The organism is Klebsiella sp. 1SOBk5mer, from assembly GCF_046603115.1.
Taxonomy (GTDB): domain Bacteria; phylum Pseudomonadota; class Gammaproteobacteria; order Enterobacterales; family Enterobacteriaceae; genus Klebsiella; species Klebsiella quasipneumoniae.
The window spans coordinates 1-56,967 of record NZ_JBKIUU010000017.1 but is presented as its reverse complement, the minus strand read 5'-3'; the positions used below and the strand labels follow the sequence as shown (position 1 = coordinate 56,967).

53 protein-coding genes and 4 tRNA genes (1 of these 57 only partly in view) are annotated in these 56,967 nt (G+C 57.9%); 43 read left to right on the top strand and 14 right to left on the bottom strand.

Translation table 11 applies throughout. From position 1 onward, the window contains the following. The 12 genes from rfbA to ACLH1U_RS23920 all read left to right on the top strand — a co-directional run. Positions 1-689, top strand: the 3' portion of a protein-coding gene (rfbA, locus tag ACLH1U_RS23975) for a glucose-1-phosphate thymidylyltransferase RfbA (protein ID WP_023291555.1). The gene continues 193 nt to the left of window position 1, outside the view; the window shows 689 of its 882 coding nt (coding positions 194-882); its start codon lies beyond the left edge, outside the window; it ends in the stop codon at positions 687-689. Then, entirely contained in the window at positions 667-1,341 is a 675-nt protein-coding gene (gene rffC, locus ACLH1U_RS23970) for a dTDP-4-amino-4,6-dideoxy-D-galactose acyltransferase (protein ID WP_023291556.1), read from the top strand. Before rfbA ends, rffC begins: the two co-directional genes overlap by 23 nt. A gap of 4 nt (positions 1,342-1,345) precedes the next feature. After that, positions 1,346-2,476, top strand: a complete 1,131-nt coding sequence (gene rffA, locus ACLH1U_RS23965) for a dTDP-4-amino-4,6-dideoxygalactose transaminase (protein WP_044521751.1) — start codon at positions 1,346-1,348, stop codon at positions 2,474-2,476. 1 nt (position 2,477) lies between these two features. Continuing rightward, positions 2,478-3,728: a lipid III flippase WzxE gene (gene wzxE / locus ACLH1U_RS23960; RefSeq protein WP_032454508.1), complete on the top strand. Its 1,251-nt coding sequence runs from the start codon at positions 2,478-2,480 to the stop codon at positions 3,726-3,728. After that, complete coding sequence (locus ACLH1U_RS23955) at positions 3,725-4,801, top strand: TDP-N-acetylfucosamine:lipid II N-acetylfucosaminyltransferase (protein WP_085551883.1); 1,077 nt, start codon at positions 3,725-3,727, stop codon at positions 4,799-4,801. Before wzxE ends, ACLH1U_RS23955 begins: the two co-directional genes overlap by 4 nt. After that, on the top strand, positions 4,798-6,144 hold the full coding sequence (wzyE, locus tag ACLH1U_RS23950) for an ECA oligosaccharide polymerase (RefSeq protein ID WP_032454510.1): 1,347 nt from the start codon (positions 4,798-4,800) through the stop codon (positions 6,142-6,144). The genes ACLH1U_RS23955 and wzyE overlap by 4 nt, the downstream gene beginning before the upstream one ends. Before the next feature lie 11 nt (positions 6,145-6,155). Next, positions 6,156-6,896 carry a lipopolysaccharide N-acetylmannosaminouronosyltransferase gene (gene wecG / locus ACLH1U_RS23945; protein WP_085551884.1) on the top strand — a complete coding sequence of 247 codons (741 nt, stop codon included), beginning with the start codon at positions 6,156-6,158 and terminating at the stop codon, positions 6,894-6,896. 206 nt (positions 6,897-7,102) lie between these two features. Next, positions 7,103-8,488 carry a bifunctional threonine/serine APC transporter ThrP gene (thrP, locus tag ACLH1U_RS23940; RefSeq protein ID WP_085551885.1) on the top strand — a complete coding sequence of 462 codons (1,386 nt, stop codon included), beginning with the start codon at positions 7,103-7,105 and terminating at the stop codon, positions 8,486-8,488. A gap of 102 nt (positions 8,489-8,590) precedes the next feature. Further along, a tRNA-Arg gene (locus ACLH1U_RS23935) sits at positions 8,591-8,667 on the top strand. A 55-nt stretch (positions 8,668-8,722) separates the two neighbouring features. Beyond that, positions 8,723-8,798: transfer RNA gene (locus ACLH1U_RS23930), tRNA-His, on the top strand. A gap of 23 nt (positions 8,799-8,821) precedes the next feature. Beyond that, a tRNA-Leu gene (locus ACLH1U_RS23925) sits at positions 8,822-8,908 on the top strand. A gap of 42 nt (positions 8,909-8,950) precedes the next feature. Beyond that, positions 8,951-9,027: transfer RNA gene (locus ACLH1U_RS23920), tRNA-Pro, on the top strand. Between the two features lie 462 nt (positions 9,028-9,489). On the opposite strand, the gene hemY is transcribed toward ACLH1U_RS23920, so the two are convergent. Genes hemY through hemC form a run of 4 tightly spaced genes read right to left on the bottom strand, consistent with a single transcriptional unit; the run spans position 9,490 to position 13,571 of the window. Beyond that, on the bottom strand, positions 9,490-10,686 hold the full coding sequence (gene hemY, locus ACLH1U_RS23915) for a protoheme IX biogenesis protein HemY (RefSeq protein WP_023291562.1): 1,197 nt from the start codon (positions 10,684-10,686) through the stop codon (positions 9,490-9,492). Positions 10,687-10,689: 3 nt separating this feature from the next. After that, entirely contained in the window at positions 10,690-11,871 is a 1,182-nt protein-coding gene (gene hemX, locus ACLH1U_RS23910) for a uroporphyrinogen-III C-methyltransferase (RefSeq protein WP_032454512.1), read from the bottom strand. A gap of 21 nt (positions 11,872-11,892) precedes the next feature. Further along, complete coding sequence (hemD, locus tag ACLH1U_RS23905) at positions 11,893-12,633, bottom strand: uroporphyrinogen-III synthase (protein ID WP_085551886.1); 741 nt, start codon at positions 12,631-12,633, stop codon at positions 11,893-11,895. Continuing rightward, positions 12,630-13,571, bottom strand: a complete 942-nt coding sequence (hemC, locus tag ACLH1U_RS23900) for a hydroxymethylbilane synthase (protein WP_032454513.1) — start codon at positions 13,569-13,571, stop codon at positions 12,630-12,632. Before hemC ends, hemD begins: the two co-directional genes overlap by 4 nt. A 358-nt stretch (positions 13,572-13,929) precedes the next feature. On the opposite strand from hemC, the gene cyaA reads away from it, so the two are divergent. Then, the gene (gene cyaA / locus ACLH1U_RS23895) at positions 13,930-16,482 is read left to right on the top strand and encodes a class I adenylate cyclase (RefSeq protein ID WP_411299485.1); all 2,553 of its coding nucleotides are present in this window, start codon (positions 13,930-13,932) and stop codon (positions 16,480-16,482) included. Positions 16,483-16,615: 133 nt separating this feature from the next. Here the strand turns inward: cyaA and cyaY are convergent, their stop codons facing one another. Continuing rightward, positions 16,616-16,936, bottom strand: a complete 321-nt coding sequence (cyaY, locus tag ACLH1U_RS23890; protein WP_004886799.1) for an iron donor protein CyaY — start codon at positions 16,934-16,936, stop codon at positions 16,616-16,618. Positions 16,937-17,074: 138 nt separating this feature from the next. On the opposite strand from cyaY, the gene lptM reads away from it, so the two are divergent. The 8 genes from lptM to corA all read left to right on the top strand — a co-directional run bounded on the left by lptM (position 17,075) and on the right by corA (position 23,989). Continuing rightward, positions 17,075-17,278, top strand: coding sequence for an LPS translocon maturation chaperone LptM (lptM, locus tag ACLH1U_RS23885; protein WP_004886794.1), 204 nt, complete (start codon positions 17,075-17,077; stop codon positions 17,276-17,278). A gap of 35 nt (positions 17,279-17,313) precedes the next feature. Next, entirely contained in the window at positions 17,314-18,138 is an 825-nt protein-coding gene (dapF, locus tag ACLH1U_RS23880; protein WP_002883394.1) for a diaminopimelate epimerase, read from the top strand. Continuing rightward, entirely contained in the window at positions 18,135-18,842 is a 708-nt protein-coding gene (locus ACLH1U_RS23875) for a DUF484 domain-containing protein (protein ID WP_044521756.1), read from the top strand. Before dapF ends, ACLH1U_RS23875 begins: the two co-directional genes overlap by 4 nt. Continuing rightward, on the top strand, positions 18,839-19,741 hold the full coding sequence (gene xerC, locus ACLH1U_RS23870; RefSeq protein WP_004886788.1) for a tyrosine recombinase XerC: 903 nt from the start codon (positions 18,839-18,841) through the stop codon (positions 19,739-19,741). Before ACLH1U_RS23875 ends, xerC begins: the two co-directional genes overlap by 4 nt. Next, positions 19,741-20,457, top strand: a complete 717-nt coding sequence (gene yigB, locus ACLH1U_RS23865; RefSeq protein WP_023291569.1) for a 5-amino-6-(5-phospho-D-ribitylamino)uracil phosphatase YigB — start codon at positions 19,741-19,743, stop codon at positions 20,455-20,457. The genes xerC and yigB overlap by 1 nt, the downstream gene beginning before the upstream one ends. 63 nt (positions 20,458-20,520) lie before the next feature. Beyond that, positions 20,521-22,683, top strand: a complete 2,163-nt coding sequence (uvrD, locus tag ACLH1U_RS23860) for a DNA helicase II (RefSeq protein WP_004886784.1) — start codon at positions 20,521-20,523, stop codon at positions 22,681-22,683. A gap of 148 nt (positions 22,684-22,831) precedes the next feature. Further along, the gene (gene ysgD, locus ACLH1U_RS23855; RefSeq protein WP_349815745.1) at positions 22,832-22,888 is read left to right on the top strand and encodes a YsgD/CorL family protein; all 57 of its coding nucleotides are present in this window, start codon (positions 22,832-22,834) and stop codon (positions 22,886-22,888) included. 150 nt (positions 22,889-23,038) lie between these two features. Beyond that, entirely contained in the window at positions 23,039-23,989 is a 951-nt protein-coding gene (gene corA, locus ACLH1U_RS23850; protein ID WP_002883400.1) for a magnesium/cobalt transporter CorA, read from the top strand. A gap of 84 nt (positions 23,990-24,073) precedes the next feature. Here corA and rarD read toward each other — a convergent pair whose 3' ends face one another. Together rarD and yigI are read right to left on the bottom strand one after the other, a co-directional pair. Beyond that, a complete protein-coding gene (rarD, locus tag ACLH1U_RS23845; protein ID WP_023291570.1) occupies positions 24,074-24,970 on the bottom strand; it encodes an EamA family transporter RarD in 897 nt (298 codons plus the stop codon). Between the two features lie 48 nt (positions 24,971-25,018). After that, a complete protein-coding gene (gene yigI / locus ACLH1U_RS23840; protein WP_002883404.1) occupies positions 25,019-25,483 on the bottom strand; it encodes an acyl-CoA thioesterase YigI in 465 nt (154 codons plus the stop codon). A 152-nt stretch (positions 25,484-25,635) separates the two neighbouring features. On the opposite strand from yigI, the gene pldA reads away from it, so the two are divergent. The 3 genes from pldA (at position 25,636) to rhtC (ending at position 29,072) form a co-directional block, all read left to right on the top strand. Then, the gene (pldA, locus tag ACLH1U_RS23835) at positions 25,636-26,496 is read left to right on the top strand and encodes a phospholipase A (RefSeq protein WP_004886777.1); all 861 of its coding nucleotides are present in this window, start codon (positions 25,636-25,638) and stop codon (positions 26,494-26,496) included. Positions 26,497-26,563: 67 nt separating this feature from the next. After that, the gene (gene recQ / locus ACLH1U_RS23830) at positions 26,564-28,390 is read left to right on the top strand and encodes an ATP-dependent DNA helicase RecQ (RefSeq protein ID WP_032454515.1); all 1,827 of its coding nucleotides are present in this window, start codon (positions 26,564-26,566) and stop codon (positions 28,388-28,390) included. A gap of 61 nt (positions 28,391-28,451) precedes the next feature. Next, positions 28,452-29,072 carry a threonine export protein RhtC gene (gene rhtC, locus ACLH1U_RS23825; protein ID WP_032454516.1) on the top strand — a complete coding sequence of 207 codons (621 nt, stop codon included), beginning with the start codon at positions 28,452-28,454 and terminating at the stop codon, positions 29,070-29,072. A 44-nt stretch (positions 29,073-29,116) separates the two neighbouring features. Here the strand turns inward: rhtC and ACLH1U_RS23820 are convergent, their stop codons facing one another. Continuing rightward, positions 29,117-30,049 (bottom strand): Rpn family recombination-promoting nuclease/putative transposase, encoded by a 933-nt coding sequence (locus ACLH1U_RS23820; RefSeq protein WP_023291573.1) that lies wholly within the window; start codon positions 30,047-30,049, stop codon positions 29,117-29,119. 162 nt (positions 30,050-30,211) lie between these two features. Continuing rightward, positions 30,212-30,832 (bottom strand): homoserine/homoserine lactone efflux protein, encoded by a 621-nt coding sequence (rhtB, locus tag ACLH1U_RS23815; protein ID WP_002883411.1) that lies wholly within the window; start codon positions 30,830-30,832, stop codon positions 30,212-30,214. Positions 30,833-30,941: 109 nt separating this feature from the next. Here rhtB and pldB point away from each other — a divergent pair, with 109 nt between their 5' ends. From pldB to ACLH1U_RS23800, 3 genes are all read left to right on the top strand, one after another. Beyond that, on the top strand, positions 30,942-31,934 hold the full coding sequence (gene pldB, locus ACLH1U_RS23810) for a lysophospholipase L2 (RefSeq protein ID WP_008807942.1): 993 nt from the start codon (positions 30,942-30,944) through the stop codon (positions 31,932-31,934). A 44-nt stretch (positions 31,935-31,978) separates the two neighbouring features. Beyond that, on the top strand, positions 31,979-32,779 hold the full coding sequence (yigL, locus tag ACLH1U_RS23805; protein ID WP_017899394.1) for a sugar/pyridoxal phosphate phosphatase YigL: 801 nt from the start codon (positions 31,979-31,981) through the stop codon (positions 32,777-32,779). Between the two features lie 88 nt (positions 32,780-32,867). Beyond that, entirely contained in the window at positions 32,868-33,767 is a 900-nt protein-coding gene (locus ACLH1U_RS23800) for a carboxylate/amino acid/amine transporter (protein ID WP_032454518.1), read from the top strand. On the opposite strand, the gene metR is transcribed toward ACLH1U_RS23800, so the two are convergent. Then, on the bottom strand, positions 33,655-34,608 hold the full coding sequence (gene metR, locus ACLH1U_RS23795; RefSeq protein WP_032454519.1) for an HTH-type transcriptional regulator MetR: 954 nt from the start codon (positions 34,606-34,608) through the stop codon (positions 33,655-33,657). The genes ACLH1U_RS23800 and metR overlap by 113 nt on opposite strands. Before the next feature lie 231 nt (positions 34,609-34,839). On the opposite strand from metR, the gene metE reads away from it, so the two are divergent. Next, a complete protein-coding gene (gene metE, locus ACLH1U_RS23790) occupies positions 34,840-37,104 on the top strand; it encodes a 5-methyltetrahydropteroyltriglutamate--homocysteine S-methyltransferase (RefSeq protein WP_110212301.1) in 2,265 nt (754 codons plus the stop codon). 59 nt (positions 37,105-37,163) lie between these two features. Here the strand turns inward: metE and ACLH1U_RS23785 are convergent, their stop codons facing one another. Further along, positions 37,164-37,976 (bottom strand): dienelactone hydrolase family protein, encoded by an 813-nt coding sequence (locus ACLH1U_RS23785; RefSeq protein ID WP_023291577.1) that lies wholly within the window; start codon positions 37,974-37,976, stop codon positions 37,164-37,166. Positions 37,977-38,248: 272 nt separating this feature from the next. Between ACLH1U_RS23785 and udp the strand changes: the two genes are divergently transcribed. From udp to tatD, 9 genes are all read left to right on the top strand, one after another. Beyond that, entirely contained in the window at positions 38,249-39,010 is a 762-nt protein-coding gene (gene udp, locus ACLH1U_RS23780; RefSeq protein ID WP_002883419.1) for a uridine phosphorylase, read from the top strand. A gap of 132 nt (positions 39,011-39,142) precedes the next feature. Next, the gene (rmuC, locus tag ACLH1U_RS23775; protein WP_411299484.1) at positions 39,143-40,591 is read left to right on the top strand and encodes a DNA recombination protein RmuC; all 1,449 of its coding nucleotides are present in this window, start codon (positions 39,143-39,145) and stop codon (positions 40,589-40,591) included. Positions 40,592-40,661: 70 nt separating this feature from the next. Further along, positions 40,662-41,417 (top strand): bifunctional demethylmenaquinone methyltransferase/2-methoxy-6-polyprenyl-1,4-benzoquinol methylase UbiE, encoded by a 756-nt coding sequence (ubiE, locus tag ACLH1U_RS23770; protein WP_023291579.1) that lies wholly within the window; start codon positions 40,662-40,664, stop codon positions 41,415-41,417. Positions 41,418-41,430: 13 nt separating this feature from the next. After that, positions 41,431-42,036 carry an SCP2 domain-containing protein gene (locus ACLH1U_RS23765; protein WP_411299483.1) on the top strand — a complete coding sequence of 202 codons (606 nt, stop codon included), beginning with the start codon at positions 41,431-41,433 and terminating at the stop codon, positions 42,034-42,036. After that, positions 42,033-43,673, top strand: a complete 1,641-nt coding sequence (gene ubiB, locus ACLH1U_RS23760) for a ubiquinone biosynthesis regulatory protein kinase UbiB (protein WP_032454523.1) — start codon at positions 42,033-42,035, stop codon at positions 43,671-43,673. The genes ACLH1U_RS23765 and ubiB overlap by 4 nt, the downstream gene beginning before the upstream one ends. Positions 43,674-43,802: 129 nt before the next feature. Further along, positions 43,803-44,054, top strand: a complete 252-nt coding sequence (tatA, locus tag ACLH1U_RS23755) for a Sec-independent protein translocase subunit TatA (protein WP_002883425.1) — start codon at positions 43,803-43,805, stop codon at positions 44,052-44,054. Positions 44,055-44,057: 3 nt separating this feature from the next. Next, on the top strand, positions 44,058-44,582 hold the full coding sequence (tatB, locus tag ACLH1U_RS23750; RefSeq protein WP_032454524.1) for a Sec-independent protein translocase protein TatB: 525 nt from the start codon (positions 44,058-44,060) through the stop codon (positions 44,580-44,582). Between the two features lie 2 nt (positions 44,583-44,584). Next, positions 44,585-45,364 (top strand): Sec-independent protein translocase subunit TatC, encoded by a 780-nt coding sequence (gene tatC, locus ACLH1U_RS23745; RefSeq protein WP_004886745.1) that lies wholly within the window; start codon positions 44,585-44,587, stop codon positions 45,362-45,364. 43 nt (positions 45,365-45,407) lie between these two features. Further along, on the top strand, positions 45,408-46,199 hold the full coding sequence (gene tatD / locus ACLH1U_RS23740; RefSeq protein ID WP_101862608.1) for a 3'-5' ssDNA/RNA exonuclease TatD: 792 nt from the start codon (positions 45,408-45,410) through the stop codon (positions 46,197-46,199). On the opposite strand, the gene rfaH is transcribed toward tatD, so the two are convergent. Continuing rightward, positions 46,196-46,684: a transcription/translation regulatory transformer protein RfaH gene (rfaH, locus tag ACLH1U_RS23735; protein ID WP_004886742.1), complete on the bottom strand. Its 489-nt coding sequence runs from the start codon at positions 46,682-46,684 to the stop codon at positions 46,196-46,198. The two genes, tatD and rfaH, sit on opposite strands and share 4 nt — an antisense overlap. 178 nt (positions 46,685-46,862) lie before the next feature. On the opposite strand from rfaH, the gene ubiD reads away from it, so the two are divergent. Next, complete coding sequence (ubiD, locus tag ACLH1U_RS23730) at positions 46,863-48,338, top strand: 4-hydroxy-3-polyprenylbenzoate decarboxylase (protein ID WP_023291584.1); 1,476 nt, start codon at positions 46,863-46,865, stop codon at positions 48,336-48,338. Between the two features lie 49 nt (positions 48,339-48,387). After that, on the top strand, positions 48,388-49,089 hold the full coding sequence (fre, locus tag ACLH1U_RS23725) for an NAD(P)H-flavin reductase (RefSeq protein WP_411299482.1): 702 nt from the start codon (positions 48,388-48,390) through the stop codon (positions 49,087-49,089). Positions 49,090-49,282: 193 nt separating this feature from the next. On the opposite strand, the gene fadA is transcribed toward fre, so the two are convergent. Together fadA and fadB are read right to left on the bottom strand one after the other, a co-directional pair. After that, positions 49,283-50,446, bottom strand: a complete 1,164-nt coding sequence (gene fadA / locus ACLH1U_RS23720) for an acetyl-CoA C-acyltransferase FadA (protein ID WP_004886733.1) — start codon at positions 50,444-50,446, stop codon at positions 49,283-49,285. A 9-nt stretch (positions 50,447-50,455) separates the two neighbouring features. Then, positions 50,456-52,645 carry a fatty acid oxidation complex subunit alpha FadB gene (fadB, locus tag ACLH1U_RS23715; RefSeq protein WP_101862610.1) on the bottom strand — a complete coding sequence of 730 codons (2,190 nt, stop codon included), beginning with the start codon at positions 52,643-52,645 and terminating at the stop codon, positions 50,456-50,458. A gap of 191 nt (positions 52,646-52,836) precedes the next feature. On the opposite strand from fadB, the gene pepQ reads away from it, so the two are divergent. Genes pepQ through hemG form a run of 4 tightly spaced genes read left to right on the top strand, consistent with a single transcriptional unit; the run spans position 52,837 to position 56,827 of the window. Beyond that, a complete protein-coding gene (pepQ, locus tag ACLH1U_RS23710) occupies positions 52,837-54,168 on the top strand; it encodes a Xaa-Pro dipeptidase (protein WP_032454527.1) in 1,332 nt (443 codons plus the stop codon). After that, positions 54,168-54,782 (top strand): IMPACT family protein, encoded by a 615-nt coding sequence (locus ACLH1U_RS23705; RefSeq protein WP_004886726.1) that lies wholly within the window; start codon positions 54,168-54,170, stop codon positions 54,780-54,782. Before pepQ ends, ACLH1U_RS23705 begins: the two co-directional genes overlap by 1 nt. Positions 54,783-54,821: 39 nt before the next feature. Next, positions 54,822-56,273 (top strand): Trk system potassium transporter TrkH, encoded by a 1,452-nt coding sequence (trkH, locus tag ACLH1U_RS23700; protein ID WP_004886724.1) that lies wholly within the window; start codon positions 54,822-54,824, stop codon positions 56,271-56,273. 11 nt (positions 56,274-56,284) lie between these two features. Further along, complete coding sequence (hemG, locus tag ACLH1U_RS23695; RefSeq protein ID WP_023291587.1) at positions 56,285-56,827, top strand: menaquinone-dependent protoporphyrinogen IX dehydrogenase; 543 nt, start codon at positions 56,285-56,287, stop codon at positions 56,825-56,827. Positions 56,828-56,967: the final 140 nt, after the last annotated feature.

Genomic DNA, 56,967 nt, shown 5'->3' with positions numbered 1-56,967 from the left:
TCGGCGATGGCTCAGAGTTTGGCATTGCGCTGCACTATGCCGTACAGCCGACGCCGGATGGTTTAGCCCAGGCGTTTATCATCGGCGAAGCCTTTCTTAACGGCGAACCGGCGTGCCTGGTGTTAGGCGACAACATCTTCTTCGGCCAGAGCTTCAGCCCCAAGCTGCGCAGCGTGGCTGCCCGCACGGAAGGGGCGACGATTTTTGGCTATCAGGTGATGGATCCTGAGCGCTTTGGCGTGGTGGAGTTTGATGACAACTTTCGCGCGCTGTCGCTGGAAGAGAAGCCGAAGCAGCCGAAGTCGAACTGGGCGGTCACCGGTCTCTATTTCTACGATGGCAAGGTGGCGGAGTACGCCAAACGGGTCAAGCCATCCGAGCGCGGCGAACTGGAAATCACCTCCATCAACCAGATGTACCTTGAAGATGGCGCACTGACCGTCGAACTGCTTGGACGCGGCTTTGCGTGGCTGGATACCGGCACCCACGATAGCCTGATCGAGGCCAGCATGTTCGTGCAGACCGTCGAGAAGCGTCAGGGCTTCAAAATCGCCTGTCTGGAAGAGATCGGCTGGCGCAACGGCTGGCTGGACGACGACGGCGTCAAACACGCGGCGAAGCGGTTGGAAAAAACCGGCTACGGCCAATATCTGCTGGATCTGCTCCGTGCCCGTCCGCGCCAGTATTGATCCCCTGGAGTGGGAGAACCGCTTCTTTGCCGTTAACAGCGCCGTCGTTCACTTTGACGAGCATGCGCCGCGGCTGACGCCTGAGGCGCTGGCGGGGTGGTCGCGAGTGCAGGCGAAGGTAGCCGCCAGCGACACCGTCCGGCTCGACGCGCTGCAGCAGCTGGGTTTTCAGCTGGTGGAAGGCGAGGTCGATCTGGCGCTACCGGTGGGCAACCCTGCGGATGCGGGCGCCGACGTCGCCGTGGAGGCGGATATTGCGCCACTGCGCGAGCAGGCGGCGCAGGCCTTTGCGATGAGCCGCTTTCGCGCGCCCTGGTATGCTGCCGACGCCAGCGGCCGCTTCTATGCCCAGTGGATTGAAAATGCGGTGCGCGGCACCTTCGATCATCAGTGCCTGATTTACCGCCATCCAGAGGGCGATATTCGCGCCTTTGTCTCTCTGCGCCAGCTCAATGCCACCGAGGCGCGTATCGGCCTGCTGGCCGGACGCGGCGCCGGGGCGCAGCTGATGCAGGCGGCGCGGTACTGGGCCGCTTCGCGCGGACTTTCTACACTGCGGGTGGCGACCCAGATGGGCAACACCGCCGCGCTTAAACGTTATATTCTCAGCGGTGCTAATGTGGAAAGCACCGCCTACTGGCTATACAGGTGACCCCATGATCCCATTTAACGCGCCGCCGGTGGTTGGAACCGAGCTTGATTACATGCAGTCTGCGATGAACAGCGGCAAGCTGTGCGGCGACGGCGGCTTTACGCGCCGCTGCCAGCAGTGGATGGAGCAGCGTTTTGGCACGGCAAAAGCCCTGCTAACCCCTTCCTGCACGGCTTCGCTGGAGATGGCCGCGCTGCTGCTGGATATCCAGCCGGGCGACGAAGTGATTATGCCCAGCTATACCTTTGTCTCCACCGCCAATGCCTTTGTGCTGCGCGGGGCGAAAATCGTCTTCGTCGATATCCGTCGCGATACGATGAATATCGATGAAACGTTAATCGAAGCCGCTATCACCGATAAAACCCGGGCGATCGTCCCGGTGCACTATGCCGGCGTAGCCTGCGAGATGGATACCATCATGGCCATCGCCGACAAGTACAACCTGTTCGTGGTGGAAGACGCCGCGCAGGGGGTGATGTCCACCTACAAGGGGCGCGCGCTGGGCACCATCGGCCATATCGGCTGCTTCAGCTTCCATGAAACTAAAAACTACACCGCCGGCGGTGAGGGCGGGGCGACGCTGATCAACGATCGCACGCTGGTGGAACGTGCGGAGATCATTCGCGAAAAAGGCACCAACCGCAGCCAGTTCTTTCGTGGCCTGGTGGATAAATATACCTGGCGGGACATTGGCTCCAGCTATCTGATGTCCGACCTGCAGGCCGCCTATCTGTGGGCGCAGCTGGAAGCGGCGGAGCGCATCAACCAGCAGCGTCTGGCGCTGTGGCAGAATTACTATGACGCGCTGCTGCCGCTGGCCCGCGCGGGACGTATTGAACTGCCGACGGTCCCGGCTGACTGCGGGCAAAACGCGCACATGTTCTACATTAAGCTGCGCGATATCGAGGATCGCAGCAGGCTTATCGCCTGGCTGAAAGAGGCGGAGATCCTCGCGGTATTCCATTACATTCCCCTGCACAGCTGTCCGGCAGGCGAACACTTCGGCGAATTCCACGGTGAAGACCGCTATACCACCCAGGAGAGTGAGCGCCTGGTGCGCCTGCCGCTGTTTTACAATCTGTCTGTGGTGAACCAGCGGACGGTGATTAACTCGCTGCTGAGCTACTTCTCCTGATATGTCGTTAGCAAAAGCCTCATTGTGGACGGCGGCCTCGACGCTGGTCAAAATCGGCGCCGGGCTGTTGGTCGTCAAGCTGCTGGCCGTCTCGTTTGGGCCCGCGGGCGTTGGTCAGGCCGGTAACTTCCGGCAACTGGTCACCGTGCTCGGCGTGCTGGCCGGGGCCGGGATATTTAACGGCGTCACGAAGCTGGTGGCTCAGCATCACGACGATCCCCCGCGCCTGAAGCAGGTGGTGGGCACCTCGTCGGCGATGGTGCTTGGCTTTTCCACGCTGCTGGCGCTGGTGTTTTTACTGGCGGCGGCGCCGATAAGCCAGGGGCTGTTCGGTCATACTCATTATCAGAATCTGGTACGGCTGGTGGCGCTGGTGCAGATGGGGATCGCCTGGGCGAACTTCCTGCTGGCGCTGATGAAAGGCTTTCGCGATGCGGCGGGAAACGCCTTCTCGCTGATTGCCGGCAGCCTGATTGGCGTGGCGGCCTATTATGCCTGTTACTACTTCGGTGGTTACCAGGGGGCGCTGCTGGGGCTGGCGTTAGTGCCGGCGCTGGTGGTGATCCCGGCGGGCATCATGCTCTGGCGGCGGGGTAATATTCCGCTGAGCGCCCTGCGTCCGCGCTGGGATAACGGTCTGGCGGGACAGCTATCGAAATTTACCCTGATGGCGCTGATAACCTCAGTGACCCTGCCGGTGGCTTATGTGATGATGCGTAATCTGCTGGCGGCGCATTATGGCTGGGAGGCGGTCGGTATCTGGCAGGGGGTGAGCAGTATCTCCGATGCCTATCTGCAGTTTATTACCGCCTCGTTCAGCGTCTATCTCCTGCCGACGCTGTCGCGGCTGAGCGCCAAAACGGATATCACCCGCGAGATAGTCAAGTCGCTGAAATTCGTCCTGCCGGCAGTGGCGGCGGCGAGCCTGACGGTCTGGCTGCTGCGCGATTTTGCCATCTGGCTGCTGTTTTCCGATCGCTTTACCGCGATGCGTGACCTGTTCGCCTGGCAGTTGGTGGGCGACGTTTTAAAAGTAGGCGCCTACGTCTATGGCTATCTGGTGATCGCTAAAGCGTCGCTGCGTTTTTATATTCTGACGGAAATCAGCCAGTTCACGCTGCTGACCGCATTCTCACACTGGCTTATACCGGCGCACGGCGCGGTTGGCGCGGCGCAGGCGTATATGGCCACTTATATTGTTTATTTCGCCCTTTGTAGTGGCGTGTTTTTACTCTGGCGTAAACGGGCATGACAGCACTGATACATGTACTGGGATCGGATATCCCGCATCATAACCAGACCGTACTGCGGTTCTTTAACGACGAACTGGCCGCCGATCCGCAGGCCAGGAGATTTATGGTCGTCGGTGATGAGGCCAGCGTGCGTGATAGGTATCCGGCGCTGGACATCACCTGCTATCCGGGGAAGAAGTCGCTGGCGCAGGCGGTGATTGCGCAAGCCAAAGCCAACCGTCAGCAGCGCTTTTTCTTCCACGGCCAGTTCAATACCGGCCTGTGGCTGGCGCTGTTGAGCGGCGGTATCCGCCCATCGCAGTTTAACTGGCATATCTGGGGGGCGGATCTGTATGAAAACGCGACCAGCCTGAAGTTCCGCCTGTTCTATCCGCTGCGCCGCCTGGCGCAGGGGCGGGTAGGGCGCGTTTTCGCCACCCGCGGCGATCTTAGCTGGTTCGCTAACCGCCATCCGCGTGTTCCGGGCGAACTGCTCTACTTCCCGACCCGTATGGATCCGGCGCTGAATACCCTGGCCGAAAACGCGCCGCGCGGCGACACGCTGACCATTCTGGTGGGCAACTCCGGGGATCGCAGCAATGAACATATTGCCGCGCTGAAGGCTATCCATCAGCAGTTTGGCGATACGGTAAACGTCATCGTGCCGATGGGCTATCCGGCGAATAACGAGGCCTATATCAATGAGGTTCGTGAGGCGGGGGCGGCGCTGTTTAGTCGCGAGCATCTGCAGATCCTCAGCGAGAAGCTTGAGTTTCATGATTATCTGGCGCTGCTGCGCCGCTGCGATCTGGGCTATTTCCTGTTTGCGCGTCAGCAGGGGATCGGCACCTTGTGCCTGTTGATTCAGGCGGGCATTCCCTGCGTGCTCAACCGCGAAAACCCATTCTGGCAGGATATGACCGAGCAGCATGTGCCGGTGCTGTTCACCAGCGATGCGCTGGACGTCAGCGTGGTGCGCGAAGCGCAGCGCCAGCTGGCGAGCGTGGATAAGTCGGGTATCGCTTTCTTCCGGCCGAACTATCTGACGGGCTGGCAGCGGGCGCTACGGTTAGCGGCGGAGGGGCAGGCATGACGTTAATGCAATTTAGCGGGCTGCTGGTGGTCTGGCTGCTGTCGACGCTGTTTATCGCCACCGCCACCTGGTTTGAGTTCCGTCGGGTACGCTTCAACTTCAACGTCTTTTTCTCGTTGCTGTTTCTGCTGACCTTTTTCTTCGGTTTCCCGCTGACCAGTATTCTGGTGTTCCGCTTTGACGTCAGCGTGGCGCCGCCGGAGATTTTGCTGCAGACGCTGCTGATCGCGGTGTGCTTCTACGCGATCTACTACGTGACCTATAAAACGCGGCTGCGTCCGGCATCGCGTGAGGTTACGCGTCGGCCGCTGTTTACCATGAACCGGGTGGAAACCCATCTGGCGTGGGGCATACTGATGGGGCTGGCGCTGCTGTGCGTCGGCATCTTCTTCGCCCACAATGGTTTCCTGCTGTTTAAGCTCAACTCCTACAGCCAGATTTTCTCTGCTGAAGTCTCCGGCGTGGCGTTGAAGCGCTTCTTCTACTTCTTTATTCCGGCGATGCTGGTGGTCTATTTCCTGCGCCAGGATTATAAGGCGTGGATTTTCTTCCTCGTCAGCACCGTGGCCTTTGGTCTGCTGACCTACGCTATCGTCGGCGGGACTCGCGCCAATATCATCATCGCCTTCGCCATCTTCCTGTTTATCGGCATTATTCGCGGCTGGATCAGCTTGTGGATGCTGGCTGCGGCGGGCGTGCTGGGCATCGTCGGCATGTTCTGGCTGGCGCTGAAGCGCTACGGGATGAACGTCAGCGGCGACGAAGCGTTTTATACCTTCCTCTATCTCACACGCGATACCTTCTCGCCGTGGGAGAACCTGGCGCTGCTGCTGCAAAACTATGACAAGATCGATTTCCAGGGGCTGGCGCCGATGATCCGCGACTTCTACGTCTTTATCCCCAGCTGGATGTGGCACGGTCGTCCGACGATGGTGCTCAATACCGCCAACTACTTCACCTGGGAAGTGTTAAACAACCATTCGGGGCTGGCGATTTCGCCGACGCTGATTGGCTCGCTGGTGGTGATGGGCGGCGTCTGGTTTGTGCCGCTGGGCGCTGTGGCGGTCGGGTTGATTATTAAATGGTTCGACTGGCTGTATGAGCTCGGCAACCGGGAGAGCAATCGCTATAAAGCGGCAATCCTGCATAGTTTCTGTTTCGGCGCTATCTTCAACATGATAGTGCTGGCGCGCGAGGGGCTGGATTCGTTCGGCTCCCGCGTGGTGTTTTTCCTCGTGATCTTTGGTATCTGCTTGCTGGCGGCGAAACTGCTGTACTGGTTCCTGGATAGCGTGGGACTGATTCATAAGCGCGTAAAACCGCTTTCGCAACCGCAAGTCTGAGAAGGATGGACATGACTGGGACCATTTCCGCGCCGTTGTACCTGTTAAGAGGGCTGCAGCTCATAGGCTGGCGCGATATGCAGCACGCTCTGGATTATTTGTATGCCGACGGCGTTCTCCGGGAGGGGACGCTGGTGGCGATTAATGCCGAGAAAATGCTGGCCGTAGAGGATAACCCCGAGGTGCGGGCGCTGATTGAGGCGGCGGAGTTTAAATATGCGGATGGCATCAGCGTGGTACGTTCGCTGCGTAAAAAATATCCGCAGGCCCAGGTGTCCCGCGTGGCGGGAGCCGATCTCTGGGAAGCGTTAATGCAGCGCGCCGGCGCTGAAGGCACTCCGGTGTTTTTGGTCGGCGGTAAACCTGAAGTCCTGGCGCAGACGGCGTCCAGCCTGCGCCAGCGCTGGCAGGTGAATATCGTCGGCAGCCAGGACGGCTATTTTGCGCCTGAGCAACGGCAGGCATTGTTCGAACGCATTCGCGACAGCGGGGCGAAAATCGTCACCGTTGCCATGGGGTCCCCGCGTCAGGAGGTCTTTATGCGCGACTGTCGGCGCCTGTACCCGCACGCGCTGTATATGGGCGTCGGCGGCACTTACGATGTTTTCACCGGGCACGTTCATCGGGCGCCGAAGTTCTGGCAGGATCTGGGGCTGGAGTGGTTTTACCGCCTGGTTTCCCAGCCGAGCCGGATTAAAAGGCAGGCCCGGCTGCTACGATATTTACGTTGGCATTACACCAATAAACTCTAATATTCCTCTGCATTCTGGCGAGTTTGTGTCCATTTTCTGTTTAATGTCTTTACTCGCCTGATACTTTATTTGCCATTTCCATAAAATTCATTAACCATTCACAGGCTTCATACGCGCGGGGGGAGACCTGCGCGTCGGCAAGGCTATGAGTTCAGTTAATAACAATAACCGGGAGTACCCGGAATACGGCAAACACAAGAGGATATATGACTGAGAAAAAAGCGGAGCTCCAGCGTGGACTGGAGGCCCGGCATATTGAACTGATCGCCCTTGGGGGGACGATTGGCGTGGGGTTGTTTATGGGGGCGGCCAGTACCCTGAAGTGGGCTGGGCCTTCCGTGCTGCTGGCGTACATTATCGCTGGCCTGTTCGTCTTTTTCATTATGCGCTCAATGGGCGAAATGCTGTTCCTTGAGCCCGTCACCGGCTCCTTCGCAGTGTATGCGCATCGCTATATGAGCCCCTTCTTCGGCTACCTGACCGCCTGGTCGTACTGGTTTATGTGGATGGCGGTGGGCATCTCTGAGATTACCGCCATCGGCGTCTATGTGCAGTTCTGGTTCCCGGAGATGGCGCAGTGGATCCCGGCGTTAATTGCCGTGGGGCTGGTGGCGCTGGCTAACCTCGCGGCGGTCCGGCTGTACGGTGAAATCGAGTTCTGGTTCGCCATGATTAAAGTGACCACCATTATCGTGATGATCGTCGTGGGCCTGGGCGTCATTTTCTTCGGCTTTGGCAACGGCGGCCACTCCATCGGTTTTGGCAACCTGACCGAACATGGCGGCTTCTTTGCCGGCGGCTGGAAGGGCTTCCTGACGGCGCTGTGTATCGTGGTCGCGTCCTATCAGGGCGTGGAGCTCATCGGCATTACCGCTGGTGAAGCGAAAAATCCGCAGGTCACACTGCGCAGCGCGGTGGGCAAAGTGCTGTGGCGGATCCTGATTTTCTACGTCGGCGCGATTTTCGTTATCGTCACCATCTTCCCATGGGATCAAATCGGCTCCAACGGCAGCCCGTTCGTACTGACGTTTGCCAAAATCGGTATTACCGCCGCGGCGGGGATTATCAACTTTGTGGTGCTGACGGCGGCGCTTTCCGGCTGCAACAGCGGGATGTACAGCTGCGGACGTATGCTGTACGCCCTGGCGAAGAACCGTCAGCTGCCGGCGGCGATCGGTAAGGTATCGCGCAACGGCGTTCCGGCCATCGGCGTGGCGCTGTCTATTCTGATCCTGCTGGTAGGCTCCTGCCTGAATTACATCATTCCTAATCCGCAACGGGTGTTTGTCTATGTCTATAGCGCCAGCGTCCTGCCGGGGATGGTGCCCTGGTTTGTGATCCTGATTAGTCAGCTGCGTTTCCGTCGCGTACATCGGGCAGCGATAGCCAGCCATCCGTTCCGTTCGCTGCTGTTTCCGTGGGCCAACTATTTCACCATGGCTTTCCTGATCTGCGTGCTGATCGGGATGGGGCTGAATGATGAAACCCGGATGTCGCTCTTTGTCGGCATTATTTTCCTTGCTGCCGTTACCCTGATTTATAAGGTGTTTGGCCTTGGAAGGCGGGGGCAAGTCAATAATACGGCTGAATAAGCGCCAAAACGAACAAAGCATGAGCAAACGATAATTTTCTTTTAAAAGGCACTAGACAGCGGGGGAGGAAGTCCGTATTATCCGACCCCGCAACGGCGCTAAGCGCCCGTAGCTCAGCTGGATAGAGCGCTGCCCTCCGGAGGCAGAGGTCTCAGGTTCGAATCCTGTCGGGCGCACCATTAACCCGGTGCTGGAGCTGCGGTGGTTTTAATACCGCGTAAAAGGTTTGCAGTGGTGGCTATAGCTCAGTTGGTAGAGCCCTGGATTGTGATTCCAGTTGTCGTGGGTTCGAATCCCATTAGCCACCCCATTATTTGATAGAGTTGTGAATTTGCGAAGGTGGCGGAATTGGTAGACGCGCTAGCTTCAGGTGTTAGTGTTCTTACGGACGTGGGGGTTCAAGTCCCCCCCCTCGCACCACGACTTTAACGAATTGAACTAAAAATTCAAAAAGCAGTATTTCGGCGAGTAGCGCAGCTTGGTAGCGCAACTGGTTTGGGACCAGTGGGTCGGAGGTTCGAATCCTCTCTCGCCGACCAATTTTGAACCCCGCTTCGGCGGGGTTTTTTGTTTTCTGTGACTTCCTGCCATGACTTATTTCCCTGATCTTGCTGATAAAAAATCTTCTCTTTGCTTAAGAATACGCGTCAGGAAAACTCTCAATTCATCACTGTGGTAGATGCAATTTCCCTGGATCCTGTGCGATAATAATCGGGTAGATGCTCATTCCATCTCTTATGTTCGCCTTTGTGCCTCATAAACTCCGGAATGATGCAGAGCCGTTCTTACGGTGCTTATCGTCCACTGACAGATGTCGCATTTATGCCTCATCAAACACCATGGACATTACGTTGAGTGAAGCACCCAATTTGTTGTCAAACAGACCTGTTTTAACGCCTGCCCTGATTTCAGCGCAGGCGTTTTTTTCTTTCAGGGGGATCGTCAACGGGAAGGCGGGGGAGAAGGGCTATCGCCCCGCAGGAGGCGACAGCCAGGTGAGGTTATTGCTGAGGGTTATTCTGCAGCGTCAGCAGCAGACCATCGCGGCGCATGGTAGCCGCTTCCTCCGGTTGATGGAGACGATCCAGAGCATCCGCCAGCCAGGCGTAATCAAAGGCATCCGGACGCTGCTTAAGCGCGGCGCGGAAGGCGATGCTGGCCTCCTGCCATTCGCCGTGCCGCATCAGCGACTGGCCCAGGGTGCTCCACAGCAGCGGACGATCGCCAACGGCTTTGATCTGCTGGCGCAGTACTTTCTCCAGCTGTTCCGGGTTATTGGTCTTCAGGCGCGGGATCGGCATCACCAGACGGTCGTCATACTGTTTCTTCAGACCATCAATAATAATTTGCTGCGCGGTATCGTGATCGTCGCTCTCGATGAGGCGCTCGGCCATCGCCACCTGCAGCGGCACCAGCGCCCGCGTTTTACGGCTCTGGTTGCGCCACCATTCGCGCAGCCCCTCGCTGCCGCCGTCGGCCAGCGCTTTGTCCATCAGGCCAACCCATGCCAGCTGTTCCAGCGCGGCGCGGTGCTCTTCATCGCCGACATTAGCTTTCGCCATCGACGGAATGATATCCAGCAGCGACTGCCAGGCGCCGGTACGGGTATAAGCCTGTTCGGCGAGGCGCAGCACTTCCGGATGACGCGGGGTGATTTCCAGTAGCTTATCGATGCCATGACGCGCGGCGTGATTTTCATTGCGCGCCAGCTGCAGGCGAACGCGGGTGATTTCAACCGGGATCAGGTCATCGCCCGCCAGGTCGGTGGCGCGCTCCAGATGCTGGTTAGCCCGCGCTTCATCGCCGCGCTGCTGGGCCGCTTCCGCCGCCAGCAGATAGTTCACCACCGGCTGTTCGGCGTGATCGGCGTTTTTCGCCATCAGCTTCTCAACCTGCTGGTAATCACCTTCCGCCAGCTTAAGCAGCGCCTGCTCGGTTTGCTTACGCGCACGACGGCGTTTACGGCCGACAAACCAGCCGCGCGTATGCGCCCCGGTGCGGAAAATGCGGCGCAGCAGCCATTCAATGGCGAACAGCACCACCATGGCGAGGATCAGGATGATCACCAGCCCGGTCACGCTGGTCTCGATATTGTAATTATCGGTCTGGATCAGGACGTAGCCCTGATGCCCGGCGATCATCGGGCCAAGCACGATCCCGGCGATCAACAGTGCGAAGAGTAAAAGAATTTTCAGCATGCGTTACTCTCCTTGCGGCGCAGCGGGGGCGGCCGGTGCTGCAGGTGCAGGCGAGGGCGCGCCGCCTGCGGAAACGGCAGGCTGCGCCATCAGATTACGCACCCGGGTCTGCATCAGTTTTTCCAGCAACGCCTGGCTCTGCAGCGTTTCCGGCACCGTCATAGTAATGCTTTGCTGACTGAGCTTATCCACCTCTTCAAGGAAGGCTTTAGTGGTGGCGTCATCGGTATCGTAATAGGCGCGTACCCAGGTCGAGACGTTATCCAGCGACTGTTTCCAGGTCTCTTCCTGATGGCGCGGCACTGCCTGCGCGGCGACCAGCAGGCGAGAGCGAATATTTTCCCGCAGATAGATATCCTGATTCGGCGCCAGCAGCGGGACCGCCGTTTCATCGCGGCGGCGCACGGTGATAAAACTGTCCATAAAATTCTGCCAGCTTTTCTGCAGATTGACGCGCCATTCGCTGATGGAGCTGGAGAGCTCATCGCTATCAGAATCCATCGGCGAATCGTCATCGTTATTATCCGCCAGCCGCAGGTTATCGATTTGGTTCGCCAGCTGATTAACCTTGAGGATCATGCCGTCGTAGTCGACCTGGTTCACCGCGGAGAGGGTGGCGATATCGTCGGTGATCGCCCGGCGGGCGCCGATCAGGCTTGGGTCATTCATGTCGGCGAGGCTGGCGTCGGCGCTTTTCAGCAGCGCGGCGGCGGTGGTGACATCCTGATCGCTCCACAGCTTACGTCCCGCCAGCTTGACGAGGAAGTCGGCCTGGGCCAGCAGCCAGGTTTTGGCGTCGCTACCGGAAATGATCGCCACTTTTTGCTGGACTTCGTCCAGCTGTTTGGCCAGCGTCTCCTGCTGATGTTTGGCTTCGTTTAGCTGCTCGGCCTGCTGTTTGATAATGCCTTCCAGTTCGCTTTTTTGGCTCTCCTGCGCTTTTTGCAGCGCCGCGACCTGGCTTGATAATTCAGAGGTGGTTTCGTTTTGACGCGAGGCCTGCTGTTTGTTCAGGCCATACAGGCCGATACCGGCGGCTATCGCAATGGCGATAGCGATCGCGCTGAGCGCCAGGCTGGTTTTGTTGCCAGCCTTCTTCTTATCAGTGTTCTCTGGCTGTGGTGTGGTCTCCACGGCCTCCCTGGTCTCTTCAACCACGGCGGATTGATTTTGTTGTTCCGTCATTATGGCTTCCAATGTTGAGAGTTATTGTAATGCGCGTAGCAGCGCATCGTTGTCGGCGCTATCGGCAACCTGAATCTCCTGCCAGCCCAGCTCCCGGGCCTGAAGGGCCAGACGTTCGCTGACAACGACAACGCGGCAGTGCAGGAGCCACCGTTCGCGATACCATTGCGGTATTAACGACCATAGCTGCTGCAGCATCTCGCCGCTGGTGACCACCAGCGTGGTGACCCCGCGAGATTGCCAGCGCATCGCTTCTTCTGCGCCATCGTAATGCTTTGCACTACGTTGATAACATTCACAAAATGTGACCCTGGCGCCGCGCTCGGTCAGCGTCGCGCCTAAGAGTTCCCGCCCACCATTGCCGCGTAAGATCAGCGCATTCTTCCCGGCAATGTTTTGTAATTCAGGTAATTGTAGCAAGACTTCGCTAATTTCCCGATCTAACGGGTAATGGATGTGCTGCCCGCTGACCGTATGCAGGGCCAGCGCCGTCGTGCGGCCAATGGCAAAATAACGCGGGGAAGTGGGCCAGGGCATACCCTGATGCTGCAGACGGGCATGGGCGAACTCCACCGCATGCTGGGACAGCGCGAACAGCAGATCGTCAGGCCCCAGGCGGGCAAGCGCGTCGCCCAGCGCGGGAAGCTCCCGACCGGGCGTAAATTCTATCAGCGGAAAGCTCCAGGCCACGCGTCCCATGGCCCGCAGACGGCTGACCAGCGCTTCTCCTTGCGGTAGTGGACGAGTGACCAGGATGCTCATCGTGGGGCTTCTCCATCATAAACTGCCGCGAGAATATCGCGGGCACCGTTATCCAGGAGCTCTTCCGCCAGCGAGATGCCAAGCGCTTCGGCCTGCTCTGCTGGCCCGCGCCGTTCGCCGCGTACCATCTGCGAACCATCCGGGGCGCCAACCAGCGCCCGCAGCCACAATTCACCGTCTTTCAGTTCCGCATAGCTACCAATCGGCACCTGACAGCCGCCTTCGAGACGCGTGTTCATCGCCCGCTCGGCGCGAACGCGCACTGCCGTTTCCGTATGGTTGAGAGGCGCTAACAGCCCCTGGGTCCATGCATCGTCGAGACGGCATTCGATGCCCACCGCGCCCTGGCCGACCGCCGGCAGAGATTGCTCAGGCGACAGCGGCTGGCGAATTCGCGCCTCGAGCTGCAGGCGCTTCAGGCCGGCGGCGGCGAGGATGATGGCGTCATACTCGCCGTTATCCAGCTTACTCAGTCGGGTACCGACGTTACCGCGCAGAGAGCGGATCACCAGATCCGGACGGGTGGCGGCCAGCTGGCACTGACGGCGTAAACTTGACGTGCCAACGACGCTGCCGGCCGGGAGTTCATCAATCGAGGCATAGCGATTGGAGACAAACGCGTCGCGCGGATCGTCGCGCTCGCAGATAGTCACCAGCCCCAGCCCCTCCGGGAATTCCACCGGCACATCTTTCATCGAATGAACGGCGATATCGGCGCGCCCTTCGAGCATGGCAAGCTCTAACTCTTTCACAAATAAGCCCTTGCCACCCACCTTTGCCAGGGGAGTATCAAGGATGACATCCCCGCGAGTGACCATCGGCACCAGCTCGACCTTCAGTCCGGGATGCGCTTGTTCCAGGCGCGCTTTAACATATTGCGCCTGCCATAGCGCAAGCGGGCTTTGCCGTGTGGCAATTTTCAAAACTTTGTCTAACATGCTTGTTACCGTCATTGTCGACCACTAACCATCCTAACATTGTTGTCTTACGGATGTTAGTTTTCACGGTTTATGTGGGAGATAGCTCCGGCCCACTCTTTTTTAACCTTTCATGCGCGTGGGCGGTTGCCGGAGGCGTAGTGAGGAATTTACAGGTAATAAACGGTGCTACACTTGTATGTAGCGCATCTTTCTTTACGGTCAATGAGCAAGGTGTTAAATTGATCACGTTTTAAACCATTTGTCTGTCCGCTGCTCTTCACAACCACACCGACGACGAATGGTGACGGTTTTTGTTGAAATACTGAAATCCTCCGTACTATTGTACCTCGGGTTTTTGAACATCAGGCGATATGTCTTGTACCTCTATATTGAGACACTGAAACAGAGACTGGATGCCATCAACCAACTGCGCGTGGATCGCGCGCTTGCTGCCATGGGACCCGCTTTCCAGCAGGTTTACAGTCTACTGCCAACGTTATTACATTATCATCACCCGCTGATGCCGGGTTACCTTGACGGTAACGTTCCCCGTGGCATTTGCCTCTACACGCCTGATGAAACCCAACGCCACTATCTTGAAGAACTGGAACTGCATCGCGGCATGCAGACCCAGGAGCCGCCGAAAGGCGAGCTGCCGATCACCGGCGTCTACTCGATGGGCAGTACCTCCTCCGTCGGCCAGAGCTGTTCTTCCGATCTGGACATCTGGGTATGTCACCAGGCCTGGCTGGATAGCGAAGAGCGCCAGCTGCTGCAGCGAAAATGCAGCCTGCTTGAGAGCTGGGCGGCCTCGCTCGGTGTGGAAGTCAGCTTCTTCCTGATCGACGAAAACCGCTTCCGCCATAACGAAAGCGGCAGCCTCGGCGGCGAAGACTGCGGTTCGACCCAGCATATTTTACTGCTCGATGAGTTCTACCGCACCGCGGTCCGTCTCGCCGGCAAGCGTATTCTGTGGAATATGGTGCCGTGCGATGAAGAAGAGCATTACGACGATTACGTCATGGGGCTGTATGCCCAGGGCGTGCTGACGCCAAACGAGTGGCTCGATCTCGGCGGCCTCAGCTCGCTGTCGGCGGAAGAGTACTTCGGCGCCAGCCTGTGGCAGCTGTATAAGAGTATCGACTCCCCCTATAAAGCGGTGCTGAAAACGCTGCTGCTGGAAGCCTATTCCTGGGAATACCCCAATAACCGCCTGCTGGCGAAAGATATCAAACAGCGCCTGCACGATGGCGAGATCGTCTCCTTCGGCCTCGACCCGTACTGCATGATGCTGGAGCGCGTCACCACCTACCTGCAGGCCATCGAAGATGAAACCCGTCTCGACCTGGTGCGCCGCTGCTTCTATCTGAAAGTGTGTGAAAAACTCAGCCGCGAACGCGCCTGCGTCGGCTGGCGTCGCGAAGTCGTCAGCCAGCTGGTCAACGCGTGGTGCTGGGATGAAAAGCGTCTGATGATGCTCGACAACCGCGCGAACTGGAAAATTGATGAAGTGCGCAAGGCGCACAACGAACTGCTCGATGCGATGATGCAGAGCTATCGTAATCTGATCCGCTTCGCGCGGCGCAATAACCTCAGCGTCTCCGCCAGTCCGCAGGATATTGGCGTGCTGACGCGTAAGCTGTATGCGGCTTTTGAAGCGCTGCCGGGCAAAGTGACGCTGGTGAACCCGCAAATATCGCCGGACCTGTCGGAACCGAATCTGACCTTTATCCACGTGCCGCCGGGTCGCGCCAACCGTACCGGTTGGTATCTGTATAACCGCGCGCCGGATATGGAATCGATCATCAGCCATCAGCCGCTGGAATATAACCGTTATCTTAATAAGCTGGTGGCCTGGGCCTGGTTTAACGGCCTGCTGACCTCACGCACCCGCCTGTTTATTAAGGGCAACGGCATCGTCGATCTGGCGAAGCTGCAGGAGATGGTGGCCGACGTGTCGCACCACTTCCCACTGCGCCTGCCGGCGCCGACGCCAAAAGCGCTATACAGCCCATGCGAAATTCGCCACCTGGCGATTATCGTCAACCTCGAATATGACCCGACGGCGGCCTTCCGCAATCAGGTGGTGCACTTTGATTTCCGTAAGCTTGATGTTTTCAGCTTCGGCGAAGAGCAAAAATGCCTGATCGGTAGCGTCGACCTGCTGTATCGCAACTCGTGGAACGAAGTGCGTACCCTGCATTTCAACGGCGAGCAGGCGATGATCGAAGCGCTGAAAACGATCCTCGGTAAAATGCATCAGGACGCCGCGCCGCCGGACAGCGTGGAGGTGTTCTGCTATAGCCAGCACTTGCGCGGCCTGATCCGTACCCGCGTACAGCAGATGATCTCCGAGTGCATCGAACTGCGTCTCTCCAGTACCCGCCAGGATACCGGGCGCTTTAAAGCGCTGCGCGTCTCCGGCCAGACCTGGGGGCTGTTCTTCGAGCGTCTCAATGTTTCGGTGCAGAAGCTGGAAAACGCCATTGAATTCTACGGCGCTATCTCGCACAACAAGCTTCACGGCCTGTCGGTGCAGGTGGAAACCAATCACGTTAAGCTGCCGGCGGTTGTGGACGGCTTCGCCAGTGAAGGGATTATTCAGTTCTTCTTTGAAGATGCGGATAACAACGACAGCGGCTTTAACATTTATATTCTCGATGAGAGCAACCGCGCTGAGGTGTATCACCACTGCGAGGGCAGCAAAGAGGAGTTGGTGCGCGACGTCAGCCGCTTCTATTCGTCATCGCACGATCGTTTTACCTACGGCTCCAGCTTTATCAACTTCAACCTGCCGCAGTTCTATCAGATTGTCGAGGTGGATGGGCGCACCCAGGTGATCCCTTTCCGCACTCAGGCGATTGCCGCCGCGATACCCACCAGCCAGGACGTTACCGCCTCGCCGGTGCTGCAGCAGCGCTACTCGTAGATTTGGCCCGGATAAGTCGTGAGCCGCTATCCGGAGATATTCCCTGCTTGCGCTGCGCTTAGCAGGGCTACGGTTCTAAGACGTCGGGTAGCCCGGATAAGGCGCGATGCGCCGCCATCCGGGAAACACGTCATTAACGGAATCTCACCGTCTCACCGGCCTGCTGACTTGCCGCCTGCTCCAGCAGATCCCAGAAGGTCTCGCCGCTGCGATCGCAGATCCACTCGTCGCCTTTGAGATCGAAATGGTAGCCGCCCTGTTTGGTGGCCAGCCATACCTGGTGCAGCGGCTCCTGACGGTTAATAATGATTTTGCTGCCGTTTTCAAAGCTGATGGTCAGCACGCCGCCGTTGATTTCGCAGTCGATGTCGCTATCGCCGTCCCAGTCGTCCAGGCGTTCTTCGATGGTCATCCACAGGCTGTCGGCAAGGCGATGAAATTCACTGTCATTCATGATTCTGTCCCGCATTTTTGAGATTGGCGGCAGTATAGCGCGAAACAAAAGCGCGCGCAGTCAGATGCTAAAGGCTTGCTTTTACGCCTTCTCCTGCGATGATAGAAAGCAGAAAGAATGAATCACGGGCAACTATCAATGAAAAACGTTTTTCCTACGCTTGCCGTTTTGTTTGCGATCTTCAGCCTGACCGGCTGCGGTCTGAAAGGGCCTCTCTATTTCCCGCCGGCTGACAAAACTGCGCCGCCGCCGACCAAGCCGGTTAACCCGGGCATTCAGAGCTCAACGCCGGATCGTAACGATCGTGGCGATACCGGTGGTCCGAGCCAGGTCAATTACTAACGATAACGTTCTGTTCCGCGCAACTGGAGTAGATGATGCAGTTCTCTAAAATGCATGGCCTTGGCAACGATTTTATGGTCGTTGACGCGGTAACGCAGAATGTTTTTTTCTCGCCGGAGCTGATTCGCCGCCTGGCGGATCGCCACCTTGGCGTCGGGTTCGATCAGCTGTTAGTGGTGGAGCCGCCCTACGATCCGGATCTGGATTTCCATTACCGGATCTTTAATGCCGACGGCAGCGAAGTGTCGCAGTGCGGCAACGGCGCGCGCTGTTTCGCACGCTTCGTCCGGCTGAAAGGCCTGACCAATAAACGTGACATCCGCGTGAGTACGGCCAACGGCCGTATGGTATTAAGCGTAACGGAAGACGATCTGGTGCGGGTGAACATGGGCGAGCCCAACTTCGAGCCCTCCCAGGTGCCGTTCCGCGCCAACAAAGCGGAAAAGACCTATATCATGCGTGCCGCCGAGCAGACAGTATTGTGCGGCGTGGTATCCATGGGGAACCCGCACTGCGTTATTCAGGTGGATGATGTGGATACGGCGGCGGTGGAAACCCTCGGCCCGGTAATGGAAAGCCATGAGCGTTTTCCGGAGCGCGCCAATATCGGTTTTATGCAGGTGGTCGGCCGGTCCCATATCCGTCTGCGCGTCTACGAACGCGGCGCCGGGGAAACTCAGGCCTGCGGCAGCGGCGCCTGCGCCGCGGTGGCGGTGGGGATCCAGCAGGGGCTGCTCGCTGAAACGGTACGTGTGGAATTACCCGGCGGTCGTCTTGATATCGCCTGGAAAGGCCCGGGCCAGCCGCTGTTTATGACCGGCCCGGCGGCCCATGTCTATGATGGATTTATTCATTTATGAAACCAATCGGGGAAGAACAACAGGAGGTCGCCAGCGCATTGAACGATCGCGCCGTGGTGGACTATCTGTTGCAACATCCTGAATTTTTTATTCGTAATGCCGCCCAGGTCGAACACCTCCGCGTCCCGCATCCGGTACGCGGTACGATTTCGCTGGTGGAGTGGCATATGATGCGGGCGCGTAACCATATTCATGTGCTGGAAGAGAATATGTCGCTGCTGATGGAGCAGGCGGTCGCCAATGAAAGCCTGTTCCAGCGCCTGCTGCAGCTGCAAACGCGGCTGGCGGCGGCGGAGAGCCTCGACGATATGCTCAACCGCCTTCACCGCTGGGCGCGCGAGCTGGGGCTGGCGGGCGCCACGGTGCGCCTGTTCCCTGACAGCTGGCGCCTCGGCGCGCCTTCGAAGTTTACCCATCTGGCGTTAAGCCGGCAGGCGTTTGAGCCGATCCGTATTCAACGTCTGGGCCAGGCGCGCCACTACCTTGGGCCGCTCAACGGTCCGGAGCTGCTGGTGGTGCTGCCGGAGGCGAAAGCCATTGGGTCAGTGGCGATGTCGCTGCTGGGCGGCGATAATGCCCCCGGCGTGATGCTCTTTAGCAGCCGCGATGCGCAGCATTATCAGCCAGGACAGGGGACGCAGCTGCTGCAGGAGATTGCCCAGATGCTGCCCGGCCTGCTGGAGCGCTGGATTGAACGCGCATGACCGATTCTCCTCTCTTCTCCGCCGTCGCCCGCTTTCTGCGCCACCTGGGCGTTGAACGCCAGCTCAGCCCGATCACGTTACTGAATTACCAGCGACAGCTGGACGCGCTGATCGCCCTGGCGGATGAGGCGGGTCTGAAAAGCTGGTCGCAGTGCGATGCCGCTCAGGTGCGAAGCTTTGCGGTGCGCAGTCGCCGCGCGGGGTTAGGCCCGGCGAGCCTGGCGCTTCGCCTGTCGGCGCTGCGCAGTTTCTTCGACTGGCTGGTCGGCCAGGGCGAGCTCAGCGCCAACCCGGCGAAAGGGATCGCCGCGCCGAAAATTCCCCGTCACCTGCCGAAAAATATCGATGTCGATGACGTCAATCGGCTGCTGGATATCGATCTCAACGATCCGCTGGCGGTGCGCGACCGGGCGATGCTGGAGGTGATGTACGGCGCGGGGCTGCGTTTGTCCGAGCTGGTCAACCTTGATATCAAACATCTCGATCTCGAAAGCGGCGAGGTCTGGGTGATGGGCAAAGGCAGCAAAGAGCGCCGTTTGCCGATCGGTCGCAACGCCGTGATGTGGATTGAGCACTGGCTGGATTTACGCGGCCTGTTCGGTACCGACGACGACGCGCTGTTTTTGTCGAAACTGGGCAAGCGCATTTCGGCGCGCAACGTACAGAAGCGGTTCGCCGAGTGGGGCATTAAGCAGGGGCTGAACAGCCATGTGCATCCGCACAAGCTTCGCCACTCCTTTGCCACCCATATGCTGGAGTCCAGCGGCGATCTGCGCGGTGTGCAGGAGCTGTTGGGTCATGCTAACCTCTCCACCACCCAAATTTATACCCATCTCGACTTTCAACACCTTGCCTCGGTGTACGATGCCGCGCATCCGCGCGCAAAACGGGGGAAATAATGCGTTTTTACCGACCTCTGGGCCAGATTTCCGCGCTGACGTTTGACCTGGACGATACCCTTTATGATAACCGCCCGGTAATTGACCGGACGATGCACGAGTCGCTGGCTTTTGTGCGCAGCTACCATCCGTCGCTCAGCCAGTTCGACGCCCATGAGCTTAATCAGCTGCGCCAGACGCTGCTGGCATCCGAGCCTGAGATCTATCACGACGTGACCGTCTGGCGCCACCGTGCGCTGGAGTTAGGCATGCGTAACGCTGGCCTCTCCGCCGACGCGGCGAAAGCGGGGGCCGATGCGGCGATGGAACACTTCGCCCACTGGCGCAGCCGCGTCGATGTCCCGCAGGAGACCCACGATACGCTGGCGAAGCTGGCGGAGAAGTGGCCGCTGGTGGCGATTACCAACGGCAACGCCCGACCAGAGCTGTTCGGCCTGAGCGACTATTTCCGCTTTGTGCTGCGCGCCGGGCCGGATGGCCGCTCCAAGCCGTTTGCCGACATGTACCATCTGGCGGCGGAGCGCCTGAACTTACCGCTCGGGCATATTCTGCACGTCGGCGATGACCTGACCACTGACGTCGCCGGATCGCTGCGCTGTGGCATGCAGGCATGCTGGATCAAACCGCAAGGCGCGGACCTGATGCACACCGCGGACAGCCGCCTGCTGCCGCATATTGAAATTTCACGGTTGGCATCTCTGACCTCGCTGATATAATCACCAGTCACTCTGTATATATTAACAGGGGTTCGTGGAACCCCTTCTCTTCCGGCGGTGCCAATGGACGTTTCTTACCTGCTCGACAGCCTCAATGACAAACAGCGTGAAGCCGTAGCGGCCTCGCGCACCAACATGCTGGTGCTGGCAGGGGCGGGCAGTGGTAAGACGCGCGTTCTGGTGCACCGTATCGCCTGGCTGCTGAGCGTAGAGAACTGCTCGCCGTATTCTATTATGGCGGTGACCTTTACCAACAAAGCGGCGGCAGAGATGCGCCATCGTATCGGCCAGCTGATGGGCACCACCCAGGGCGGCATGTGGGTGGGCACCTTCCACGGCCTGGCCCACCGCCTGCTGCGCGCGCACCATCTGGACGCCAACCTGCCGCAGGATTTCCAAATCCTCGATAGCGAAGACCAGTTGCGCCTGCTGAAGCGTCTGATTAAGGCGATGAACCTCGATGAGAAGCAGTGGCCGCCGCGTCAGGCGATGTGGTACATCAACAGCCAGAAAGATGAAGGGCTGCGTCCGCATCATATTCAGAGCTACGGCAACCCGGTCGAGCAGACCTGGCAGAAGGTCTATCAGGCCTATCAGGAAGCCTGCGATCGCGCCGGGCTGGTGGACTTCGCCGAACTGCTGCTGCGCGCCCACGAGCTGTGGCTGAATAAGCCGCATATCCTCCAGCACTACCGCGAGCGTTTCACCAATATCCTCGTCGACGAATTCCAGGATACCAACAACATTCAATACGCCTGGATCCGCCTGCTGGCGGGCGATACCGGCAAGGTGATGATCGTCGGCGATGACGATCAGTCGATTTACGGCTGGCGCGGCGCGCAGGTCGAGAACATTCAGCGCTTCCTTAACGATTTTCCCGGTGCGGAAACCATCCGCCTTGAGCAGAACTATCGCTCGACCAGCAACATCCTCAGCGCCGCCAACGCCCTGATTGAAAACAACAACGGTCGCCTGGGCAAGAAGCTTTGGACCGACGGCGCCGACGGCGAGCCAATCTCGCTGTACTGCGCTTTCAACGATCTCGACGAAGCTCGCTTCGTGGTGAACCGGATAAAAACCTGGCAGGAGAACGGCGGGGCGCTGGAGCAGTGCGCCATCCTCTATCGCAGCAACGCCCAGTCGCGCGTGCTGGAAGAGGCGCTTCTGCAGGCCAGCATGCCGTACCGCATCTATGGCGGCATGCGCTTCTTCGAGCGCCAGGAAATCAAAGATGCGCTCTCGTACCTGCGTCTGATCGCCAACCGTAACGACGATGCGGCGTTTGAGCGCGTAGTCAATACGCCGACCCGCGGCATCGGCGACCGCACGCTGGACGTGGTGCGCCAGACGTCGCGCGATCGTCAGCTGACGCTGTGGCAGGCCAGCCGCGAGCTGCTGAAAGATAAAGCGCTGGCCGGTCGCGCCGCCAGCGCCTTGCAGCGCTTTATGGAGCTGATTGACGCGCTGGCGCAGGAGACCACCGATATGCCGCTGCACGTCCAGACCGATCGGGTGATTAAAGACTCCGGGCTGCGCGCGATGTACGAGCAGGAGAAAGGCGAGAAGGGCCAGACCCGTATTGAAAACTTAGAGGAGCTGGTGACGGCGACGCGCCAGTTCAGCTACAACGAAGAAGATGAAGATCTGATGCCGCTGCAGGCGTTCCTCTCCCACGCCGCGCTGGAAGCGGGCGAAGGGCAGGCGGACACCTGGCAGGATGCGGTTCAGCTGATGACCCTGCACTCGGCGAAAGGGCTGGAGTTCCCGCAGGTGTTCATCGTCGGCGTCGAAGAGGGGATGTTCCCGAGCCAGATGGCCCTTGATGAAGGCGGCCGCCTGGAAGAAGAGCGTCGTCTGGCCTACGTTGGCGTGACGCGCGCCATGCAGAAGCTGACGCTGACCTACGCGGAAACCCGCCGTCTGTACGGCAAAGAGGTTTACCATCGCCCGTCGCGGTTTATTGGAGAACTGCCGCAGGAGTGCGTAGAAGAGGTGCGTCTGCGGGCCACGGTAAGCCGCCCGGTAAACCATCAGCGACTGGGCGCGCCGATTGCCGAGAGCGATACCGGCTACAAATTAGGCCAGCGCGTACGACATCCGAAGTTCGGCGAAGGCACCATCGTCAACCTCGAAGGCAGCGGCGAGCACAGCCGGCTGCAGGTGGCTTTTCAGGGTCAGGGGATCAAATGGCTGGTAGCGGCTTACGCCCGGCTCGAGGAAGTGTAACTTTAAGAAAAATATCATTATTTTGTAATATTCTGCTACCTTTATACGTTAAGGCGCCTGATTTGCGCTTTCGCGTTCCGTTGCGTGTTGACGCCGATTTTGCGCTGGCGTAACATGCGCGCACGATTACGCTAAGAGGACATTCGCCTTGGACACACCCAGTAGATGCTGGCTCAACTTCCTGTCATTCAGGAACAACTCCTAAGGCTATCCTCTTATGCTGATAGCCTTAGCGGTTGTCAGCGACCTGCCCCATTCCCGTCGCGCTGAGTCAGGCTTAATGGTCTGAAACCCAATTTGTTTCTGTGTGCCCACCGAACTGTCCGATAATTTTTTTGCATTGGGAGTCCCGGTCATGCTGAGCGCATTTCAACTGGAAAACAATCGTTTAACGCGCCTGGAAGCCGATGAGATCAAGCACCTCGCCAGCTCGGTGTGGGTCGATCTGGTCGAGCCTGACGATGATGAGCGAAGCCGCGTGCAGACGGAACTGGGTCAGAACCTGGCGACGCGCCCTGAACTGGAAGATATCGAAGCCTCCGCACGTTTCTTTGAAGATGAAGACGGGTTACATATCCACTCCTTCTTCTTTTTCGAAGATGCCGACGATCACGCTGGTAACTCTACCGTGGCGTTTACTATCCGCGAAGGGCGCCTGTTTACGCTGCGCGAGCGTGAACTGCCGGCTTTTCGCCTCTACCGCATGCGCGTGCGTAACCAGACGCTGGTGGACGGTAACGCTTACGAGCTATTGTTAGATCTGTTCGAGACCAAAATCGAACAGCTGGCGGATGAGATAGAAAACATCTACAGCGACCTGGAAAAGCTGAGCCGCGTGATTATGGAAGGCCACCAGGGCGATGAGTACGACGAAGCGCTGTCGACGCTGGCGGAACTGGAAGATATCGGCTGGAAGGTCCGCCTCTGTTTGATGGATACCCAGCGCGCGCTGAACTTCCTCGTACGTAAGGCGCGCCTGCCGGCGGGCCAGCTGGAGCAGGCGCGGGAGATCCTGCGCGATATCGAATCCCTGCTGCCGCACAACGAATCGCTGTTCCAGAAGGTGAACTTCCTGATGCAGGCGGCGATGGGCTTTATCAATATCGAACAGAACCGCATCATTAAGATCTTCTCGGTGGTGTCGGTGGTGTTCCTGCCGCCAACTCTGGTGGCCTCCAGCTACGGAATGAACTTTGAATTTATGCCGGAGCTGCACTGGAGCTTCGGCTACCCGGGGGCGATCGTCTTTATGATGCTGGCCGGCCTGGCGCCGTATCTCTACTTCAAGCGTAAAAACTGGCTGTAGTTGTTGTGCCGGATGCGCTTCGCTTATCCGGCCTGGGTGCTGGACTTTTGTAAGCCGGATAGGGCATAGACGCTATCCGGCAATCTACTGGCTCCGACGCCCCCGTCTTTGCGTATACACCGCATCCATCACGAATATCGCCAGCGCCACCCAGATAAAGCCAAAGGTGACCATTTTATCCTTGCCCGGCACTTCGCCGTAGAACGTCACCGCCAGCAGGAACATCAGCGTTGGGCCGATGTACTGGAAAAAGCCCAGCGTGGAGAGCCGCAGACGCGTTGCCGCCCCGGTGAAGCACAGCAGAGGGATGGTGGTCACCACGCCCGCCGCCATCAGCAGCAGATTGAGCGACCAGGGGTTCTGCCCCATATGGCTGGTGGGGCTGTCGGTGATGCCGAACAGCCAAATCGCCGCCACCGGCAACAGCCACAGCGTTTCCACCAGCATGCCGGTCTGCGCATCGACAGCGATTTTCTTGCGCACCAGACCATAAAAGGCAAAGCTGAAGGCCAGCCCAAGGCCGATAATCGGCAGCGAACCAAAGGTCCAGAGCTGCACCAGCACGCCGCAAAAGGCGAGGATCATCGCCAGCCACTGCAGGCGACGGAAACGTTCGCCAAGGAAAATCATCCCTAACAGAATATTCACCAGCGGGTTGATAAAGTAGCCGAGACTGGCTTCCAGCATATGGTGGTTATTCACCGCCCAGATGAACAGCAGCCAGTTGCCGCCGACCAGCACCGCAGAGAGTGCCAGCAGGAAGATCTTGCGCGGCGTCTTCAGCAGCTTTTTCACCTGCGGCCACTGGCGGCTGACGCTGATGAGCGCCACCATGAAGAAGAAAGACCAGATCACGCGATGGGTCAGAATTTCATCGGCGGGAACATAGTAGATAAGTTTGAAGTACGCCGGCGCGATACCCCAGATAAAGTAGGCGGCGAGGGCCAGAATAATCCCCAACCGCGTCTGTTTCGCATCCATCGGTAAAATCCATTGCCAAAGAGAGTGATGTTACTCGATTTTGGCCAATCAACCCACCATATAGGTCGCTGTTGCGCTGGCAATATATACCTGCGCTTCGTTATGCAGTTCCACACGGGCTACCGCCACTTTATTGCCGGCGCGCAGCAGGGTGCTGGTCGCGGTAAAACGTTCGCCGCGGCCCGGACGCAGGTAGTCCACGCGCAGGTCGATGGTTCCCATGCGGGAAAGCCGCTGGCGCAGCTCTTCTTCGTTGATAGTGTCATGGCGGGTAAGGGTGCTGCCAACGCAGACCAGCCCTGCGGCGACGTCCAGCGCGGAGGCGATCACTCCGCCATGCAGAATGCTTTGCGCCCAGTTGCCGACCATCATCGGCTGATTATTAAAGCTGAGCTGGGCAAACGCTTTTTCATAGCGCTCCAGTTCGAGGCCGAGGGCGCGGTTAAACGGCATGTGATAGACGAAAATCTCCCCCACCAGTTTCAGAGCTGCTTCGGCAGTAAGTTCGGACATAACACCGGTTCCATTCGTTAATAAAATGTTGATTTTATGCTTCTAAAATATTGATTTCCACTTTCGGAGTGGATTAGGGGGCAGGGGATTAATAAACAGGTAGAATGTCTTCAGGTTAAACAAAAATAAAAACTATTTATCAGGAGACCAGCATGCGTATCTCTTTGGCCTGCCTGGCGGCGCTGTGCGCGCTACCGGCTGGTGTTATGGCGCAGGATGCGTCGGTACACGACAAACCAGCAGTGCGCGGCAGTATTATCGCCAACCTGCTACAGGATCATGATAATCCTTTTCTGCTCTACCCTTATGAAAGCAACTATCTGCTCTACACGTGGACCAGCGATCTCAATAAAGAGGCGATTCGCAGCTATGACTGGGCCGAAAATGCCCGTAAAGATGAAGTGAAGTTTCAGCTGAGCCTCGCCTTCCCGCTGTGGCGCGGCATCCTGGGGGATAATTCGCTGCTCGGCGCGTCCTATACCCAGAAATCCTGGTGGCAGCTCTCCAACAGCAAAGAGTCGGCGCCGTTTCGCGAAACCAACTACGAACCCCAGCTGTTTCTTGGCTTTGCGACCGACTATCAGTTTGCCGGCTGGACGTTGCGCGATATCGAAATGGGATATAACCACGACTCGAATGGCCGTTCCGATCCCACCTCACGCAGCTGGAACCGGCTTTATGCCCGCCTGATGGCGCAAAATGGCAACTGGCTGGTGGAAGTGAAACCCTGGTATGTGGTGGGCAGCACCGATGATAACCCAGACATCACCAAATATATGGGTTATTACCGCCTGAAGGTGGGCTACCAGCTGGGCGAGGCGATCCTTAGCGCGCAGGGGCAATACAACTGGAATACTGGCTACGGCGGGGCGGAACTTGGGGTGAGCTATCCCATCACCAAACATGTTCGCGCTTACACCCAGATCTACAGCGGCTACGGCGAATCGCTTATCGACTACAACTTTAATCAAACGCGCGTCGGCGTCGGGCTAATGCTTAACGATCTGTTTTAATCGTTGCACTCTGGCTCGCAGGCGCTGAAAATAGCGCCTGTTTTCTTTTCAGGCAAATGGGGTCAACGTGGCACAGGCGGAAGTATTAAATCAGGAATCGCTGGCTAAGCAGGTTTTACAAGAGACCTTCGGCTACCAGCAGTTCCGTCCTGGCCAGGAGACGATTATCGAGACGGCGCTCGAGGGCCGTGACTGCCTGGTGGTTATGCCGACCGGTGGCGGCAAGTCGCTGTGTTATCAGGTACCGGCGCTGGTCATGGGCGGCCTGACGGTCGTGGTCTCGCCGCTGATCTCGCTGATGAAAGATCAGGTCGATCAGCTGCTGGCCAACGGCGTGGCGGCGGCCTGTTTGAACTCGACGCAAAGCCGCGAACAGCAGCAGGACGTGATGGCCGGCTGCCGCAGCGGGCAGGTTCGTCTGCTGTATATCGCCCCGGAACGGTTGATGCTCGACAACTTCCTTGAGCATCTGGCGAACTGGAATCTGGCGATGCTGGCGGTGGACGAAGCGCACTGCATCTCCCAGTGGGGCCATGACTTCCGCCCGGAATATGCCGCGCTGGGTCAGCTGCGTCAGCGGATGCCGCAGATCCCGTTTATGGCGTTGACCGCCACCGCCGATGACACCACCCGCCGCGATATCGTCCGTCTGCTGGGACTTAACGATCCGCTGATTCAGGTCAGCAGCTTCGACCGGCCGAACATCCGCTATATGCTGATGGAGAAATTCAAGCCGCTCGACCAGCTGATGCGCTACGTCCAGGATCAGCGAGGCAAATCGGGCATTATCTACTGCAACAGCCGTTCGAAAGTGGAAGATACCGCCGCGCGTCTGCAGAGCCGCGGCATCAGCGCGGCGGCTTACCATGCCGGCCTGGAAAACGACGTGCGCGCCGACGTGCAGGAGAAATTCCAGCGCGACGATCTGCAGATTGTGGTGGCGACAGTGGCCTTTGGGATGGGCATCAACAAGCCGAACGTCCGCTTTGTGGTGCATTTTGATATCCCGCGCAATATTGAATCCTACTATCAGGAGACCGGCCGCGCCGGGCGTGACGGCCTGCCGGCGGAAGCGATGCTGTTTTACGATCCGGCGGACATGGCGTGGCTGCGCCGCTGTCTGGAAGAGAAGCCCGCCGGACCGCTGCAGGATATCGAACGGCATAAGCTGAACGCGATGGGGGCGTTTGCTGAAGCCCAGACCTGTCGTCGTCTGGTGCTGCTGAACTACTTTGGCGAAGGACGTCAGGAGCCGTGCGGTAACTGCGATATCTGTCTTGATCCGCCGAAGCAGTATGATGGCTTAATGGACGCCCGCAAGGCGCTCTCCACTATTTATCGGGTTAACCAGCGCTTCGGGATGGGTTACGTGGTGGAAGTCCTGCGTGGCGCCAACAATCAGCGCATCCGCGAGATGGGCCACGATAAGCTCCCGGTATACGGCATCGGCCGGGAACAGAGTCACGAGCACTGGGTGAGCGTGATCCGCCAACTGATTCACCTTGGGCTGGTGACGCAGAATATCGCCCAGCACTCCGCGCTGCAGCTGACCGAAGCCGCACGCCCGGTGCTGCGCGGCGACGTTCCGCTGCAGCTTGCCGTACCGCGTATCGTGGCGCTGAAGCCGAAGGCGATGCAGAAATCCTTCGGCGGTAATTACGATCGTAAGTTGTTTGCCAAGCTGCGCAAGTTACGTAAAGCGATTGCCGATGAAGAAAACATTCCCCCGTACGTGGTCTTCAACGACGCGACGCTGATTGAGATGGCGGAGCAGTCGCCGCTAACCGCTGGCGAAATGCTCAGCGTCAACGGCGTAGGGACACGTAAACTCGAGCGTTTCGGCAAGCCGTTTATGGCGCTGATCCGGTCGCATGTCGATGGCGACGATGAGTAGTCAGCTGGCTATAAAAGTGCCAGAATAGTTATCCTCTTCATTATTTTCCTGCGAGTTAACTATGCTGATGCTTTTCCTCACCGTGGCGCTGGTGCATATCATTGCGCTAATGAGCCCGGGGCCGGATTTTTTCTTTGTCTCACAAACGGCCATCAGCCGCTCGCGCAGAGAGGCGATGATGGGCGTACTGGGGATCACCTGCGGCGTAATGATCTGGGCGGGGGTTGCGCTGCTCGGCCTGAACCTGATCCTCGCCAGAATGGCATGGCTGCACAACATCATTATGATCGGCGGTGGCTTGTACCTGTGCTGGATGGGCTATCAGATGTTGCGCGGCGCGTTGAAAAAAGAGGCGGTGTCCCCGGCAGAACCGCAGGTTGAACTGGCCCACAGCGGACGCAGCTTCCTGAAGGGATTGCTGACCAATCTGGCGAACCCGAAAGCGATTATCTACTTCGGCTCGGTGTTCTCGCTGTTCGTCGGTGACAGCGTTGGCGCCGGCGCGCGCTGGGGCATTTTTCTGCTGATTATCATGGAGACGCTGGCCTGGTTTTTGGTGGTTGCCAGCCTGTTCGCCCTGCCGGGGATGCGCCGCGGCTATCAGCGGATGGCGAAGTGGATCGACGGTATCGCCGGCACGCTGTTTGCGGGCTTCGGCATCCACCTGATTATCTCGCGTTAACCTGGCGCGATGCTCCACCCGGCTATATCCGGGTGGAGAAAGTGTCAATAGCGAAGCCGCTGCAGCTCGTCTTCAGACAGACCGGTCATTTCCATAATCGCTTCGTCATCGATCCCGCGTTTGCGCATCGCTTCGGCAACCTGCAGCAAGGCCTGATGTTTGCCTTCCTTTATACCTTCCTTTATGCCTTGCTGTACGCCTTTCCTGATGCCTTTTTCCATACCTTCTGCGAGCCATGTTTCCGCCAGCGTCATCAGTAATCCTCCATGCTGCGGCACGCGCTGTGCCAGCCCGTATAAGAGTGCCCGAGTATCCTCGGCATCCCCTGCCTGAGCCATATAGTTTACCAATACGGTGATTTGTTGTCCGCTCATCTGCTCCAGCATTAAGAGTTGGGTCAACTTATCCAGCAATTGCGCCATATCGCGCTGGCGGATGTGTTTTTGCACCAGCGTCAGGGCCGCCATGCTGCGGTGCTGCATAATGTCGTCGTCGGGGATCACCGTGATATCGACCAGCGGAAACGCCCCGCTATAGAGCTGGCGGGCGGTCTCGGGATCGGCGAAATTATCCAGCCAGCTCATAGACCAGGGATAGGGGCTGCGTCGTCCCTGATAGAAGAGGACCGGAATAACCAGAGGCAGCGTTTTATGGCCGCTCTCCAGATGGCGCTGCATGGCGGCGACGGCATAGCGCATTAAGCGAAATGCCATCAGTTTATCGGGGGCGCTCTGGTGCTCGATCAGAACATGGACATACCCTTTACCGCGGGTGGTTTCCAGCGAATAGAGAATATCGCTGTAGTAGGGCCTGAGATCGTCTTCAAGAAAGCTGCCGGATTCCAGACGCAGGGTATCCAGTTTGCAGATCGCTGTTAACGACGGTGGCAGGTGGATCTCGATAAAATCGCGCGCTGTCTCTGCCCGCGACAGAAAAGTTTTAAATACCGCATCATGTGGGGTCGCCGTTTCTGCCATCGCCGTTCATCCGTGAATCACGTCTCTGGCGGCATCCTGGCACGGCGGGCTCAGCGTCGACAGCGGGCAAAAAGATTAATTTCCCGCTTTGCGCGCCGGCTCGCGCAGAGAGATGGCTTCGCCAGCCAGGCGAATCTCTCTTTGCGAGCGAGATTCCATCATTCAGGCGTGACGGGCGGAGGCAAGCAGCGCCCCAACCAGCATAAACAGTGAACCAAAGACTTTGTTCAGCGCCTTCATCTGCTTTGGCCCCTTAATCCATGCTGAAATACGCTGTGCGAGGGTTGCGTAGCCAATCATCACAATGATATCGACGACGATGGTGGTGACGCCCAGAACGAGATACTGCATCACCTGGGGCTGGTGGGGCAGGATAAACTGTGGAAACAGGGCGGCCAGAAAAACGATGCTTTTAGGATTGGTGAGATTCACGAACACCGCCCGCTGGAACAGTTTGCCGCGGGTCTGCGCCTTCGCCAGCGTATTCAGGTCGATGGCCCCTGCCGCGCGCCATTGCTGGATACCCAGCCAGATCAGGTAGGCTGCGCCGGCCCATTTCAGCACCTCAAAGGCCAGCACCGAGCGAGAGAAGAGAGTGCCGAGGCCGACGCCGACCAGCACGATATGAATGGCCAGCCCGGTCTGCAAACCGGCAATCGACGCCGCCGCGCCGCGGTAACCGTGGTTAATGGAGGTGGTCATGGTATTAATCGCTCCGGAACCCGGGGACAGGCTGAGAATGATTGATGTCAGCAGGTAGGCAAACCACCACTCAATGGTCATGAGAAACTCCCTGATTGTCTGTTTTTATGCCACAATACGCTATTGTGTCAGCATTGTGTGATACACGGCAAAAAAACGATTTTCAGCGGTTAACAGGGGTGTAAACCCGATGTTTGGGCAGAAAAAGGACTGGGAAACACGAGAAAACGCGTTTGCGGCCTTTAGCATGGGGCCGCTGACGGATTTCTGGCGACAGCGCGAAGAGGCTGAATTTAAAGGCGTCGATGATGTACCGGTACGCTTTGTTCGCTTTTGCGCGCAAAATAACGATCGGCTGGTGCTGATTTGCCCCGGGCGCATTGAAAGCTACGTGAAGTATGCTGAAGTGGCCTACGATCTCTTTCACAGCGGCTTTGACGTAATGATCATTGATCATCGCGGCCAGGGACGCTCGGGTCGTCTGCTCTCTGATACCCACCGCGGGCACGTGGTTAACTTCAGCGATTATGTTGATGACCTGGCTGCGCTCTGGCAGCAGCAGGTGGTCCCGGGCCACTGGCGAAAACGGTTTATTCTCGCTCACTCTATGGGCGGGGCGATTGCCACGCTTTTTCTGCAACGCTACCAGGCGCATTGCGATGCCATTGCGCTCTGCGCGCCGATGTTCGGGATTATCATTCGGCTGCCGGACTGGATGGTGCGGCATATTCTCGACTGGGCTGAGGGCCATCAGCGCATTCGCGAAGAGTATGCCATCGGCACCGGACGCTGGCGGGCGCTGCCTTTTGCCGTTAACGTGCTGACGCACAGTCGACAACGCTATCGTCGTAACCTGCGCTTCTATGCCGACGAGCCGCGACTGCAGGTCGGCGGCCCGACCTGGCACTGGGTGCGCGAAGGCATGCTGGCCGGTGACGAAGTGCTGGCGAATGTGGAGAAAGATACGGCCCCGACGCTGCTGCTGCAGGCGGAAGAGGAGCGAGTGGTCGATAATCTGATGCACGACCGCTATTGTGAATTACGGGCCGCCGCCGGCCATCCCTGTGAGGGCGGAAAGCCGCTCGTCATTGAAGGGGCATACCATGAGATCCTTTTTGAAAAGGACGCTATGCGCTCAGTCGCGCTCAATGCCATCGTCGAGTTTTTCAATCGACATACTTAATCCGACGATAACGCTCGTCGCCCTGCTTAGAGGTTAACTTTTTTATGTACCAGGTTGTTGCGTCTGATTTAGACGGCACGCTGCTTTCCCCCGATCATTTCCTGACCCCGTATGCCAAAGAGACGCTGAAGCTGCTTACCGCCCGTGGGATCAATTTCGTCTTCGCCACCGGCCGACACTACATCGACGTCGGGCAGATCCGCGATAATCTCGGCATCCGGTCGTACATGATCACCTCTAACGGCGCCCGCGTTCACGATAGCGATGGCCAGCAAATTTTCGCCCATAACCTCGACCGCGATATTGCCGCCGACCTGTTTGAAATCGTGCGCAACGACCCGAAAATTGTCACTAACGTCTATCGGGAAGATGAGTGGTATATGAACCGCCATCGCCCGGAAGAGATGCGCTTTTTCAAAGAGGCGGTGTTTAACTACAAGCTGTATGAGCCGGGCGAACTGGATCCGCAGGGGATCAGCAAGGTGTTCTTTACCTGTGAGGATCACGAACATTTACTGCCGCTTGAGCAGGCGATGAACGCCCGCTGGGGCGATCGCGTGAACGTCAGCTTCTCCACCTTAACCTGCCTGGAGGTGATGGCGGGCGGGGTATCGAAGGGGCATGCGCTGGAGGCGGTGGCGAAAATGCTCGGCTACAGTCTGTCCGATTGCATCGCTTTCGGCGACGGCATGAACGACGCCGAGATGCTGTCGATGGCCGGTAAAGGCTGCATTATGGCCAACGCCCACCAGCGGCTGAAGGATCTGCATCCGGAGCTGGAAGTGATCGGCAGCAACGCCGACGATGCGGTCCCGCACTATCTGCGTAAGCTGTACCTCGACTGAAAAAGATTGACGACTGGCGAATAACTGTCCAGTCGTCAACCTGACTCTTCGCTACAATGCCTGTTCTTTATCCAACGAGACGACCATTGTGGCGCTGTTAATTATCACCACTATCCTGTGGGCCTTTTCTTTCAGCCTGATTGGCGAGTACCTGGCCGGTAGCGTCGACAGCTATTTTTCGGTGCTGATGCGCGTGGGCCTGGCGGCGCTGGTGTTCCTGCCTTTCCTGCGGACGCGCGGCCAGTCTCCGCGCACGATCGTGCTCTATATGCTGGTGGGCGCGATGCAGCTTGGCATCATGTACCTGCTGGCCTTTCGCGCCTATCTCTATCTGACGGTCTCGGAATTCCTGCTGTTTACCGTGTTTACCCCGTTATACATCACGCTGATCTACGATTTGCTCAGCGGACGTAAACTACGCTGGGGCTATCTGCTGAGCGCCGCGCTGGCGGTGCTGGGGGCGGCGATTATCCGTTACGACAAAGTCAGCGATCATTTCTGGACCGGGCTGTTACTGGTGCAGTTGTCAAACCTCTGCTTCGCCATCGGGATGGTGGGTTACAAGCGCCTGATGGAGGTGCTACCGATGCCGCAGCACAATGCCTTTGCCTGGTTCTATGTCGGGGCCTTTATCGTGGCGGTGGCGGCATGGTTTATGCTGGGCAACCCACAGAAGCTGCCGACCACCAGGCTGCAGTGGAGCGTGCTGGTGTGGCTTGGCGTCGTGGCTTCCGGGCTGGGCTACTTTATGTGGAACTATGGCGCCACTCAGGTGGATGCCGGCACGCTGGGGATCATGAATAACGTCCATGTCCCCGCCGGGCTGTTGGTTAACCTTGCCATCTGGCAGGAGCAGCCGCACTGGCCGAGCTTTATTAGCGGAGCGTTGGTGATCCTGGCCTCGCTGTGGGTCCATCGACGCTGGGTCGCTCCGCACTCCGGACAAACGGCAGATGATCGCACGCGTGGTTCCGCGCAGAGCGAATAAACGCTTCGGTGACCGGTTGACGCTGTTCGCCATCGCGAACGGCCGCGTACAGCCGGCTCCATAATCCCTCGCCCAGGGTTTTGGTCACCACCAGACCCTGGCGTTCAAAACTTTCCACCACCCAGTGCGGCAGCGCGGCGATACCCATCCGGGCTGCCACCATCTGGATCAGCAACAGCGTGTTATCGACGCTTTTCAGCTGGGGACTAATGCCGGCCGGCTGCAGGAAATGACGCCAGATGTCGAGGCGTCCGCGCTGCACGGGATAAATCAGCAGCGTTTCCGTGGCCAGATCCTCCGGCGTAATCAGCGTCTTCATGGCTAACGGGTGCTCAGGCGCCAGCACCAGGCGCACCTCATAATCAAACATTGGCGAGTAGTGCAGACCGCTGCGCGGCAGGATATCTGAGGTCATGACCAGATCCAGTTCGCCCTGCTGCAGCGCGGGCTGCGGGTCGAAGGTGACGCCGGAATGGAAGTCGACTTCCACGTGCGGCCAGCGGGCGCGGAAATTCTCCAGCGCCGGCGTGAGCCACTGAATACAGCTGTGGCATTCGATAGCCAGCCGCAGCCGGGTCTGTTGTGGTTCGTTACAGTCCTGCAGGGCGCGAGCGATCTGCGGCAGCACCTGGTTGGCCAGCTGTAAGAGGATCTCCCCTTGAGGAGTAAAACGCAGCGGCTGGCTCTTACGCACAAAGAGACGAAAGCCGAGGCGCTGTTCCAGATCGCTGAACTGGTGAGACAAGGCGGACTGGGTCTGATGCAGGGCAGCCGCTGCGCCCGCCAGTGAACCGCTGTTCCGCAACGCTTGCAGCGTTTTCAGATGTTTAATTTCGATCATGAAAGTCCTTCACTTCGCCATGAGCAATTTGCGCTTGAGGAATATACAGTAACTGCCAATTATGGATGTGTAAACATCTGGATGGCTAAATCCTTTATCTTTCGAATTTATGGTGCGTTGGCTGCACTTCCTCACCCCAGTCACTGACTTCAGTAAGCTCCTGGGGATGAGCAAGTTTGCCGCCTTCCCTAAATCCGAAATCTTTCGGATTGCAATTATGAGGCTCAAAAAATGACAATTATTAACCACACCCTCGGTTTCCCTCGCGTTGGCCTGCGCCGCGAGCTGAAAAAAGCGCAAGAGAGCTACTGGGCGGGCAATGCCACTCGCGAGGAACTGCTGGCGGTAGGCCGGGAACTGCGCGCCCGTCACTGGGAGCAGCAGAAGCAGGCCGGTATTGACCTGCTGCCGGTGGGCGATTTCGCCTGGTACGACCATGTTCTGACCACCAGCCTGCTGCTTGGCAACGTGCCGGCTCGTCATCAGAACAAAGACGGCTCTGTCGATATCGATACCCTGTTCCGCATTGGCCGCGGCCGCGCTCCCACCGGCGAGCCAGCGGCCGCTGCGGAAATGACCAAGTGGTTCAACACCAACTATCACTACATGGTGCCAGAGTTCGTGAAGGGCCAGCAGTTCAAACTGACCTGGACCCAACTGCTGGATGAAGTGGACGAAGCGCTGGCGCTGGGCCACAAGATCAAGCCCGTGCTGCTGGGGCCGGTGACCTATCTGTGGCTGGGCAAAGTGAAAGGCGAACCGTTTGACCGTCTAAGCCTGCTGAATGACATCCTGCCGGTTTATCAGCAGGTGCTGGCCGAACTGGCGAAGCGCGGCATTGAGTGGGTGCAGATTGATGAACCGGCGCTGGTGCTGGAGCTGCCGCCAGCGTGGCTGGCGGCCTTTAAACCGGCTTATGACGCCCTGCAGGGCCAGGTCAAACTGCTGCTGACCACCTATTTTGAAGGCGTTAGCGACAATCTCGAGACCATTGCTGCGCTGCAGGTCCAGGGGCTGCACGTCGATCTGGTCCACGGTAAAGATGATGTCGCCGAACTGCATAAATGTCTGCCTGCCGACTGGCTGCTGTCCGCCGGCCTGATCAACGGGCGTAACGTCTGGCGCGCCGATCTCGCCGAAAAATATGCGCAAATTAAAAACCTCGTCGGTAAGCGCGAACTGTGGGTCGCGACATCCTGCTCTCTGTTGCACAGCCCGATCGACCTGAGCGTGGAGACGCGCCTTGATGCGGAAGTGAAGAGCTGGTTTGCCTTCGCGCTGCAAAAATGCGGTGAGCTGGCGCTGCTGCGCGATGCGCTGAACAGCGGCGATACCGCGGCGATTACCGAGTGGAGCGCGCCAGTCCATGCCCGTCGCCATTCGACGCGCGTACATAACCCGGCGGTGGAAAAACGGCTGGCGGCGATCACCGCTCAGGACAGCCAGCGCGCCAGCCCCTATGAGGTTCGCGCTCAGGCGCAGCGTCAACGCTTTAACCTGCCGGCGTGGCCGACCACCACTATCGGGTCATTCCCGCAGACGACCGAGATCCGCGGCCTGCGCCTGGATTTCAAAAAGGGCAATCTGGACGCCAGTCATTATCGTACCGGCATTGCGGAACATATTAAGCAGGCGATCGTCGAGCAGGAGCGGTTAGGATTAGACGTACTGGTGCACGGGGAAGCCGAGCGGAACGATATGGTGGAATACTTCGGTGAGCATCTGGACGGTTTCATCTTCACGCAAAACGGCTGGGTGCAGAGCTATGGCTCCCGCTGCGTGAAGCCGCCGGTGGTGATCGGCGACATCAGCCGTCCACAGGCGATCACCGTCGAATGGGCGAAGTACGCGCAGTCGCTGACCGACAAGCCGGTGAAAGGGATGCTCACTGGACCGGTGACGATTCTGTGCTGGTCCTTCCCGCGGGAAGACGTCAGCCGTGAAACCATCGCGAAACAGATTGCGCTGGCCCTGCGTGATGAAGTGGCGGATCTGCAAGCGGCCGGTATCGGCATCATCCAGATTGATGAGCCTGCTTTGCGCGAAGGGTTACCGCTGAAGCGCAGCGATTGGGATGCCTATCTGCAGTGGGGTGTGGAAGCCTTCCGCCTTAACGCCGCGGTGGCCAAAGACGACACTCAGATCCATACCCACATGTGCTATTGTGAGTTCAACGACATCATGGACTCCATCGCCGCGCTGGACGCCGACGTGATCACCATTGAAACCTCGCGTTCAGACATGGAACTGCTGGAGTCGTTCGAAGTGTTCGAGTATCCCAATGAAATCGGGCCGGGGGTATATGATATTCACTCGCCAAACGTACCGAGCGTGGAGTGGATCGAAGCGCTGCTGGAAAAAGCCGCGCAGCGTATCCCGGCGGAGCGGCTGTGGGTTAACCCGGACTGCGGCCTGAAAACCCGGGGCTGGCCGGAGACTCGCGCCGCGCTGGCGAATATGGTGCAAGCGGCGCGTAACCTGCGTCAATCTGCCTGATCGTCACCCGAAAAATCAAAAAGGAGGCATTTGCCTCCTTTTTTTCCTGCTTCGGACGATTACCCTTTTTTACCGCCATATTGAGCAAACCAGTCGAGCATCCGCTGCCAGCCGTCTTTGGCTGACTCTTCATGATAGCTGGCGCGATAGTCGGCGTTAAAGGCGTGATCGGCTTCAGGATAGACCACGATTTCCGCCGTGGCGTTGGCCGCCCGCAGCGCCTGGCGCATGGTTTCGACGGTGTCCTGTGGAATGCTGGCGTCTTTAGCGCCGTACAGGCCGAGTACCGGGGCGTTAAGATCGACGGCGATATCCACCGGGTGTTTTGGCGAATTCAGCGATTTTTCTCCTACCAGTTTGCCGTACCAGGCTACCGCCGCCTTCAACTGCGGGTTATGGGCAGCATATAGCCAGGTGATACGTCCGCCCCAGCAGAAGCCGGTGATCAGCAGACGATGGGCATCGCCGCCATGGCGCGCCGCCCAGCTGGCGACGTGGTCGAGATCCGCCAGCACCTGCGCGTCCGGCACCTTCGTAACCAGCTCTTTAAACAGGGTCGGGATATCGTGATACTCATTCGGATCGCCCTGACGGAAGTACAATTCAGGCGCGATAGCCAGATAGCCTTCCTGCGCCAGGCGACGACAAAGATCGCGAATATGCTCATGCACGCCGAAGATTTCCTGCACCACGATGACGATCGGCAATGGGCCATCGGCGTTTTTCGGGCGGGCATGGTAAGCCGGCATGTTTTCCCCCTGAGAGGGAATAGAGGTCTCTCCGGCGACAATATGCTCTTCCGGCGTATGAACGGCGGTTGCGGCATGCGGCGAGGCTGCAGGTGCGAATCCAGGTTGCTTGGTGGTGGTCATGGTATTCTCCGTACCCTTATTTATTAGCGCATCAGTAACTATAGACCCTTTACCTTTAGTTCGGGCGGTAATAAAGCACAGTGCCTGAAAGCGGCTATCTTTTGTTCAGTGACGATGAATATAACTTGTTAATGTGATGTTTATCACTATTTCCTGAAAAACAACTGCAATCATTATTGTTCTTGGTGACTAACATCACAAAATGTTGCCAGGGGCTTCTGTACAGTACCGTTTTGCTTCTGCTGATAATTCGACCCACAGAGGAGTTTTTTATGTCCAAGTCTGATGTTTTTCATCTCGGCCTCACCAAGAACGATTTACAAGGGGCTACGCTGGCTATCGTCCCTGGCGATCCGGAGCGTGTGGAAAAGATCGCCGCGCTGATGGATAAGCCGGTTAAGCTGGCATCTCACCGCGAATTTACCTCCTGGCGCGCGGAACTGGACGGCAAACCGGTGATCGTCTGCTCCACCGGCATCGGCGGCCCGTCTACGTCTATCGCTGTGGAAGAGCTGGCGCAGCTTGGCGTGCGTACCTTCCTGCGCATTGGCACCACCGGCGCCATTCAGCCGCACATCAACGTTGGCGATGTGCTGGTGACTACCGCTTCCGTTCGTCTGGACGGCGCCAGCCTGCACTTCGCGCCGATGGAATTCCCGGCCGTCGCAGATTTCGCCTGCACCACCGCGCTGGTGGAAGCAGCGAAATCCATTGGCGCCACCACCCATATCGGCGTGACTGCTTCCTCGGATACCTTCTACCCGGGACAGGAGCGTTACGACACCTTCTCCGGCCGCGTAGTGAGCCGCTTCAAAGGCTCCATGGAAGAGTGGCAGGCGATGGGCGTGATGAACTATGAAATGGAATCCGCTACGCTGCTGACCATGTGCGCCAGCCAGGGTCTGCGCGCCGGGATGGTGGCCGGGGTTATCGTTAACCGTACCCAGCAAGAGATCCCTAACGCCGAAACCATGAAGCAAACCGAAAGCCATGCGGTGAAAATCGTCGTGGAAGCGGCGCGCCGTCTGCTGTAATTCAACGCTTTCCCTGTCAGGCCGGATCCTCCGGCCTTTTTTTGCGTCGCCTCTCGCAGGAAATTCCTTTTAAACTGGACGTTTGTACAGCACAATTCTATTTTGTGTCATCAGGTTATCGCAGGGGGCGTCGTGGATCTCTCCATTATTATCAGCGCGGTTATCGCACTGGCTGCTGGATTAATCGTCGGCTGGCTGGCGACCAAAGCGCGCGCCGATCAAATTCGGGCCGATCTTATCGAGGAGCGGCGAGAGCTGGATATTGAGCTGAGCGCCGCCCGTCAGCAGCTGGTACAGGACGCCCACTGGCGTGAAGAGTGCGAGCTGCTGAACAACGAGCTGCGCAGCCTGCGGGATATCAATACCTCGCTGGAGGCCGATCTGCGGGAGGTTACCACCCGGCTCGAATCCACCCAGCTGCATGCGGAAGATAAGATCCGCCAGATGGTGAACAGCGAGCAGCGCCTGAGCGAGCAGTTTGAAAACCTCGCCAACCGCATTTTCGAACACAGCAACCGACGCGTCGATGAGCAAAATCGCCAGAGCCTGCATGGCCTGCTGACCCCGCTGCGCGAACAGCTGGACGGGTTCCGCCGCCAGGTGCAGGAGAGCTTCGGCCAGGAGGCACGGGAAAGGCACACCCTGGCGCATGAGATCCGCAACCTGCAGCAGCTGAACGCGCAGATGGCGCAGGAGGCGCTGAACCTGACCAAAGCGCTGAAGGGCGATAACAAAACTCAGGGCAACTGGGGGGAAGTAGTTCTCACCCGCGTGCTGGAAGCCTCCGGCCTGCGGGAAGGCTATGAGTACCAGACCCAGGTCAGCATCGAGACCGACAACCGCTCGCGGATGCAACCGGACGTCATCGTGCGCCTGCCGCAGGGTAAAGACGTGGTTATCGACGCCAAAATGACCCTTGTCGCCTATGAGCGCTATTTCAACGCCGAGGACGACTACACCCGCGAAGTCGCGCTGCAGGAGCACCTTGCCTCGGTGCGTAATCATATTCGCCTGCTGGGACGCAAGGATTATCAGCAACTGCCGGGCCTGCGCTCCCTCGACTATGTGCTGATGTTTATTCCCGTCGAGCCGGCATTTCTGCTGGCCATTGATCGTCAACCCGAGCTCATCAGCGAGGCGCTGCAAAATAATATTATGCTGGTCAGCCCGACGACGCTGCTGGTGGCCCTGCGCACCATCGCCAATCTGTGGCGTTATGAGCACCAGAGCCGCAACGCGCAGAAGATCGCCGAGCGGGCGGGGCGCCTTTACGACAAAATGCGCCTGTTTGTGGACGATATGTCCGCTATCGGCCAGAGTCTGGATAAAGCACAAGAGAACTATCGCCAGGCGATGAAAAAGCTCGCTTCCGGGCGCGGTAATCTGCTGGCTCAGGCGGAGGCTTTTCGCGGGTTGGGCGTGGAGGTCAAGCGCGGGATTAATCCTGATTTAGTCGAACAAGCCACTGCTCAGGACGATCAATATCGTCTCGAAGAGGAGGATAACCTGCCGGAAAATGACGCATTTTCGCCCGACTCTGCCGAGGCGGTGCGCAGCCGGGAGGCGGCTCCGCCACGCTGAAACGTATGGGAAATGCGCTGAGTCTGATACACTCAGTGAACATTTTCTTGAAAAGCAAGCAGGCATAAAGATGGTTGAGGATTCACAAGAAACGACGCACTTTGGCTTTCAGACGGTCGCTAAAGAGCAGAAAGCAGACATGGTGGCGCATGTATTCCATTCTGTCGCCGCAAAGTATGATGTGATGAATGACTTAATGTCGTTTGGTATCCATCGTTTGTGGAAGCGTTTCACCATCGACTGCAGCGGTGTACGTCGCGGGCAGACCGTGCTGGATCTGGCGGGGGGTACCGGTGATTTGACGGCTAAGTTTTCCCGTCTGGTAGGGGAAACCGGCCGCGTTATGCTTGCTGATATCAATGATTCAATGCTCAAAATGGGCCGCGAAAAGCTGCGCAATATCGGCATCGTAGGTAACGTTGAGTATGTTCAGGCCAACGCGGAAGCCCTGCCGTTTGCTGATAATACCTTTGACTGCATCACCATCTCTTTCGGTCTGCGTAACGTGACCGACAAAGAAAAAGCGCTGCGTTCGATGTACCGCGTGCTGAAGCCGGGCGGACGTCTGCTGGTGCTGGAGTTTTCTAAACCCATTATTGAACCGCTGAGCAAAGCCTACGACGCTTACTCCTTCCATATCCTGCCGAAGGTGGGCGAGCTGGTGGCAAAAGACGGCGACAGCTATCGCTACCTGGCGGAGTCGATCCGTATGCATCCGGACCAGGAATCCCTGAAAGGGATGATGCAGGATGCAGGCTTCGAAAGCGTGGACTACTACAACCTGACGGCAGGTATCGTTGCTTTGCATCGCGGTTACAAGTTCTGACAGGAGGGACGCTATGCCTTTCACACCCCTGGTGACCGCTGGCATTGAAACGGCGCTGAATACTTTCCTCTGGCGCGACAAAGCGCTAAAACCCGCCCGCCAGCGCCTGCTGGGCAAGGTATTGCGGGTACAGCTGCAGGACTTCTCCACGCCCGTGGTGCTGGTGTTCAGCGAACGCCAGGTTGATGTCCTGAGCGCCTGGGAGGGAGAGGCCGACTGCACCGTGATTACCCGGCTCAGCGTACTGCCAAAACTGCGCAACCGTCAGCAGCTCACGGCGCTTATCCGCAGCGGCGAGCTGGAAGTGCAGGGCGATCTGCAGGTGGTGCAGAACATGGTCACCCTGTGCGATCTGGCGGAGTTCGATCCCGCTGAACTGCTGGCGCCTTACACCGGCGACATCGTGGCCGAAGGCGTCGGTAAAGTCCTCCGCGGCGGCGCTCAGTTTTTACTGAAAGGGGCGCAGCGCCAGCAGCGCTATGTCGCGGAAGCGATCACTGAAGAGTGGCGCCTGGCGCCGGGGCCGCTGGAGCTGGCCTGGTTTGCTGAAGAGACGACGGCTATTGAACACGCGCTGGCCGCACTGGAAAAACGGCTGGAAACGCTGGAGGGCAAATGACGCCAGGAGAATTACGGCGCCTGTATTTCATCGTCCACACCTTTTTGAGCTACGGGCTCGATGAGCTCATCCCCAAAATGCGGATCACGCTGCCGCTGCGTATCTGGCGGCGGATGCTGTTCTGGATGCCAAACCGCCATCAGGATCAACCCCTTGGCGCCCGTCTGCGGCTGGCGCTTCAGGAGCTGGGGCCGGTGTGGATTAAATTCGGCCAGATGCTGTCCACGCGGCGGGATCTCTTTCCGCCGCATATTGCCGATCAGCTGGCGCTGTTGCAGGACCGCGTGGCGCCCTTTGACGGGAAGCTCGCGCAGCAGCAGATAGAGAAAGCGATGGGTGGCCTGCCGGTGGAGGCCTGGTTTGATGATTTCTCCGTTGAGCCGTTAGCCTCGGCGTCTATCGCCCAGGTGCATACCGCGCGTCTGAAAGAGAACGGCAAAGAGGTGGTGATCAAGGTTATCCGTCCGGATATTTTGCCGATCATTAAAGCGGACATGAAGCTCATCTACCGCCTGGCGCGCTGGGTGCCGCGTCTGCTGCCTGACGGCCGCCGTCTGCGCCCGCAGGAGGTGGTTCGTGAGTATGAAAAAACGCTGCTGGACGAGCTGAACCTGCTGCGGGAATCCGCTAACGCCATTCAGCTGCGGCGTAATTTCGAAGACAGCCCGATGCTGTATGTGCCGGAAGTGTACCCCGACTACTGCAGCGAAAGCATGATGGTGATGGAGCGCATCTACGGCATTCCGGTGTCCGACGTCGAGGCGCTGGAGGCTCAGGGAACCAACCTGCAGCTGCTGGCGGAGCGGGGCGTGCAGGTCTTCTTCACCCAGGTGTTCCGCGACAGTTTTTTCCATGCTGATATGCACCCTGGCAACATATTCGTCAGCTACGAGCACCCGGAAGATCCGCAGTATATCGGTATCGATTGCGGCATTGTCGGCTCGCTGAACAAAGAAGATAAGCGCTATCTGGCGGAAAACTTTATCGCCTTTTTCAACCGCGATTATCGTAAGGTTGCCGAGCTGCACGTCGACTCCGGTTGGGTTCCGCCGGACACCAATGTCGAAGAGTTTGAGTTCGCGATCCGCACGGTCTGCGAGCCCATCTTTGAGAAGCCGCTGGCGGAGATCTCCTTCGGCCACGTGCTGCTTAATCTGTTCAACACCGCGCGGCGCTTCAATATGGAAGTCCAGCCGCAGCTTGTTTTGCTACAGAAGACATTACTTTACGTAGAAGGGGTAGGCCGGCAGCTCTATCCTCAGTTAGACTTGTGGAAAACGGCGAAGCCTTTCCTTGAGTCGTGGATCAAAGATCAGGTCGGTATTCCGGCGCTGGTGCGCGCGTTTAAAGACAAAGCGCCGTTCTGGATCGAAAGAATGCCTGAAATACCTGAGCTGGTGTATCAGAGCCTGCAGCAGAGCAAACAGCTGCAGACCAGCGTCGATACTATCGTGCGGGATATGCATGTGCGTCATGTGCGCCAGGGCCAATCCCGTTATCTGTTTGGTATAGGCGCGGTTTTATTGCTCAGTGGTACGCTGCTCTTTATCCATCGCCCTGAGTGGGGAATGATGCCCGGCTGGCTGATGGCCGGCGGTGTCGTGACCTGGCTGATTGGCTGGCGAAAAACCCGCTGATCGGTTCGCCACTTCATGACGCAGGCTTATTTGCGCAAAATCATGCCGGTGGCCTGACGGCGAGGCGGCTGGCAGGATGGCGTGTATAATGCGTCCACATAATTCATCATCTGTCATAGGGGAACGTGTATGGGTGGTATCAGTATTTGGCAGTTATTAATTGTTGTCGTCATCGTAGTTCTGCTATTCGGGACGAAGAAGCTGAGCTCACTGGGGTCAGACTTAGGGGCATCCATCAAAGGCTTTAAAAAAGCCATGAGTGATGATGATAAACCCGAAAAGTCGGCGCCAGACGCAGATTTCACGGCGAAAACTATCGCCGACAAACAGGATGATGCAAAAAAAGACGAGACAAAACGCCACGACAAAGAGCAGGTGTAACTCGTGTTCGATATTGGTTTTAGTGAACTACTGCTGGTGTTTGTAATTGGCCTCATTGTTCTGGGGCCACAGCGGCTTCCCGTCGCGGTTAAAACGGTGGTTGGCTGGATCCGTACGCTACGGTCGCTGGCGACCACGGTGCAGAATGAGCTGGCTCAAGAGCTAAAACTGCAGGAGTTCCAGGAGAGCCTCAAGAAGGTGGAAAAGGCCAGCCTGAATAACCTGACGCCGGAGCTGAAAGCCTCTATGGACGAGCTGCGCGAGGCCGCGGAGTCGATGAAGCGCTCCTATAGCGCCCACGATCCGGAAAAGGCCAGCGACGAAGCGAATACCATCCATAATCCGGTGGTGAAAGGCAGCGAAGCGCAGCGGCAGGACGTCACGCCGGCGACGGCCGAACATCAGGCCAGCGCTCCGGTTCATGCGCCAGAGCCCGTGACCGACGAGCAACCCGCTTCACCGGCAGAGAAAACATCCGCTACGGCGGCTGCCCCCCATTCTTCCCCCGCATCGAGTGATAAACCGTAAACATGGGCGTAGACGATACACAACCGCTAATTTCGCATCTGATTGAGCTGCGCAAGCGTCTGCTCAACAGCATCATTGCTATCCTGGTGATCTTCCTGGCGCTGGTCTATTTCGCCAATGATATTTATCAGCTGGTCTCGGCCCCGCTTATCAGCAAGATGCCGGTAGGCGCGACGATGATCGCCACCGATGTCGCTTCACCTTTCTTTACGCCGATAAAGCTGACCTTTATGGTGTCGGTGATCCTGTCGGTGCCGATTATTCTGTATCAGGTATGGGCCTTCGTCGCGCCGGCGCTGTATAAGCACGAGCGCCGGCTGGTGGTGCCCTTGCTGGTCTCCAGCACGCTGCTGTTCTATATCGGCATGGCTTTCGCGTATTTTGTCGTGTTTCCGCTGGCGTTCGGCTTTCTGACCCATGCTGCCCCGGAGGGGGTGCTGGTCTCGACCGATATCCGCAGCTATCTCGACTTCGTGATGGCGCTGTTTATGGCGTTCGGGGTCTCTTTTGAGGTGCCGGTCGCCATTGTGCTGCTCTGCTGGATGGGCGTCACTACGCCGGAAGAGCTGCGCAAAAAACGGCCGTATGTGCTGGTGGGCGCCTTCGTGGTGGGCATGCTGCTGACGCCGCCGGACGTGTTCTCGCAGACGCTGCTGGCCATTCCGATGTACTGTCTGTTTGAAGTCGGGGTGTTCTTTGCCCGCTTCTACACCGGGAAGCGTCTGACGCGTGATGACGATGCCGCGGCCGAAGCTGAAGCCGCTGAGCACAGAGAAGAGTAATACCGCCAACCGCCCGTCAGGGCGGTTGTCATATGGAGCGATCATGTTTGATATCGGCGTTAATCTGACCAGTTCGCAGTTTGCCCGCGACCATGATGAGGTGGTGGCGCGCGCCCGGTCGGCGGGTGTCCACGGCATGCTGCTGACCGGCACAAATTTGCCGGAGAGCCAGCGGGCGCAGAGAATGGCGAACCATTACGCCGGCTGCTGGTCCACGGCGGGGGTTCATCCCCATGACGGCAGCAGCTGGACGCCAGCGGTCGCCGAGGCGATTTATGTCCTTGCCCGCGAGCCGCAGGTGGTGGCGATAGGGGAATGTGGTCTGGATTTTAATCGTAATTTCTCCACGCCGCAGGAGCAGGAGGCGGCATTCAGCGCCCAACTGGCGCTGGCCGCCGAGCTGTCGATGCCGGTGTTTTTACACTGCCGCGACGCCCACGACCGGTTTCTGACGCTACTTAAACCCTGGCTTGGGAAGATCCCGGGCGCGGTGCTGCACTGCTTTACCGGCAGCCGCAGTGAGGTGCAGGAATGTCTGGATCTGGGGCTGTTTATCGGCATTACCGGTTGGGTGTGCGATGAGCGGCGCGGGCTCGAGCTGCGAGAGCTACTGCCGGCGATCCCGGCGGAACGTCTGCTGCTGGAGACCGATGCGCCCTATCTGCTGCCGCGCGACCTCAAGCCGAAACCCGCCTCGCGTCGTAACGAGCCCGCGTATTTGCCGCATATCCTGGCCAGCGTCGCGGCCTGGCGCGGCGAGGAGGCGCAGTGGCTTGAGGCGCAAACGGACGCAAACGTCAGGGCGCTGTTTGGCGTCGACGTTATCGGCGCTTAGATTTTCTGGAAATCGGTGTTTTTAACGCTCTGCAGGACTTGCTTATTCAGCAGGTTTAACAGCAACATAGAGCGTGCTTCACCGTCCGGCTCGGTAAAGATAGCCTGTAAGCCTTCGAACGCGCCGTCGGTGATCAGTACGCTATCGCCTTCATGCGGCGTTTCCGGGTCGGTGATGCCTTCCGGTTTATAGATAGAGAGCTGATGGATGACCGCCGAGGGGACGATAGCGGGTAGGGCGCCAAAGCGCACGAAGTTGTTAACCCCGCGTGTGGCGCTGATGGTGGTGGTATGAATCACCTCTGGATCGAACTCAATAAACAGGTAGTTCGGAAACAGCGGTTCGCTGACCATGGTGCGTTTACCGCGAATGATTTTTTCCAGCGCAATCGTCGGCATCAGGCAGTTAACTGACTGACGTTCCAGATGTTCCTGGGCTCGTTGTAGCTGCCCACGTTTGCAATACAGTAAGTACCAGGCTTGCATAATGACTCATTCCACTTCTAATAACGGCAAGCATAACAAATGGCTGGTGTAATCGCGAAAGCCATTATAATTGAAATCCAAATTTCAGCGTTCTTTCACGCTAATTTAACAAAATTACAGCATCTCGCCGTTGAACACCGTATAATTAGCCGCCTGTAGAGAGGTCAATAACACTTTCATGAAATATCACGATCTTCGCGACTTTCTGACACTCCTGGAACAACAGGGCGAACTAAAACGTATCACTCTGCCGGTCGATCCCCACCTGGAAATCACCGAAATTGCCGACCGCACCCTGCGCGCTGGCGGTCCGGCGTTGCTGTTTGAGAATCCGAAAGGCTATACCATGCCGGTGCTGTGCAACCTGTTCGGCACGCCGCGGCGCGTGGCGCTGGGGATGGGTCAGGAGGACGTCAGTTCGCTGCGCGAGGTGGGTAAGCTGTTAGCCTTTCTGAAAGAGCCTGAGCCGCCCAAAGGTTTCCGCGATCTGTTTGATAAGCTGCCGCAGTTTAAGCAAGTGCTGAATATGCCGACCAAACGTCTGCGCGGCGCACCCTGCCAGCAAAAAATCATCCAGGGCGATGACGTCGACCTGAGGAAAATCCCGATTATGACCTGCTGGCCGGACGATGCCGCGCCGCTGATCACCTGGGGGCTGACGGTGACCCGCGGGCCGCACAAAGAGCGGCAGAACCTGGGGATTTATCGCCAGCAGCTGATTGGCAAAAACAAACTGATTATGCGCTGGCTGTCTCATCGCGGCGGCGCACTGGATTTCCAGGAGTGGAGCGCGGCGCGTCCGGGCGAACGCTTCCCGGTTTCTGTGGCGCTCGGCGCCGACCCAGCGACCATTCTTGGCGCGGTGACCCCGGTGCCGGATACGTTGTCGGAATATGCCTTTGCCGGGCTGCTGCGCGGCACCAAAACCGAAGTGGTGAAATGCGTCTCGAACGATCTTGAAGTGCCTGCCAGCGCAGAGATTGTGCTGGAAGGTTATATCGAGGCCGGGGAGATGGCGCCGGAAGGTCCGTATGGCGACCATACCGGCTACTACAATGAAGTAGACCAGTTCCCGGTGTTTACGGTCACCCATATTACCCAACGTGAAGACGCGATTTATCATTCGACCTATACCGGCCGTCCGCCGGATGAGCCTGCGGTGCTGGGCGTAGCGCTGAATGAAGTCTTCGTCCCGATCCTGCAAAAACAGTTTCCGGAAATCGTCGATTTCTATCTGCCGCCGGAAGGGTGCTCCTACCGCCTGGCGGTGGTGACGATGAAAAAACAGTATGCAGGCCATGCCAAGCGCGTGATGATGGGCGTCTGGTCGTTCCTGCGCCAGTTTATGTACACCAAATTCGTGATTGTCTGCGATGACGATGTCAACGCTCGCGACTGGAACGATGTGATTTGGGCGATCACTACCCGTATGGACCCAGCTCGTGATACGGTACTGGTAGAGAATACGCCAATTGATTATCTGGATTTTGCCTCGCCGGTTTCCGGCCTGGGTTCAAAAATGGGGCTGGATGCCACCAATAAATGGCCTGGCGAAACCCAGCGTGAATGGGGTCGCCCAATCAAAAAAGATCCTGCCGTCACGGCGCGCATTGACGCCATCTGGGATGATCTGGCCATCTTTAAACAACAGTAAGCGGGGCTAACGCCGCTGTTTTGCTCTATAGACCCGACAGAGGGGACGCATGACAACCTTAAGCTGTAAAGTGACCTCGGTGGAGGCGATTACCGATACCGTGTATCGTGTTCGATTAGTACCGGAAGCGGCATTCTCTTTCCGCGCTGGCCAGTATCTGATGGTGGTAATGGATGAGCGCGACAAACGCCCATTCTCCATGGCCTCCACGCCGGCGGAACAGGAATTTATCGAACTGCATATCGGCGCCTCGGAGCTCAATCTGTACGCGATGGCGGTCATGGATCGCATCCTGAAAGAGCGCGAAATTGAGGTTGATATCCCGTATGGCGAAGCCTGGCTGCGTGAAGATGAAGACCGCCCGCTGATTTTGATTGCCGGCGGCACCGGCTTCTCTTATGTGCGTTCTATTCTTCTGACCGCGCTGTCACGCAATCCTCAGCGCGATATCGCGATTTACTGGGGCGGCCGCGAGACCAAACATCTGTACGATCTGGCTGAGCTGGAAGCCTTGAGCGTCAAACATCCGAATCTGCGCATTGAGCCGGTGGTTGAGCAGCCGGAAGAGGGCTGGCGTGGGCGTTCCGGCACCGTGCTGACCGCGGTGCTGCAGGATTACGGTACCCTGGCCGATCACGATATCTATATTGCCGGGCGTTTTGAGATGGCCAAGATTGCTCGCGACCTGTTCTGCAACGAACGCGGCGCGCGCGAAGATCGCCTGTTTGGCGACGCGTTTGCCTTTATCTGATATCTGCAAATAAAAAACCCGCCCCTGACAGGCGGGAAGAACGGCAACTAAACTGTCTCTCTTCGCCAATGACGTCATAACTGCGTCGGCTGCGCTCGCTCACCCGAATCACTTACTTCAGTAAGCTCATCGGGATTCGCTCGCTTGCCGCCTTGTTCTGACGCCATTGGCTGTGAGATACCCTTTTGTAAATTTACACCCGCTCAAACACGGTGGCGATCCCTTGTCCCAGGCCAATGCACATGGTGGCGAGGCCGAACTGGGCATCTTTACGCTCCATCTGATTGATCAACGTGGTGCTAATACGCGCCCCGGAACAACCCAGCGGATGACCGAGCGCGATCGCCCCGCCGTTAAGGTTGATCTTCTCATCGATCTGCTCCATCAGGCCCAGATCTTTAATGCACGGCAGGATCTGCGCGGCAAAGGCCTCATTCATTTCAAAGACGTCGATATCGCTGGTGGATAAGCCCGCTTTTTTCAGCGCCAGCTTCGAGGCGGGAACCGGGCCATAGCCCATAATGGACGGGTCGCAGCCGACCACCGCCATCGAACGGACGCGGGCGCGTGGCTTCAGCCCCAGTTCGCGGGCGCGACTTTCGCTCATCAGCAGCATCGCCGCCGCGCCATCGGAAAGGGCGGAAGAGGTACCCGCCGTTACCGTACCGGTCACCGGGTCAAACGCCGGCCTCAGGGTAGACAGCGTCTCGACGGTGGTTTCCGGGCGGATCACTTCGTCATAGTTAAAGGACTTCAGTACGCCATCGGCATCGTGGCCGCCGGTGGGGATAATCTCGGCTTTGAATGCGCCGGACTGGGTCGCAGCCCAGGCGCGGGCGTGGGAGCGCGCGGCGAACTGATCCTGCATTTCCCGGCTAATGCCGTGCAGACGCGCCAGCATTTCAGCGGTCAGCCCCATCATCCCTGCCGCCTTCGCCACGTTGCGACTCAGGCCCGGGTGGAAATCGACGCCGTGGCTCATCGGCACATGGCCCATGTGCTCCACGCCGCCAATCAGGCAGACGCTGGCATCGCCGGTCATGATCATGCGTGCAGCATCGTGCAGCGCCTGCATGGAAGAACCGCACAGACGGTTAACCGTGTTTGCCGGTACCGAATGCGGGATCTCCGCCAGCAGCGCCGCGTTACGGGCGATGTTAAAACCCTGCTCGAGGGTTTGCTGTACGCAGCCCCAGTAGATATCGTCTATCGCGCTTGCCTCAAGCGACGGGTTGCGCGACAGCAGGCTACGCATCAGGTGCGCGGAGAGGTCTTCCGCGCGCACGTGGCGAAATGCGCCGCCCTTTGAACGGCCCATCGGGGTGCGAATAGCATCGACAATGACAACCTGTTCCATTGTGACTCCTTAAGCCGTTTTCAGAGCGCCAACCGGACGGGCTGGCTCTACCTGGGGATAATACGCTTCGTTATGGCGCGCTTTGTCACGCAGACCGGCAGGGACTTCATACAGCGGCCCAAGGTGCTGGTACTGCTGCGCCATATCGAGATACTTCGCGCTGCCGATGGTATCCAGCCAGCGGAAGGCGCCGCCGTGGAACGGAGGGAAGCCGAGGCCGTATACCAGCGCCATATCCGCTTCCGCCGGGCTGGCGATAATGCCTTCTTCCAGGCAGCGGACGACTTCGTTAACCATCGGGATCATCATGCGGGCGATAATCTCTTCATCGCTGAAATCGCGCTTCGGCTGGCTGACGTCGGCCAGCAGGCTGTCGACGGCAGCATCTTCTTCTTTCTTCGGCTTACCTTTGCTGTCGTCTTTATAGCGCCAGAAGCCGAGGCCGTTCTTCTGGCCGAAACGGTTGGCGTCAAACAGGGCGTCGATGGCGTCGCGATAATCTTTCTGCATCCGCTGCGGGAAGCCCGCCGCCATGACCGCCTGAGCATGGTGCGCGGTGTCGATGCCGACCACGTCCAGCAGATAGGCCGGGCCCATCGGCCAACCAAACTGTTTCTCCATCACTTTGTCGACTTTGCGGAAATCCGCCCCGTCGCGCAGCAGCTGGCTGAAGCCGGCGAAGTAGGGGAACAGCACGCGGTTGACGAAGAAACCGGGACAATCATTGACCACGATTGGCGTCTTGCCCATTTTGCTGGCCCAGGCGACGACTTTGGCAATGGTCTTATCCGAGGTTTTTTCGCCGCGGATCACTTCTACCAGCGGCATGCGATGCACCGGGTTAAAGAAGTGCATGCCGCAGAAGTTTTCCGGGCGCTGCAGAACGCTGGCCAGCTCGCTGATGGGGATCGTGGAGGTGTTGGACGCCAGCACGGTATCCGGGCGGATTTTATCTTCCGTTTCCGCCAGCACCGCTTTCTTCACTTTCGGGTTTTCCACCACCGCTTCAACGACCACGTCCACGCGATCAAAACCGCTATACTCCAGCGTTGGCTGAATGGTGCTTATTACTCCGGCCAGCTTCAGACCGTCGATTTTGCCGCGTTCCAGCTGTTTATTCAGTAGCTTCGCCGCTTCGGTCATGCCGAGCGTCAGCGATTTATCGTTGATGTCCTTCATGATGACCGGCACGCCTTTCCACGCCGACTGATAAGCGATGCCGCCGCCCATAATGCCCGCGCCCAGGACGGCGGCCTGCTTCGGCGTTTCGACATCTTTGGTCAGTTTTTTCGCTTTCGCTTTGACGTACTGGTCGTTGAGGAAGATACCGACCAGCGCGCGGGCCTCATTGGTATGAGCCAGCGGGACAAAGCTTTTATTTTCCAGCACCAGGGCCTCTTCACGACCAAGACGCGCGGCGGCTTCAATGGTTTTCACCGCGGTGATCGGCGCCGGATAATGCTTCCCGGCGGTTTGCGCGACCATGCCTTTGGCGATGGTGAAACTCATCGTCGCTTCAATTTTGCTGAGCTTCAGCGGCTCCAGCTTCGGTTGACGTTTCGCTTTCCAGTCCAGGTCGCCCTGAATCGCCTGGCGCAGGATCGCCAGCGCGCCGTCGCGCAGTTTGTCGGCAGCAACTACGCCATCCACCAGGCCGATTTTCAGCGCTTGATCGGCACCGACATCTTTCCCGGCAGCAATGATCTCCAGCGCGCTGTCGGCGCCGAGCAGGCGCGGCAAACGGACTGAGCCGCCGAAGCCTGGCATAATGCCGAGTTTGGTTTCCGGCAGACCAATGCGCAGATCCGGCGTCGCCAGGCGATAATCGGTCGCCAGGACGCATTCACAACCGCCGCCCAGCGCGTAACCGTTGACGGCGGAGACAGTGGGGACCGGAAGATCTTCCAGACGGTTGAAGACGCTGTTAGCAAAATGCAGCCATTGGCTTAACTGCTCCTCAGGGACCAGGAACAGTGAGAGGAATTCCGTAATATCCGCGCCGACGATAAACGCCGCTTTTTCAGAGCGCAGCATCAGGCCTTTGAGATCGTTTTGTTTTTCCAGTACGTCCAGCGCATGACCGAGGCTGGCTACGGTTGCGGTATCAAGCTTGTTGACCGAACCTGGGGCATCGAACACCAGTTCGGCGATGCCATCTTCCAGCCAGTCGAGGTACAGGGTGTCGCCTTTGTAGAGCATGTCAGTCTCCTGAATCCAGCAATATGATCTGGTCATACCAGATGAAACGGAGTGTGGAATTTATGTTAAAGAATTGCAAATTACTCTTTAAATAATTGCTGGTCGGATCACATCCGGTGGAAATCACCCGCACGCAGGTCGATGTGCTAAGATGCGGAGTATCACGATCCCATAAAAGCAAAGGACAAAAGATGGAATCCCTGGCCGCGCTCTATAAAAATCATATTGTTACCCTACAAGAACGTACCCGCGACGTCCTGTCCCGTTTTCAGATGGATGCTCTGCTGATTCACTCCGGCGAGCTGGTTAACGTCTTCCTTGATGACCATCCGTACCCGTTCAAGGTCAATCCGCAGTTCAAAGCCTGGGTGCCGGTGACTCAGGTGCCTAACTGCTGGTTGCTGGTGGACGGTGTGAATAAACCGAAGCTGTGGTTCTATCTGCCGGTTGATTACTGGCATAACGTTGAGCCGCTGCCGACCTCGTTCTGGACCGAAGAGGTCGATGTAGTCGCGCTGCCGAAGGCCGATGGCATCGGCAGCCAACTGCCTGCCGCTCGCGGAAATATTGGTTATATCGGGCCGGTGCCGGAGCGCGCGCTGGGTCTGGGAATCGCCGCGGATAAGATCAACCCGAAAGGGGTTATCGATTATCTGCATTACTACCGGGCTTACAAAACCGATTACGAGCTGGCCTGCATGCGTGAAGCGCAGAAGTCGGCGGTGAATGGTCATCGTGCGGCCTATGAAGCTTTTCAGTCCGGGATGAGCGAATTCGATATCAATCAGGCCTATCTTACCGCAACCGGTCACCGCGATACCGACGTGCCTTACAGCAACATCGTGGCGCTGAACGAGCATGCTTCTGTCCTGCACTACACCAAACTGGACCACCGCGCTCCGGCGGAAATGCGCAGCTTCCTGCTCGACGCCGGTGCGGAATATAACGGCTATGCTGCGGATCTGACGCGGACCTGGGCGGCACACGGCGATAACGATTTCGCCCATCTGATTAAAGACGTTAACGACGAGCAGCTGGCGCTGATTAGCACCATGAAAGCCGGGACTCGCTACGTCGATTACCATATCCAGTTCCACCAGCGTATTGCGAAGCTGCTGCGTAAACACCAGTTAGTCACTGACATGAGCGAAGAGGCGATGGTGGAAAACGATCTGACCGGGCCATTTATGCCGCACGGGATTGGTCATCCGCTGGGTCTGCAGGTGCATGATGTTGCTGGCTTTATGCAAGACGACTCCGGTACGCATCTGGCGGCGCCAGCGAAATACCCGTATCTGCGCTGCACCCGTATTATCGAGCCGCGTATGGTGTTGACCATTGAACCCGGCATCTACTTTATCGAGTCGTTACTGGCGCCGTGGCGTGAAGGTCCGTTCAGCAAACACTTCAACTGGCAAAAAATTGACGCCATGAAGCCATTCGGCGGGATCCGTATCGAAGATAACGTGGTGGTTCACGAAAACAGTATCGAAAACATGACGCGCGATCTGAAGCTGGCCTAATGGAGAGCTGGTTAATCCCGGCGGCGCCCGTTTCCGTCGTTGAGGAGATCAAAAAGAGCCGTTTTATCACGCTGTTGGCGCATACCGACGGCGTGGCGGCGGCGAAAGCCTTTGTCGAGTCCGTCAGAGCGGATCACCCCGATGCCCGTCACCACTGCGTGGCGTGGGTCGCCGGACCGCCTGATGATTCGCAACAGCTTGGGTTTTCTGATGATGGCGAACCGGCGGGAACGGCGGGTAAACCGATGCTGGCGCAGCTGATGGGAAGCGGCGTCGGCGAGATAACCGCTGTCGTCGTGCGTTACTACGGTGGTATCCTGCTGGGCACCGGCGGCCTGGTGAAAGCCTATGGCGGCGGTGTTCATCAGGCGCTGGCGCAGTTGACGACACTGCGCAAGACGCCGTTAACGGCATATACTTTGCAATGTGAATATGGGCAACTGGCCGGCGTCGAAGCGCTGCTCGCCCAATTTTCCGGCAACGTCGTTGAAAGCGAATATCTGGCGTCGGTTCGGCTGCGCGTGGCGCTTCCCCAGGCTGAAGTGGCGGCTTTTTCAGCAAAACTGGCTGATTTTAGTCGTGGTTCATTGCAATTGCTGAAGATTAACGAATAATCCCCTCTGTTTTTTTGCCTATCAAAGGAAGCGCCAGAGATGCATTTTCGCGCCATAACCCGAATCGTTGGACTGCTGGTCATCTTGTTTTCGGGGACGATGATCGTCCCGGGATTAGTGGCCCTGATATATCGCGATGGCGCGGGACGGGCCTTCACTCAAACTTTTTTTGTCGCTCTGGCGATCGGCTCCATGCTGTGGTGGCCGAACCGTAAGCAAAAGGGTGAACTGAAATCCCGTGAAGGATTTCTGATCGTGGTGCTGTTCTGGACCGTGCTGGGTAGCGTAGGGGCCTTGCCCTTTATTTTCGCCGAACAGCCGAACCTGACGGTGACGGATGCCTTCTTCGAGTCATTTTCCGGCCTGACGACGACCGGGGCGACCACCCTGGTGGGGCTGGACTCGCTCCCGCACGCTATCCTCTTTTACCGGCAGATGCTGCAGTGGTTCGGCGGTATGGGGATCATTGTGCTGGCGGTGGCGATTCTGCCTATCCTCGGCGTCGGGGGGATGCAGCTCTACCGTGCGGAAATGCCCGGCCCGCTGAAAGATAACAAGATGCGCCCGCGCATCGCCGAGACGGCAAAGACATTGTGGCTCATCTATGTGTTACTGACGGTCGCCTGCGCATTGGCGCTCTGGTTTGCCGGTATGCCGGCCTTCGATGCGATAGGGCACAGCTTCGCCACCATCGCCATCGGCGGTTTCTCGACTCACGATGCCAGCGTCGGCTATTTCAACAGCCCGATGATCAACTCCATCATTGCCATCTTTCTGCTGATCTCCGGCTGTAACTACGGTCTGCATTTTTCGCTGTTGAGCGGACGCAGCCTGAAGGTGTACTGGCGCGACCCTGAGTTTCGAATGTTCATTGGCGTCCAGTTGACGCTGGTCATCGTCTGTACGCTGGTGCTATGGCTTCATAACGTGTACGGCTCGGTGCTGACGACGCTGAATCAGGCGTTTTTCCAGGTGGTGTCGATGGCGACCACCGCGGGATTCACCACCGATAGCATTGCGCGCTGGCCGCTGTTCCTGCCGGTGCTTCTGCTGTGCTCCGCATTTATCGGCGGCTGCGCAGGCTCTACGGGCGGTGGCTTAAAGGTTATCCGTATCCTGTTGCTGTTCAAGCAGGGCAACCGTGAGCTTAAGCGTCTGGTTCACCCGAATGCGGTGTATAGCATTAAATTAGGTAACCGCGCGCTGCCGGAACGTATTCTGGAAGCGGTATGGGGATTCTTCTCCGCCTATGCGCTGGTCTTTATCATTAGTATGCTGGCTATTATCGCCACCGGGGTGGATGACTTCTCCGCTTTCGCCTCCGTGGTGGCGACATTGAACAACCTCGGGCCTGGGCTCGGCGTCGTCGCGGACAACTTTGCCACCATGAACCCGGTCGCGAAATGGATCCTGATTGCTAATATGCTGTTTGGTCGTCTGGAAGTGTTCACCTTACTGGTGCTCTTTACTCCCACTTTCTGGCGCGAATAACAGGAGTGCTCGTGAAAACTTTAATTCTCTTTTCCACCCGCGACGGGCAGACACGTGAAATCGCTTCGTTTCTCGCCTCTGAGCTTAAAGAGCTGGGTATCGATGCGGACACCCTGAATCTGAACCGTACCGATGACGTGGAATGGCATCATTATGATCGCGTGGTGATTGGCGCGTCGATTCGCTACGGACACTTTCATCCGGCGGTGGACCGCTTTGTGAAAAAGCACCTTGCAGCATTGCAGGCGCTGCCGGGGGCATTCTTTTCGGTGAACCTGGTTGCGCGCAAACCCGAGAAGCGCACGCCGCAGACCAACAGCTATACGCGCAAGTTTCTGCTCAACTCGCCGTGGCAGCCGCAGAGCTGCGCGGTGTTTGCCGGGGCGCTACGTTACCCGCGTTACCGCTGGTACGATCGGTTTATGATCCGCCTGATTATGAAAATGACCGGGGGCGAAACGGATACCCGTAAAGAAGTGGTCTATACCGACTGGCAACAGGTCTCCCGATTTGCCCGAGAAATCGCGCAAATGATCCGCAAACAGGGCGTTTAAACAGCGTCTTGATGGAAAAGCGAGCGAACGAAAAGTTTTTTTGCATTTCCCCTTGTCACCTCAGAATTACTCCCTATAATGCGCCTCCACTGACACGGAACAACGGCAAGCAAGCCGCCGGGTCAGCGGGGTTCCGGTGA

Coding starts and splice junctions, on each gene's coding strand:
- dapF (WP_002883394.1), top strand. CDS start 17,314: ATGCAGTTCTCTAAAATGCATGGCCTTGGCAACGATTTTATGGTCGTT.
- yigL (WP_017899394.1), top strand. CDS start 31,979: ATGTACCAGGTTGTTGCGTCTGATTTAGACGGCACGCTGCTTTCCCCC.
- cyaY (WP_004886799.1), bottom strand. CDS start 16,936: ATGAATGACAGTGAATTTCATCGCCTTGCCGACAGCCTGTGGATGACC.
- ACLH1U_RS23955 (WP_085551883.1), top strand. CDS start 3,725: ATGACAGCACTGATACATGTACTGGGATCGGATATCCCGCATCATAAC.
- yigI (WP_002883404.1), bottom strand. CDS start 25,483: ATGTCCGAACTTACTGCCGAAGCAGCTCTGAAACTGGTGGGGGAGATT.
- pldB (WP_008807942.1), top strand. CDS start 30,942: ATGTTTGGGCAGAAAAAGGACTGGGAAACACGAGAAAACGCGTTTGCG.
- udp (WP_002883419.1), top strand. CDS start 38,249: ATGTCCAAGTCTGATGTTTTTCATCTCGGCCTCACCAAGAACGATTTA.
- metE (WP_110212301.1), top strand. CDS start 34,840: ATGACAATTATTAACCACACCCTCGGTTTCCCTCGCGTTGGCCTGCGC.
- rhtC (WP_032454516.1), top strand. CDS start 28,452: ATGCTGATGCTTTTCCTCACCGTGGCGCTGGTGCATATCATTGCGCTA.
- lptM (WP_004886794.1), top strand. CDS start 17,075: ATGAAAAACGTTTTTCCTACGCTTGCCGTTTTGTTTGCGATCTTCAGC.
- hemC (WP_032454513.1), bottom strand. CDS start 13,571: ATGTTAGACAAAGTTTTGAAAATTGCCACACGGCAAAGCCCGCTTGCG.
- hemD (WP_085551886.1), bottom strand. CDS start 12,633: ATGAGCATCCTGGTCACTCGTCCACTACCGCAAGGAGAAGCGCTGGTC.
- ACLH1U_RS23875 (WP_044521756.1), top strand. CDS start 18,135: ATGAAACCAATCGGGGAAGAACAACAGGAGGTCGCCAGCGCATTGAAC.
- yigB (WP_023291569.1), top strand. CDS start 19,741: ATGCGTTTTTACCGACCTCTGGGCCAGATTTCCGCGCTGACGTTTGAC.
- wecG (WP_085551884.1), top strand. CDS start 6,156: ATGACTGGGACCATTTCCGCGCCGTTGTACCTGTTAAGAGGGCTGCAG.
- rhtB (WP_002883411.1), bottom strand. CDS start 30,832: ATGACCATTGAGTGGTGGTTTGCCTACCTGCTGACATCAATCATTCTC.
- ACLH1U_RS23820 (WP_023291573.1), bottom strand. CDS start 30,049: ATGGCAGAAACGGCGACCCCACATGATGCGGTATTTAAAACTTTTCTG.
- trkH (WP_004886724.1), top strand. CDS start 54,822: ATGCATTTTCGCGCCATAACCCGAATCGTTGGACTGCTGGTCATCTTG.
- ACLH1U_RS23765 (WP_411299483.1), top strand. CDS start 41,431: ATGCCTTTCACACCCCTGGTGACCGCTGGCATTGAAACGGCGCTGAAT.
- rffA (WP_044521751.1), top strand. CDS start 1,346: ATGATCCCATTTAACGCGCCGCCGGTGGTTGGAACCGAGCTTGATTAC.
- fre (WP_411299482.1), top strand. CDS start 48,388: ATGACAACCTTAAGCTGTAAAGTGACCTCGGTGGAGGCGATTACCGAT.
- ubiE (WP_023291579.1), top strand. CDS start 40,662: ATGGTTGAGGATTCACAAGAAACGACGCACTTTGGCTTTCAGACGGTC.
- hemX (WP_032454512.1), bottom strand. CDS start 11,871: ATGACGGAACAACAAAATCAATCCGCCGTGGTTGAAGAGACCAGGGAG.
- corA (WP_002883400.1), top strand. CDS start 23,039: ATGCTGAGCGCATTTCAACTGGAAAACAATCGTTTAACGCGCCTGGAA.
- tatA (WP_002883425.1), top strand. CDS start 43,803: ATGGGTGGTATCAGTATTTGGCAGTTATTAATTGTTGTCGTCATCGTA.
- pepQ (WP_032454527.1), top strand. CDS start 52,837: ATGGAATCCCTGGCCGCGCTCTATAAAAATCATATTGTTACCCTACAA.
- ubiB (WP_032454523.1), top strand. CDS start 42,033: ATGACGCCAGGAGAATTACGGCGCCTGTATTTCATCGTCCACACCTTT.
- tatC (WP_004886745.1), top strand. CDS start 44,585: ATGGGCGTAGACGATACACAACCGCTAATTTCGCATCTGATTGAGCTG.
- fadB (WP_101862610.1), bottom strand. CDS start 52,645: ATGCTCTACAAAGGCGACACCCTGTACCTCGACTGGCTGGAAGATGGC.
- pldA (WP_004886777.1), top strand. CDS start 25,636: ATGCGTATCTCTTTGGCCTGCCTGGCGGCGCTGTGCGCGCTACCGGCT.
- xerC (WP_004886788.1), top strand. CDS start 18,839: ATGACCGATTCTCCTCTCTTCTCCGCCGTCGCCCGCTTTCTGCGCCAC.
- wzyE (WP_032454510.1), top strand. CDS start 4,798: ATGACGTTAATGCAATTTAGCGGGCTGCTGGTGGTCTGGCTGCTGTCG.
- metR (WP_032454519.1), bottom strand. CDS start 34,608: ATGATCGAAATTAAACATCTGAAAACGCTGCAAGCGTTGCGGAACAGC.
- rarD (WP_023291570.1), bottom strand. CDS start 24,970: ATGGATGCGAAACAGACGCGGTTGGGGATTATTCTGGCCCTCGCCGCC.
- uvrD (WP_004886784.1), top strand. CDS start 20,521: ATGGACGTTTCTTACCTGCTCGACAGCCTCAATGACAAACAGCGTGAA.
- hemY (WP_023291562.1), bottom strand. CDS start 10,686: ATGCTGAAAATTCTTTTACTCTTCGCACTGTTGATCGCCGGGATCGTG.
- ACLH1U_RS23785 (WP_023291577.1), bottom strand. CDS start 37,976: ATGACCACCACCAAGCAACCTGGATTCGCACCTGCAGCCTCGCCGCAT.
- ACLH1U_RS23705 (WP_004886726.1), top strand. CDS start 54,168: ATGGAGAGCTGGTTAATCCCGGCGGCGCCCGTTTCCGTCGTTGAGGAG.
- ubiD (WP_023291584.1), top strand. CDS start 46,863: ATGAAATATCACGATCTTCGCGACTTTCTGACACTCCTGGAACAACAG.
- wzxE (WP_032454508.1), top strand. CDS start 2,478: ATGTCGTTAGCAAAAGCCTCATTGTGGACGGCGGCCTCGACGCTGGTC.
- rfaH (WP_004886742.1), bottom strand. CDS start 46,684: ATGCAAGCCTGGTACTTACTGTATTGCAAACGTGGGCAGCTACAACGA.
- thrP (WP_085551885.1), top strand. CDS start 7,103: ATGACTGAGAAAAAAGCGGAGCTCCAGCGTGGACTGGAGGCCCGGCAT.
- tatD (WP_101862608.1), top strand. CDS start 45,408: ATGTTTGATATCGGCGTTAATCTGACCAGTTCGCAGTTTGCCCGCGAC.
- fadA (WP_004886733.1), bottom strand. CDS start 50,446: ATGGAACAGGTTGTCATTGTCGATGCTATTCGCACCCCGATGGGCCGT.